We start from the raw sequence: 57,306 nt of genomic DNA on the forward strand, positions 1-57,306 counted from the left end.
CCAGATCGAGCGCGGTTTCAAGCGGCACATCACCGGACTGACGCACAAGACGCTTGTTGAGACGGATGCTTTTGGGCGCAAATGCAGTGATCTGTCGGGCGATCTCCCACGCCTTGTCCAGCAGATCATCGGGTTCGGCCACATGGGTCACAAGGCCCCAGTCTTTGGCCTGGTCGGCGTCCAGCACACAGCAGGTCAGTGCCATTTCCATGGCTTTGGCGTGGCCGATCACGCGCGGCAGATACCACGCGCCCCCATCGCCCGACACCAGACCGACACGCAGGAAACTTTCCGCAAACGAGGCACGGGTGGACGCGATGCGGATATCGCACATCGTCGCCAGATCCATGCCAGCGCCAATCGCGTGGCCGTTGACGGCGGCAATGGCAGGCACGTCCAGTTGGTGAAACAGGCGCGGCAGTTGCTGGATATTGTTGCGATACCCTTCCTGCATTTCCAGCGGTGTGCCGGTAAACATCGGATGCGTGCCATCGCGCATTTCCTTGACGTTGCCGCCAGCGCTGAACGATTTTCCCGCACCGGTCAGGATGATACAGCCCAGTGATGCATCGGCATTGGCCCCTGACAGAAAGTCGATCAGGCCGGTAATGATATCATCCGACAGCGCATTGCGCGCATCGGGGCGGTTCAGGGTGACAAGGGCAATCGGCCCCTTGCGTTCGATCAGTACAGCATCGCTCATGCGTGGTTTCCTTCTGTGTCTGCAATATAGGGCCAAAGGCCGTTTGGTGCGGCGCAGGCCGCGCGCCCAATGGCGATTTCGCAATCGGCCTGACGGCCCCAAGTATCACGCCAGTGCCACAGCTTTTTGGTAAAGTGGTGCAGCGCGTGTTCTTCGGTAAATCCGATGGCCCCTGCCAGTTGGTGCGCGGTTGCCGCGACTTTGGTTGCCGCAACCCCCGCCTGCGCCTTGGCAGACGCCCACAAAAGCACGCGGCTGTCGGCGGTTTCAAAAGCCTCCAGCGCGCTGGCAAGGGCGGCTTCGGTAATTGTCAGCTCGCTTGCCGCTTCGGCCAGTTGGTGCTGGATCGCTTGAAATTTCTTCAGCGGGCGGCCGAACTGGGTGCGGGTTTCGACATGATCCACCATGATGTCGAGGGTGCGCGCCATTGCGCCAGTCATCGCCGCCGTGCTCAGCAGGGCACCCATGACAAGCGTGTCATCGTCATGGCCTGCATCGGTGTTTTCCAGAACGCACCAGGGCGCGTCAGCGATAGAGGTGAACGGTTTGCCCGTATCAGCGGCCAGTGTTTCACGCCCCGTTCTGATAGATTGCGTGCCCTGCATCAGCGGGGCAATGGCGGGGCTGCCGTGGGCAACGCTGACCTGCGCTGCATCCGCATGCGGATCAAGATGCGCCAACAGCAGCATTTCGACAATCGGCACGGGTGCGCCGTGCCAGCCACAGCGCCACGCCACGCAGGCAGCATCGGCAAGCGTTCCGTCCAGACCGCCGTCCGCCTCGCTGGCGAGGACCCGCGTAAAGCCGCTTTCGATCATCTCGCCCATCAGGGTTTCGGGCAAATCCGCGCTGTTGCGCGCCATGGCATCCGCCAAACGCCGCTCAAGCAACGTATTGAGCGCGTCATCCAGCATTTTTGTTGTATCACTCATCTCAGGCCCATTTCTCTGGCGATCATGCCTTTCAGGATTTCACGTGTACCGCCGCGCAGGCTGAACGACGGGGCGCTCAGAATGGCGGTGGCAAGGGCGGCTTGTGCGGGGTTGCCATTGCCCGATGGCACCAGATCAAGCAATCTGCGCGCCACTTCGGGGATTTCCTGTTCCAGCGCGGTGCCGGTGTCTTTCATAATTGTGGCCATGCCGCCGATGTCCTGCCCCGTCGCCAGACGGCGGTTGATGCGCAGCGAAAGCTGGCGGATCGCGGACAGGCGGGCGGTCAGGCGACCGACCTCTGCCATGGCGAAGCGGTCCGCGCTGTCTGCGGCCATATCCGCCATGGTCGACAACAGTACAAAGGTGGACAGGATGCGGTCCGGCCCGCTGCGCTCGAACCCCAGTTCCTCGTTCACCAGCCGCCATCCGTCGCCCTCGGCGCCCAGCAGGAAATCATCAGGCACAAACGCGCCGTCAAATGTCACCTCGTTCAGCTCTTCCTCACCGCGCAGATCGCGCAGGGGGCGGGTGGTGATTGCGGGCTGGTCCATTGGCACAACCAGTTGCGACAGCCCGTCATACCGCCCTTCGCCGCGCGGCGAGGTGCGGCACAGGGCGATAATGTAATCGGCGTGCTGGGCATTGGTGGTCCAGACCTTCTGGCCATACAGGGCAAAGCCGCCTTCGACCTTTTCGGCACGGGTGCGGATCGAGGACAGGTCCGATCCGCTGTCGGGTTCGCTCATCCCGATGCCGATGGTGCAGGTGCCTGCGGCGATCTTTGGCAGGATTTCATCCTTGGCGCGTTGTGATCCGTTGCGCAGGATTTGCGGCGCGCTCTGGCGGTCCGCGATCCAGTGCGACCCCTGCGGCGCACCGGCGGCCAGCAGTTCTTCGCACACGACATAGCGTTCAAACGGACTGCGCTCGTGACCGCCGTATTGCTTTGGCATGGTCATCGCGATGTAGCCTTCTTCGGCACAGCGCAGCGAGAACGCGCGGTTCCACGTTGTCCACGTCTGACGACCGGGGACAAGCGTGCCGCTTTTGATTTCGGCTTGCACAAATGCGCGCACCTCTGCGCGCAGGGCGGCCTCGTCGATGGTTCGGGATACGGGAACCGCATCGAATATCGGGAACAGGCGGGGGATGCTCATGGGGTTGGGGGCCTCTTTCTGGGGTGTGTTCGGATCATGGTTTCAGCCGTGCAGCCGGTGCAGACCGGGCATGTGGGTGCGCATGTAATCGGGGCCGAAATGGCGCGCGATGGCATCATGGACCATGCGCGCACTGTCGGGCATCCGGTCCTGTACCCGAAACAGCGGACCCGCCACCGTGACCGAGTAGATAGACCCATCCATCACCAGCGGCACAGATACACCGCCCAGATCACGGCTATAGGCGGATGCGCTGCAAAACCAGCCGCGTTTCAGACCGTCTGCGATGTTCTTTTCGACTTCAGGCACGCTCATCGGGGTGCCATCGCCGTAGCGAGTAAATGTTGCTTTTTTCAAGATGGCGGCGATGTGTTTTGCAGGCATCTGGCTCATCGTGGCCTGGCCCGACGCGGTCAGATGGATCGGCACCTGCTTGCCTGCGTCAGCGGTATAGCGGATCGCATGGGTGGACTGGATCACCGACAGCAACACCGCCTGCTGTCCGTTGGGCGCGGCAATCCAGACGGTTTCACCGCTTGCCTGCGCCAGATCCTCGATCAGGTTGGTGGCCTGTTCGGGCAAGGGATTGGCCATGGCGATTTCATTGGCCAGCGCGAGCCAGCGCGGGGTCGGGTAGAATCCGGCGCGCGGCTTTGGCTCATACAAAAAGCCGCGCTGTACCAGTGTTGAAATCAGATTGAACGCGCTTGAACGCGGCAGGCCCAGATCGTGCGAAATTTCCGCCAGACTGGCAATGCGCTGGTTGCGTGCAAAATACTCCAGCAAATCCAGAACATTAGCGGCCTGTTTTACAATCATATGGTCTGCCCCGCTTTTTCGCCGGCCTGTGGCGATACAATCTTCACACTTGACTTATGAACTATTCCTGAAAGTATGTCCAGTATGTTAGACTGAAAGTTCATATATATGGACATTGGAGATTGTTATGGGACCGCTGGCCGGAATACGGATTATCGATGTTTCATCGGTACTCATGGGCCCCTACGCGACCCAGATCCTTGGGGATTACGGGGCGGACATCATCAAGGTTGAATCGCTTGACGGTGATCTGGTGCGCCAGATCGGTCCGGCGCGAAATGCGGGAATGGGTCCGGTGTTTCTGAATGCCAACCGTTCAAAACGCTCCATCACGCTGGATCTGAAAAAGCCCGAAGGACGGGAGGCGCTGTTGCGGCTGTGCGAAACCGCCGATGCGCTGGTGTACAACGTGCGCCCTGCCGCCATGGCGCGGCTGGGTTTGTCCTATGAGGAGGTCGCGGCGGCGAATCCGCGCATCATCTATGCCGGATTGGTGGGGTACAGTCAGGACGGCCCTTATGCATCACGCCCCGCCTATGACGATCTGATTCAGGGCATGTCGACCATTCCCTATCTGTTTTCGCGCGTGAACGAAGGCGCGCCGCGATATGTGCCAACGGCCATGGCCGACCGCGTTGTCGGTCTGGTGGCGGTGAACGCGATCCTTGCTTCGATTATCGAGCGTGACCGCAGCAACGAGGGCCAGAAGGTGGACATTCCGATGTTCGAAACGATGGTCAGCTTTGTGATGGGCGATCACATGGGCGGCCTCACCTACGACCCGCCGCTGGACGAAGGCGGATATGCGCGCCAGTTGTCCCCCGACAGGCGGCCCTACCAGACCAAAGACGGATACATCTGCGCGCTGGTGTACAACGATGGCCACTGGCGGCGCTTTTTCGATGCGATTGGCAAGCCGGAGGTGTTTGAAACCGATCTGCGCTACCGCACCTTCGCGTCGCGGATGGCGCATATCAACGAGGTCTACGGCGAACTATCCGACATCCTGCTGACCCGCACCACGGCGGAGTGGATGGAGCTGATGGAAAAAGCGGATGTGCCCGCGATGCCGATGTACGATTTCCAAGGGGTGATGAACGATCCGCACCTGCAGGCAACAGGATTTTTTCAGGCGGTCGAACATCCGACCGAGGGCAGCATAAAGCAGATGGCGGTTTCGGCGCAGTGGTCGCGCACCCCTGCCAAGCCCGAACGCCTTGCGCCCCAACAGGGCGAACATAGCGTCGAAATCCTGCGCGAAGCGGGATTTAGTGACGCGGAGATCGACGGGCTGGAAGCCTGCGGTGCGGTTGGCACCGTCGCCGAAACCGCAGCCGCCCGCGTGTAGCACCGGAACTTTGAGAGACAAGAAGGACGTCCGATGGATTTTGCATTAAGCGAGGAACAAGAAGCAATCTGCGCCGCAGTGGGCAGCATTTGCGAAGGGTTCGATGACGCGTACTGGGCCGAGCGGGACCGCGACGGCGTCTTTCCGCATGATTTTTACAAGGCAATGGCCGATGGTGGCTGGCTGGGCATTTGCACCGCAGAGGCGCAGGGCGGTTCAGGGCTGGGCATCACCGAAGCCGCGCTGATGATGCGCACCATTTCGGAATCCGGTGCAGGGATGACAGGGGCCTCGGCGGTACACATCAACATTTTCGGGCTCAACCCCGTGGCCGTTTTCGGCACAGATGAACAGCGCGAGAGGATGATCCGGCCCATGGCCGCGGGCCGTGAAAAGGCGTGTTTCGCCGTGACCGAGCCGAACACCGGCCTGAACACCACGCAGCTAAAGCTTCAGGCGAAAAAGCAGGGCGACAAATATGTGGTGAACGGCCAGAAAGTGTGGATTTCCACCGCGCAGGAAGCCGATATGATCCTGCTGCTGGCGCGCACCACCCCGCTGGACGAGGTGAAAAAGGCGACCCACGGCCTCAGCCTGTTTTACACCCGCTTTGACCGTGACAAGATCCGCGTGCGCGAGATTGAAAAGATGGGCCGCAAGGCTGTCGATTCAAACGAGTTGTTCTTTGAAGATTTTGAAATACCCCAGGCCGACCTGATCGGTGAAGAGGGCAGGGGGTTTGAATACATCCTGCACGGCATGAACCCCGAACGCATCCTGATCGCCGCCGAGGGGATCGGGCTGGGGATGCTGGCGGTGAAACGCGCCGCGAAATACGCCAACGAACGGATCGTTTTCAACCGCCCCATCGGGCAGAACCAGGGCATCCAGCACCCGCTGGCCAAATGCTGGGCCGAGCTTGAGGCGGCGTGGATGATGGTCCTAGCGGCGGCGTGGCAATACGATCAGGGTCTGCCGTGCGGTGCGGCGGCGAACGCCGCGAAATACCTCGCCGGAGAAGCGGGCTTTACCGCCTGTGAAACTGCCGTGATGACCCATGGCGGTTTCGGCTACGCCAAGGAATATCATGTCGAGCGCTACCTGCGCGAGGTGCTGATCCCGCGCATCGCTCCGATCAGCCCGCAGTTGTGCCTGTCCTACCTTGCAGAAAGAGTGCTGGGCCTGCCGAAATCCTACTGAGTGCTGATGCCCTTGGGAGGGGGCGATACATGAACATATGCACGTCACCACACCCCCTTGCGGAGCTGACCCTGTCGCGCCATTTGCGCGCCGGTGACAGGGTTCTTGTTGCGCAAGGTGCTGGCGAGCCTGCGGCGCTGACACGCGCGTTGGTCGAGGCAGCAGCGGTGGTGGCGGATCTGACGGCCTGCATCGGCATGTTGACGCACGACGGATTGCGCAGCGCCAGTGGCCTTCGGTTTGAAAGCTATGGCGCGTTGGGCCATGCGGCGCGGCTGCAGCCGGGCGCGCTGATGACCCTGCCGATGCATTACTCCGATTACGTTGCCCATCTGTGTGATGGTCGCCTGCCCGTTGATGTGGTGTTGGTGAAACTGTCCCAAGCGGATGAAAACGGTGATCATCATCTTGGCATGGGTGATCTGCATCTGGTTGATGCCGCACGCCGCGCGCGGCTGGTGATCGCCGAGATCAACCCCCACACGCCGCGCACTTGTGGCACGATCTGGCCGCGTGACGTGGCGATTGATCATAAGGTATATTCCGCCGCACCGTCAGACGCTTTGCCACACGCCGCCGCGCGTGCGGCCAAAGATGTGGAAGATGTCGAAGATAAAATCGCCCGTCATGTTGCGCAATTGGTGCCGGACCGCGCTGTGCTGCAAATCGGTGTGGGGCGGTTGCCCGGTGCAATTGCACGGCATCTGCACGGGCACCGCGATCTGGGCATCCACAGCGGCGCGCTGACCGATGCGATTGTGACCCTGTTAGAGACTGGCGTAGTCACCAATGCAGCCAAAGAGATTGACGCAGGCGTTACCATAGGAGGGGCGGTAATCGGCGGCGCGGCGCTGTGCGCACACATTGCTGCAAACCCGTCTGTTCACATCCGCCACACCTCTTACACCCATTCGTCCCTTCAGATTGCGCAGCTGTCGCGGTTTCATGCGATCAATTCGGCGATCGAGGTTGATCTGTTCGGCCAGATCAACACGCAGACCGCCGCAGGCCGCGAGGTTGGCGGCATCGGGGGTCAGGTGGATTTCACCCGTGGCGCGCATCTCTCGCGGTCGGGGCGCGCGATTGTCGCGCTGCCCTCCACCGCGCAAGGGGGCGCGAAACCACGCATCGTGCCGCAGGTGGAGACTGTTTCACTGGCGCGCACCGATGCCGATACGGTGGTGACGGAATGGGGCATCGCCGAACTGCGCGGGATATCTGCACGGTCGCGCGCCGAACGCCTGATCGCCATCGCCGACCCAAGCCATCGCGACAGCCTGAACAAGGCATTGCACAAATGGGGGCAGAAACATTGACGTTAGGTAAACCCACGGGAATGATGGGCCGACCGGCGCGCGCGCGCCGCCAGCGGTCTGCACAGAAGGAGCAGGGCAAATGACAGGTTTGTATCTGGATGAATTCACCGTTGGCCGCCATTTCCGGCACCCGCTGACACGCACCGTAAGCGAGGCGGACAATACCACGTTCAGCCTGATGACGATGAACCCGCAGCCCCTGCACATCGATGCGCATTTTGCCGAAAGCACCGAATGGGGCGAGCGGCTGTTCAACTCCATGATGACGCTGGCGATCATGGTCGGCCTCAGTGTGCAGGATACAACGCTGGGGACCACCGTCGGCAATCTGGGGATGAGTGATGTGCGTTTTCCCAAACCGGTGTTTCATGGCGACACCCTGCGCGCCGAAACCGTTGTGATCAGTGTGCGCGAAAGCAAATCACGCGACGATGTCGGGATTGTCGAGTTTGAGCACACCTGCCTGAACCAGCGCGACGAAGTGGTGGCGATCTGCCGCCGCGCCGCGATGATGCGCAAGGGGCCGGTGGCATGATGCGCTCGCTTTTGTTTGTTCCCGGGGACAGTTTGCGCAAGTTCGGGCGCGCGCGCGAAGGTAATGCGGACGGGCTGATCCTTGATCTGGAAGATTCCGTCGCGCTGGCGCAAAAGGATGCGGCCTGTGCGGCCACCCGCCAGATGCTGGAAAGCGGGCGGGGCAAACAACGCCTGTTTGTGCGGGTGAATGCGTTTGAAACAGGGCGCACCCTGCGTGATCTGGCGGCGGTCATGCCGCTGCGCCCTGACGGCATTGTCCTTCCCAAATGCACCGGCGGCGCGGATGTGGCGCAGCTGGCGCATTATCTGGATGCGTTTGAGGCGATGGACGAAAACACCGCCGCACCCGCCCAGATTATCGGCATCGCCACAGAAACCGCCGGGTCCATTCATGGGCTGACCACCTACGCCGGTGCCAGCGCGCGGTTGTGGGGGATCATGTGGGGTGCCGAAGATCTGATGGCATCGCTGGGCGCCACGGAAAACAATGTCGATGGCGTGTTTACAGGGCCGTTCCAGATGGCGCGGAACATGTGCCTGACGGGGGCCGCTGCGGCGGGGATTGTCGCGATTGATACGGTCAGCACCCGCATCCACGACCCCGACCACAGCACCGCCGAGGCCCGCGCCGCGCGCCGTGACGGGTTCGGGGCAAAGGCGGTTATCCACCCAAGCCACGTGGACATCGTCAACACCGCCTTCACGCCCACACAGGCCGAGGCGGAATGGGCGCAAAAAGTGCTCGCCGCCTTTCAGGACAATCCTGATGCGGGAGTTGTCACAATCGACGGCCGGATGATCGACAAGCCGCATGTGCGCGCGGCCGAGAAGATACTGGCAGCACTTGCGCAATGAAACCGGAACACAACCAAACGGGGGGCAGCATGTCCGAGGCAACTGAACAAAACGGGTTTTCGCGGATGCTGGGCCATCTGGAAAATATCATGATGGTATTTTCAGGGCTCTCTATCGCCGCGATCATGCTGGTGGTCGTGTCGGATGTTGCGATGCGCTATATTTTTCAACAACCCCTTGGCTGGTCATACGATCTGATCGGGTCTTATTTGATGATTTGTGTGTTCTTTTTCGCGCTGTCCGATACGCTGCACAGCCATAGCCATATCGCGATTGACGTTTTCGCGCACAAACTGCCCCGCCGGTTTGAACATCTGTCCCTGACAATCGGGTATGCCGCGTCTACGGCGATTTTGCTGATGATCGCATGGCAGGGGTGGGATCGCTGTCAGGCTGCCTTTGCCGCCAACAACATGATTAGCACCACGGTGCCGTGGCCCACATGGCCTTCCTATTTCATGGTTGCGGTGGGGTCGGCAGTGTTGTCGCTGCGTTGCATCGTGCGCAGCATCGGGCACGGCGCATCGTTTGTGACAGGGCGTGACCTTGCCGATCTGCCGCCGCCACCCGTCACCTCATCCGATAACGCAGAGGCACAGCTATGACCGTCACTATTGTTCTGCTGATCCTCGCTTTCTTTCTGGTGGTCGGATTGCCGGTGGCGCTGGCCATGGCGATTTCCGGCTCGGTGGGGCTGTATATGCTGGGGGGGCTGCCGTTTCTGGAAGGGATATTGCGCACCACCCCCCTATCGACCGCCGACAGTTACGAGATCATCACCATCCCGATGTTTATCCTGATGGCGGAGTTTGTGATCCTGTCCGGTGTGGCAAATGATCTGTTTCGCGCGGCGTCCATCTGGGTTGGCCGTTTGCGCGGCGGGCTGGCGATGGCAACCGCAATGGCGGGCGCGGGGTTCGGCGCGATATCGGGATCATCCACCGCTGCGGCGGCAACGCTGGCGGCGACATCCATGCCCGCGATGCTGAAAGAAGGTTATGATCCCAAAATGGCGGGCGGAGTGATTGCCATTTCCGGCACACTGGCCATGCTTATCCCGCCCTCTATCGCGCTGATCCTTTATGGCATCATTGCCGATATCTCGATCGGTGATCTGCTAATTGCCGGCGTTGTTCCGGGCATCATTGTATCGCTGACAATCATCATCACTGTTGCTGTTGTTGTGCGTCTGGACAAAGACGCCGCACCCACAGGCCGTTCTTATACAATGCGCGAAAAATTCGCCTCTCTCCAGCGGATCGGCCCTATGCTGGTGCTGTTTGTCGCGGTGACCGGATCGATCTATTCCGGCCTTGCCACCCCGACCGAAGCGGCGGGTCTGGGCGCGTTTGTGGCGATGCTGATCGCGATCTGGGAGCGCAAGCTGACGCGGGCGGGATTCTGGCAGGCGCTGCGCTCGACCGCGCACACCAGTTGCATGATCCTGTTCATCATTCTGGGCGCGCATGTCTTCGGCTATTTCCTGACCCTGTCGCGGGTCACGAATGATCTGAGCGCGTGGATCGGAACGCTGGAAATGGCGCCACTGCTGATCATGTGTTTCATCCTGCTGGGCTATGTCGTTCTGGGCTTTTTCATGGACCAGATTGCAATCCTGATCCTGACGGTTCCGGTGATGTTGCCGCTGATTGTGCAGCTGGGGTTCGATCCTGTCTGGTTCGGGGTGATCATCGTTGTCACCGCCGAGGTCGGGATGGTCACGCCGCCGATGGGGATGAACGTCTTTGTCGTTGCCAGATACACCCGCAGACCACTGGCCGAACTGTTTCGCGGCGTCATGCCCCACGTCTGGGCGCATCTGATCATCATTGCATTGATGACAGTGTTCCCCGCCCTGATCCTGTGGCTTCCCTCAACGATGTGAGGCCGCGGGATTTAATACCAACCTGAAACCGGAGATAACAAAATGAAGTATCATCTGAAATCTACCCTCCTCGCGAGCACATTTGCTGGTCTTGCCGCAATGACCCCTGCGGTGACATCCGCCGAAACCCTGCGCGTTGCAGACAGCTTTCCGGTAGGTCATTACGTTGCCGAAAACCTCACCAAGGTCTGGATGGAGCGCGTGACCGAGCTGACCAACGGCGAGATCGAGTTTGAATACTATCCCGCCCAACAGATGGGTAAATCAAAAGACCTGATGTCGCTGGCGCAGACAGGTGTTGTCGATATCGGCTATGCGCCTGTGTCCTATCTGGCGGACAAGCTGCCGCTGTCGGCGGTTGGTGAACTGCCCGAGGCATTTACCAAGGCCTGCGAAGGCACCAAAGCCTACTGGAGCATTGCCAAGCCGGGTGAAATCCTGGACCAGGCGGAACTGGCCCCGCTGGGGGTGCGGATGCTGATGGTGATGGTTCTGCCACCCTATCAGGTGATGCTGGCGAAAAAGGAAATCACCGGACTGGACAGTTTCAGCGGTTTGAAACTGCGCACCAGTGGCGGCACCAAGGAGATCGCGGTTGAACTGCTGGACGCGACGCCGATCTCGATCTCGGCCCCCGAAACACGTGATGCGCTGGCGCGTGGCACTATTGATGGCGTGTTGTTCCCCCACTCCAGCACCATCCCCTACGGCCTGCCACCAGAGTTGAGCTATGCTACGCAGGATCTCAACTTCGGCTCGTTCATTGTCAGCTATGTTGTCAGTGAAGACCGCTGGCAGCAGTTTTCCCCCGAGGTGCAGAACGCCATGACAACCGCAGCCGAAGAAGTGATCGGGTCGGGCTGTGCGATTGCCGAGGAACTGGACATGGTCGACAAACAGAAAATGGCCGAAGAAGGTGTGGAGTTTGTCTCGCTGCCCGATGAGGATGTGAAGGTGCTGGATGAAAAGCTTGCAAGCATCGGCAAACGCTGGGCTTCCGAGCTTGACGGCCGCGGCCTTGCCGGCACGGAAATCCTCAACGCTTTCCGTGACGCGCTGAAACAGCAGGTTGGCAGTAACTAGGCGCAACCCTTTCACCATTTCACTCAGGCGCCCCGGTTGTCGGGGCGTCTGTCTATCGGATGCATAAACCTTGCCAGAACAATCACAAAATCCGTCCTCGCTTGTCCGCTCTACCGCCATGATGGCGGGGGTGGTTGTGGCCACGGGTTTTCTGTTCAATTTCGTTGCGCGCGGTGTGATCGACACATTCATGGTTTTCATCCTGCCGCTGGAAACAGAGTTCGGCTGGACCCGGTCAATGCTGACGGGGGTTTATTCCGGCTATCTGATTGTTGCCGGTGTGATGTCGCCACTGGCGGGCAAACTGCTGGAGGACTGGGGGCCGCGCTGGGTGTACGGCGTGGGCCTGTCGATGCTGGCGGCGGGGATGTATGGCGCGTCCTATGCCTCGGCGCTGTGGCACATCTATCTGTTTCACGGGGTGTTCGGCGGCATTGCGGCTTCGTGCCTTGGCATTGTTCCGGCGGCGGCGCTGATCGGGCGCTGGTTCGATCACAAGCTGAGCCTTGCAATCGCGTTTGCCTATGCCGGTTTCGGATCGGGTATTCTGGTCATTGTGCCACTGGTGCAAAGCATGATCGACATGGACGGCTGGCGCTATGCCTATCGCATGACGGGCATCGCGCTGGCGGTGATGTTGCCGCTGTTGCTGGTGCTGCCATGGCGGCGGATCGCGCAGGGCGCGCCCGCGCTGATGGCCGCGCGCAACAGCCTGCCACCCGATGCGGTGGGATCGGTGTCACCCCACAGCACCCGCACCAAAAAGACCGGCTGGACAATCAGAACCGCCATGGGCACCGCCGAATTCTGGTTGCTGGTGCAGTGTTTCTTTTTCACCGCCTGTTCGACCTATAGCATCATTGTGCAAACGGTCAGTTTTCTGGTCGATAACGGCTATCCGCCGCTGGATGCGGCATTTGCATTCGGTGCATCGGGGATGTTGTCCATTCTGGGGGTGCTTGGCTCGGGGTGGTTGTCGATGCGCTTCGGCTTCCGCTTTACGGTCACGCTGTCGTTTGCGGCCACGCTGACAGGCATCGCCGCGCTGTTCTGGTTTTCCTATGCGCCCCTGCCGCTGTTGGTGCTGGTCTACGTCATTTCCTTTGGCGTCAGTCAGGGTGCGCGCGGGCCAATCGTGTCGACCCTTGCCGCGCGTATTTTCGCACGCGGGTCGGTGGGTGCGATCTTTGGTGTGATTTTTATGTCGATGTCTTTCGGCTCGGCACTTGGTGCATGGATCGGCGGCTTTCTGCATGACCTGACGGGCGATTACCGCGCCGCATTTGTATTTTCGGCCCTCAGCGTCATCGGGGCTGTTTCGCCGTTCTGGTATTCCGGCAGGCTCACCGATCCCGAACCACTGGATTACCCGCGCCCCACACACAAAGAGGAGATTGCATAATGAAACTTCTGGGAGAAGGCTTTTACTGGAATGATCTGTCCGTTGGCGACAGATTCAAAACCTATGGCCGCACGATTTCGGAAACCGATATCATAAATTTTGTATCGGCTGTGGGGATGCTGGAATCGCTGTTTGTGGATGCGGAGTTTCGTGCCCGACATTCAGCCATTGACGGGCGCCCCGCCCCTGCGGCGCTGGTCTATTCCATCGCCGAAGGTCTGACCCTGAACGCAACGGGGCAGGGCACGGGGCTGGCGTTTTTGCAGATGGAGTTGAATGTCGAGGGGCCGGTCCTGCAAGGGGACACCATTCACGTTGAAATCGAAGTGACCGAAGTGCGCGCCACCAGCAAAATGGGCCGCGGCCTTGTGCGCACCAGAAACAGCATCGTCAACCAGCGTGGCGAGACGGTGATCACCTACACGCCCCTGCGTCTGATGGCAGGGCGCGATTAAGGCGCGGTCATTCGTCCAGAAGTGGCCAGTCGCGCATATCGTCCCATGTGACCTCAACCGCATCGCCGCGCGCAGGGGCTACGTTGTTGGCAAAACGCGGGGCGGGGGCGGGGATTGGCCTGCTGCCCTCGCTAAAGGTGGCGCGCGCGCGGTTGTGCGCGTGCTGCGGTGCTTCGTGCAGGTCCAGAACAGGGGCAAAGCAGATGTCGGTGCCCTCAAACAGGGCGCACCACTCGGCCTGTGTCCGCCGGGCAAAGATACCGGCAAATTCGGCGCGCCGCGCGATCCATTCGGATTTGTCGGTGCGGCCTTCGTAATAATCCTCCGGCAGCTCCAGCAGGCGCAGGAACAGTGCAAAAAATTGCGGTTCCAGCGGGGCGATGGTGATCCATTTGCCATCCGAACAGGTGTAAACACCGTAATAGGGCGCGCCCCCGTCCAGCCTGTTGTGTTGGCGTGCCACGTCCCATTCGCCCGAGTGCATCTTGGTATAGAACATTGTCATCAGCAGGGCGGCACCATCGCTGATTGCGGCGTCCACCACATCGCCTTTGCCGGTGCGCGCAGCGGCCAGCAAGCCGCCCAGCATACCCGCCACCAGAAACATCGACCCGCCGCCGTAATCACCCAGCAGGTTGAGCGGCGCAACAGGCGGGCGGTCAGCCTCGCCCGTGGACCACAGTGCGCCCGATAGCGCGATATAGTTGATGTCGTGTCCGGCTGCATGGGCCAGCGGCCCTGTCTGGCCCCAGCCTGTCATGCGGCCATAGACCAGTTTCGGGTTGATCGCGTGGCATTCATTGGGGCCAAGCGACAGCCGCTCCATCACGCCGGGGCGGAACCCTTCGATCAGCCCGTCAGCTTGCGCGATCAGGTGCAATGCTGCCGCGCGCCCTTCGTCCGATTTCAGATCAAGCGCGATCCGGCGTCTGCCGCGCAACATCGGATCATCAGCCACATCGGCGTGCCCCGCACGCACAACCCGCACGATATCGGCCCCCATATCCGCCAGCATCATTGCCGCGAACGGGCCGGGACCGATGCCGGCAAATTCCAGAATACGAAGTCCTGTCAGCGGGCCATTGCTCATCTGTTTTCTATCCCTTGTGGTGCGAAATCTATAGCTTCACCGGCCTCAAGGCCAGCTTGCAGGTTTTCGCGGATTTGAAACATGGTTTCGAACATCTTGTCGAGATCGGCAGGATCAATGTCGCCGTAGGTGATCTTGTTCACCTCTTTTTCGCAGCGGCTCATGGCGCGCCCGATCGGCAGGGCCGCCTCTGTCAGCCTGACACGTTTTGCGCGTTTGTCGACGCTGTCGGTGGTGCGTGTCACCAACCCCTGCGCCTCCAGACGGTTGATTGTGCCACCCACCGCCACAGTACCGACCAGCAGGCGCTGCGCCAGTTCCGACTGGGTCAGGTTGTCTTCGATAAACAGCTGGGTCAGCAACCATGCCTGCGACATCGTAATGCCGTGCGATGCGATCATACGGTCAAACAATGTGCTGCGCATGCGCGACACATCGTTAAACGCAGACCGTCTGGCGTGCAGATCATGGTTCATAACTTGGCCATTCAGGAAATTTCCGCCCGTCCATTGTCAAGCACCGTCACATCGCGGTTAACCACACGGGCGCGGAACGATACAACGTCCCCGTCCCGCCACATCTGGGTGCGGATTGTCTCGCCGGGATAGACAGGGGCGGAAAACCGCAGCTTGAGCGATTTCAGGCGCGCGGCGTCATAGTCGCAGTAGCCTTTCAGCACCGCATGTCCCGCAACCCCCAACGTACACAGCCCGTGCAGGATCGGCGCGTCAAAGCCGACCTGTCTGGCAACAGCCGGATCGGCATGCAGCGGGTTGAAATCACCCGACAGGCGGTAAATCAGCGCCGCCTGCGGCAATGTGGGCAGATCGATCTCCATGTCAGGTGCGCGGTCGGGAATGGTGTGCGGTGCCGGCTGTGGCCCCGCTTCGCCGCCAAAGCCGCCGTTGCCACGGGCAAAACTGGTCGAGGTCAGCGTTGCGATCTTTTCACCGCTTGCCACGTCGATCAGGTCACGCTCCACATAGATCAGCGCGCCTTTGCCCTCGCCCTTGTCCAGCACGCGCGTAACGCGGCTGGTCGCTTTTACATGGCCCGATGCGGGCAGGGGGCGGAACAGCTCCATCCCCTGTTCGCCGTGCAGCACCTTTTGCCACACGATGCCGGTATCTTCGTTGCGCGCCCAGAAACCGGGCGCGGCAAGAACAACCGCCATGGTCGGCACAGCGGAAAACCCCTGTGCCTCTTCGAACACAAACGGAAGCTGCGCGGCATCCAGTGGATCATGACCAAAGCCGAGGCCCAGAGCGTAGAGGATGGAATCCTTGTCGCTCCAGCTCTGCTCGATCTCCTCGAAAGGATAGTTTTTCAGGTGCTTTTCGAAATCCGATGTCATGGGCTTACACCGGATCCCAGCAGAACACGTCCGGCGAACGCTCCAGCTTGGTGAGAGAGCTTTCGAATGCGGGGAAGGCGTGTTCGATCAGTGTTTGCGGTGTCCAGCCTTCGGAACGCGCCATGGAACGGACGGGGCGGGGCTGGTTGAACAGCAGCACTTCGTTGGAACGGGCCACAAAAATCTGCCCGCTGATGTGCTGTGCCTCGTCCGAGGACAGCGCCACAACCAATGGCGCAATCTTGGCCGGTGTCATTTTCTGCATCCGCTCGACGCGCACCTTGTCCGCTTCGCTGTTGATCGGGATCGTGCCGATCAGGCGGCTCCATGCAAAGGGGCCGATCGCGTTCGAGGTTACGTTATAGCGCGCCATGTCCAGCGCGATGGAACGTGACAGCGCCGCGATGCCCAGCTTGGCGGCGGAGTAGTTCGCCTGACCCAGATTGCCGATCAGACCCGAGGTGGATGTCATGTGGATCATCCGGCCCGATTTCTGCTCGCGGAAAACCTGCGCGGCGGCGCTTGAGATGTTGAACGCGCCTTTCAGGTGAACCGAGATAACCGAATCCCAGTCTTCCTCTGTCATCTTGTGGAAGATCGCATCGCGCAGGATACCCGCGTTGTTTACCACAATATCAAGACGGCCAAAGGTATCGACGGCCTGCGCTACCATTTCATGCGCGGCCTTGTTGCTGGCAACGCTTTCGCCGTTTGCAACGGCTTTGCCGCCTGCCGCTTCGATCTCGCGCACAACTTCTGTGGCTGGGCCTGCATCCTGGCCTTCACCGCTGGCCGCGCCGCCCAGATCGTTCACAACGACGCTGGCACCTGCCGCTGCCAGTTGCAGCGCGATATCGCGGCCAAGACCACGGCCACCCCCTGTTACGATTGCGACTTTTCCGTCCAACAATTTTGCAGTCCCGTTATCCGACATGATCAATCCTTTGGTTTGGGCCTTGAAAGCAGGCGTTTGAGTCAGGTCTAGAATAAATCTGTACAAAAGTAAACTAGTGTATTATACATTAGCGAAGTAATTGACATTCACCGCGCGGTAACGGGTTTTACCGCACCTTTGGGAGGCTATTTCATGATTGAACGCACGCTATTCACGGATGAACACCACATGTTCCGCGATTCGGTTCGCAAGTTTGTCGAACAGAATGTGACGCCCTATCATGCGCAGTGGGAAGAAGACGGAATGGTGAGCCGCGAAGTCTGGAAGCAGGCGGGCGAGCAGGGATTGCTGGGCTGCGATGTGCCCGAGGAATACGGCGGCGCGGGCGCGGATTTCCTGTTCAGCGTGATCGTGATGGAAGAGCTGGCGCGTGCCAATGCCTTTGGCCCCGGATTTTCGCTGCACTCAGATATCGTGATGCCGTATTTCATTCACTACGCCTCGGAAGATCTGAAAAAGAAATGGCTGCCAAAGATGACAGCGGGCGAGGCGATCGGCGCCATTGCCATGACAGAGCCTGCCGGTGGTTCGGATTTGCAGAACCTGAAAACTTCCGCCGTGCGGGACGGGGATGATTACATCATCAACGGGCAGAAGGTGTTCATCTCCAATGGTCAGATGGCCGATCTGGTGCTGGTGGCCTGCAAGACGGACAAGAACGCAGGCGCCAAGGGCATCAGCCTGATCCTCGTCGAGGCGGACCGCGAGGGCTTCGACAAGGGCAAGAACCTCGATAAACTGGGCTGGAAGGCGCAGGACACATCCGAGCTGTTCTTTGACAATGTGCGGGTTCCCGCCGGCAACCTGATCGGCGAGGTCGAGGGGCGCGGATTTTACCAGATGATGGAGCAGTTGCCGCAGGAACGTCTAATGCAGGCTGTGCGTGCTACATCCAACCTTGAGGCGGCGCTGGAATGGACAGTTGAATACGTGACCGAGCGCAAGGCGTTCGGCGGCACCATCGCCGATCTGCAACACACACGGTTCAAACTGGCGGATGTGAAAACACAGGCGGTTATGCTGCGGGTGTTCACGGACCGCTGCATTGATCTGCACCTTCAGAAAAAGCTGGACGGGACCGATGCGGCGATGGTCAAGATGGTCACCTCCGAAACGCTGGGCAAATGTCTGGATGACTGTCTGCAAATGTTCGGCGGCTACGGGTATATGACAGAATATGCGATTGCGCGGGCGTGGGTCGATGCGCGGATGACGCGGATCGCCGGTGGCGCCTGCGAGATCATGCGCGAAATCATCGGGCGCAGCATTGTGGGCCGCGGCAAGTGATCCGGCTGGGGCGATTGATCACACGGGCGGCGCGTCATTCCGGGCATTTGCCCGCGCTGACCTGTGGGGACACAACCCTGACATGGCGCGATGTTGAAAGCCGCGTCTGGCGGGTGGCCCGCGCGCTGCGCGACCACGGGGTCGGCACCGACGATCGTGTGGCCTTCCTCGGCGTAAACTCGCACCGCTATTTCGAGATGTATTACGCGCCGTCCCGCATCGGTGCGATTTCGGTGCCGCTGAATTTCCGGCTGGCGCAGGCGGAGCTGGTTCAGACGCTGGAAGATTGCACACCGGTAATCCTGATGACAGACGCGCTGCACTACGAAACCGCATTGGCGTTGAAAGCGGCGGTGCCCTCGATCCGCCAACTGGTCTGGGCCGACAACTCGCCAGCGCCCGACGGGCTGCAAAGCTATGACGACTGGGCGGCGGGCAGTGGCGATGTGGATGACGGCGCGGGGATTGACGCGCTCGGCTCGCGCAATGACGAAACGGCGATCATCTTTTATACCGGCGGCACCACAGGGCGCGGCAAGGGTGTTATGCTGAGCCATACAAACCTGTTTGTAAATTCCTCCGGTGCGGTGTCGGTGTACGGTTTCCAACCCCGTGAAACACAAATGCTGTCGGGACCGATGTTCCACCTCGGCTCGGGGTCGCGCGTGTTCAGCGCGGCCCTGCTGTGTTCGCATACAATCGTTGTGCCGAAATTCGATGCGGTCGATGCGATGCAGGCGATTGAAAAGCACGCGATCGCGTCAATCCAGCTGGTGCCGACGATGCTGGCGATGCTGCTCAAGCATCCGCAATTCTCGCGCTTTGACCTGAGCAGTCTGCGTCTGGTGACATACGGTGCGGCAACCATGCCGCCCGAGCTGTTGCGCAGTGCATTGGCGACATTGCCGAAGGTGAAGTTTGTGCAGGCCTACGGCATGACCGAAGCCTCGCCCGTGGTCACGGTGCTGACCTCGGACCAGCACAGCCCGACCTCGACAAAGCTGGACACGGTCGGCACGCCGATGCCCTACGCCGAAGTGCGGATTGCGGACGAAAATGATGACGATGTCCCCACGGGCACCACGGGCCAGATTCTGGCACGCGGGCCAAACGTGATGATAGGCTACTGGAACCAGCCCGAAACCACCGCCAACGCCCTGCGCGGCGGCTGGTATCACACAGGTGACGCCGGATTTCTGGACGAGGACGGGTTTTTGCACATCGCAGGGCGCACCGCCGAGATGATCATCAGCGGTGGCGAAAACATCTACCCCGTCGAGATTGAAAAAGCGTTGTGCCAGCATCCCGCCGTGGCCGAGGCCGCCGTGATCGGCGTGCCCGATCCCCATTGGGGCGACACCGTACATGCCGTGGTGGTGACAAAGGCAGGCTGCAAGGTAACGCTGGAAGACCTGGTTGCGCACTGTCGCCCGTTGATTGCGGGGTACAAATGCCCGCGCGGTCTGACGGTGTGGCCCGATGCACTGCCGCTCACCAATGTGGGCAAGATGGACAAGAAAACGATGCGCGCCGCCGTTCTGGCCGCGCACCCCTGAAACACGAACGACGACACAGAAAAGGATTGCCGAACATGGATACAGGATTGCTGGCATACGGAGCCTACCTGCCGGTCAGGCGGCTTGACCGCGCCGCAGTGGCGCAGACACACGCGTGGTTCAACCCCGGCCTGAAGGGGCTGGGCCGTGGCACACGCACAATTGCGAACTGGGACGAAGATGCGGTGACAATGTCTGTTGCCGCTGCGCGCAACTGTCTGGAAGGGCAAGAGCGTGATGCACTGGGTGCGGTGTGGCTTGCCTCAACCAGCCTGCCGTTTCGCGACCGCCAGAATGCGGGCATTGTCGGGGACGCGCTATCGCTGAAATCCGACGCGATGACACTGGACGTTGCATCATCGCAGCGCGCAGGCACAACCGCGCTGATGGCGGCGCTGAAAGGCGGCGCGCAGGCGCTGGTGGTTGCCGCCGACCGGCGTGCAGCCAAGGCCGGCAGCCCGCAGGAGATGACATACGGTGACGGCGCCGCCGCGCTGTTGGTGGGTAAGGGCGATGTTGTTGCCCGCCTTGTCGGCAGCCACACCGAAGCGGTGGATTTTGTCGATCACTACCGTGGTGAAGACGGTGAGTTTGATTATGCGTGGGAAGAACGCTGGGTCCGTGACGAAGGCCACATGAAGATCACGCCCCGCGCGATCAAGGCCCTACTGGAAAGCACCGGCGTCGACGGCGCGAGCATTTCGCAATTCTGCTATCCGGCGGCGGCGCGCGGTGTTGCGGCCAAAGTGGCAAAAGCGGCTGGCCTGCCGGATGGTGCTGTGGCTGACAACCTGCAAGGCAACATCGGTGAAACCGGTGCAGCGCATCCGCTGCTGATGCTGGCGCTGGCGCTGGAAAGCGCAAAACCGGGGGATCGTATCCTGGTGGCGAGCTTTGGTCAGGGCTGTGATGCGCTGCTGTTCGAGGCAACCGACGCCATCACGAACCGCCCCGCCATCGGCATTGCAAGCCAGATCGAAAAGGGCCGCACGGATGCGAACTATGCCCGTTTCATGACCCTGAACGGCATGATGACGGTCGAGCATGGCATCCGCGCCGAACTGGACAAGGCGACCGCGCTCAGCAACCACTGGCGCAGCAAGGACATGACCCAGCGCATGATGGGCGGCCACTGCGAGGCCTGCGGCACAAACCAGTTCCCCAAAAGCCGCATTTGCGTCAACCCCGAATGCGGGGCCGTGGACACACAACGCGACGAAGGGTTCTCGGACAAGATCGGCAAGCTCAACAGCTTTACCGCCGACCGTCTGACCTATTCACCCGACCCGCCTGCCTATTACGGCATGGTACAATTCGACAGTGGGGGCCGCCTGATGTGCGACTTCACCGATATTGACGCCGAACACCCGCCCGAAGTGGGCATGGCAATGCGCATGGTGTTCAGGGTCAAGGATTACGACACGAAGCGTGGTTTCAGACGGTATTTCTGGAAAGCCATGCCTGCCACTCAAGAGGAGATATAATCATGGCTACAGGTATTCGCGACAAGGTTGCCATTCTTGGCATGGGCTGCTCCCGTTTCGGCGAGCGTTGGGATGACAGCGCTGATGATCTGATGGTCGAAGCGTTTGTCGAAGCGCTGGCAGATGCCGGCATCGACAAAAGCCAGATCGACGCCGCATGGTTCGGCACCGGCATCGAAGAGCAGCACGTTGGCAAATCCTCCGTGCCGCTGGCAATGGCGCTGCGGTTGCAGAACATCCCCGTGACACGCGTTGAAAACTACTGCGCCAGTGGCACAGAGGCGTTTCGCGGCGCGGTTTATGCGGTGGCGTCGGGCGCCTGCGATATCGCGCTGGCCCAAGGTGTCGAAAAGCTGAAAGACACAGGCTATGGCGGTTTGCCACAGCGTTCACGCGGCACTACAAACGATCTCTACTGGCCCAATGCCTCGGCTCCGGGATCGTTTGCGCAGCTGGCATCGGCCTACCGTGCCAAGCACGATATCAACCCCGATGATCTGAAACGTGCCATGGCCCATATTTCGGTCAAGAGCCACGACAACGGGTCGCGCAACCCGAAGGCGCACCTGCAAAAGAAAATCACCATGGATCAGGTGATCAACGCGCCAATCATCGCCGAGCCGCTGGGCCTGTTTGATTGTTGCGGTGTGTCGGACGGATCGGCAGCGGCCATCGTGACCACGCCGGAAATTGCCAAGGCATTGGGTAAAAAAGACCTGATCACCGTGAAGGCACTGCAACTGGCGGTGTCCAGCGGCAGCGAGGCGGGGCACAATTCGTGGGACGGCAGCTATTTCCAGACCACACGTGCCGCAGCCGCACGGGCCTACAAGGAGGCCGACATCGACAAGCCGCGCGATCAGGTCAGCCTGTTCGAAGTGCATGACTGTTTCTCGGTGACCGAACTGGTGACCATGGAAGATCTGTTCATCTCGCCCGAAGGCGGCGCGATCAAGGATATCATGGACGGCTTTTACGATGCCGATGGCAAGGTGCCCTGCCAGATTGACGGCGGCCTCAAATGCTTTGGCCACCCTATCGGCGCATCCGGTCTGCGCATGATCTACGAGATGTATCTGCAAATGCAGGGCCGCGCGGGAGAGCGGCAGCGGCAGGAGGATCCATCTATCGGGATGACCCACAATCTGGGCGGTTTCCCGCACCAGAACGTGTGTTCCATCACCATCGTAGGGCGTGAAGGCGCCTGACGGGCGCAAGATTAAAAAGGGCACAAGCCGCAATTCGATGGCTTGTGCCGATGCCAAAGACCCGACCGGGGGGAGCCGGTAAAACCAAAAAGGGAGGAACCATCTATGAAACACATGAAGAAAACCGCGCTGGCGGCTGTGCTGGCGACAGGGTTTGCCACGGCCGCTGTGGCAGAAACCGTCCTGATCTATACCGAAGGCGGCCCGAACCGTGGCACCCGTGCTGCCGCGCTGCAAGGGTTTGCAGACAACGTCAAAGAGATTTCCGACGGTGATCTGGCGATCGATATCCACTGGGGCGGTGCGCTGATGAAGCTGACCGCAACACTGGGCGGTGTGCGCGATGGCGCGGCCGATATGGGCACCGTCCTGTCGGCTTACGAGCCCAAACGCCTGATGGCTTTTGGCATCGGTGATCTGCCGCTGGCCTCCTCCGATCCATGGGTCGGTATGCGCGCGATGTATGAACTGATGACCACAAATCAGGAAATGATCGACTCGTTTGCGGCGGAAAATGTTGTGTATATTTCCAACTACACCTCGACAGGCGTGAACCTGAACTGCACAGGCGATCACCGGATCGAAACCATCGAAGACATCAAGGGCAAGAAAATCCGCGTTGGGGGCACCTATGCAAAGGTGCTGAACGATCTGGGCGCGAACACCATCACCATGGGCTATAACGAGGTGTATCAGGCGCTGGATTCCGGTCTGGTCGATTGTGAAGCCGGCTATCTCTACACGCTTGAAGGATACAAGCTGTACGAAGTTCTCAACCACACGGCACTTGCCAACTGGGGCCAGCTGACCGGATTTGGCATCGCCATGAACAAGGATGTTTACGACGGTTTGTCCCAGGAGCAGCAGCAGGTTCTGGCAAAAGCCGGTGACCAGCTGGTGGATGATTTCGCGCGTGCGCAGATCGAACAGATGAGCGTGATCGTCGACGGTTTGCGCAGTGGTGACATTGGCCGCAAGGTCGAGGTTGTCGAGTTTCAGGACCGTGACAAGCTGCTTGAGGCATCCGCCAAATATCGCAACGAATGGGCGGGCGAAGTATCAAAGCTGGGCATTGACGGTGACGGGCTGTGGTCTGCCTATACCGCTCTGATCGCCAAGTACGAGAACGAGCTGGAAACCAAAGGTTATCCATGGAACCGGTAACGGATCTCAACGGCGCGGGCCCGCACGGGTCCGCGCCACCCCGCGGGTTTCTGGGGGTTTTGCACCGCATAGAGGGGGCGATGACGGCCCTTGCGGCGCTGGCGATTTTTGCGATGGCGGTTTACATCTGCTACGGCATCCTTGCGCGCAATGTGCTGAACATTTCGGTCAGTGATGAAACGGTTATCGTGGGCGAGCTGATGATCATCGCGCTGGTGCTGCCACTGGCACGTGTGGCCGCAGAGCGCGGATTTATCGCGGTCGAGGTTTTGACACAGCGTTTTGCTGCGCGGTTCCATGTTGCGTTGCTGGTGCTGACTGTTGTGATCGGCCTGCTGGCCGCGCTGCCGATTGCCTATTCCGCCCTGCGCGCCTTTATCGGCGCATGGAGCAGCGGCAACTTTTACTTCGGTATTCTCAACCTGCCGGAATGGCCGGGAAAGCTGGCGTTTCTGATCGGATATATCTTCTTTGTTCTGCGCCTGCTGATCCTTCTGGTAACCGAGGCGCGCACGCCGCATAATCCAGAGGAGGTGATCTGATGGACCCCACATTAATCGGTGTCGTTGGTCTGGTCACTGTTCTGGTTTTGCTGGTGCTGCGTGTTCCCATCGGCTTTGTGCTGGCCAGTGTCGCCACTGCCTGTACATTTATTTATTATGCCTTCCGGTCGGGCCGCGGGTTTGACTTTGACCGGGGGCTGAACCCCACGCTGTCGCTGATCCAGAACAACGCGTTCGAGTTTCTGCACTCCTATTCGCTCAGCATGATCCCGATGTTTATCGCGGCGGGGCATCTGGCGTATCATTCGCGGATTTCGACAGACATCTATTCCGCGATGCGGGTCTGGATTGTGCGGATGCCGGGCGGTCTGGCGATTGCATCGCTGTTCGGGTGCGGCGGCTTTGCTGCGATCACGGGGTCAAGCATGGCCTGTGCATCCTCCATGGGGCGCATCTGTATCCCCGAAATGCGGCGTCTGAATTATGATCCGCGCCTTGCCTCCTCGACGGTGGCGATGGGGGGAACACTCGGCGCGCTGATCCCGCCCAGTGTGCTGTTCATCATTTACGGTCTGTTTACCGAAACATCGGTGAGCAAACTGTTCCTTGCCGGTATCCTGCCCGGTTTGCTGACGCTGTTGGGCTTTATCATCACTGTTGTGGTCTGGGTCACGCTGCGGCCGGAGATTGCACCGCGCACGGGTGAGAAAAGCACCGTGCAGGAAAAGATCAAAGCGGCCGGTCTGGCATGGCCTGCACTGATGCTGATGTTCATCATCATCGGCGGCATCTACGGCGGATATCTGACCGCAACCGAAGCGGCGGCCCTGTCGCTGATGTTTGTTCTGGTGTTTGGCCTGCTGGCGCGCCGCCTGAACTGGCAGATGATCAAAACCGCCTTCATCGAAACGGCAACCCAATCCGCCGCGCTGTTCTTTATCGCTGCGGGGGCCAAGATTTTTGTCTCCTTCATCTCGCTTACAGGTGTAACCCATTCGTTTGTCGATATGGTTGTCGCGGCGGATTTGCAGCCTTGGCAGATACTGGCGGTCATTACGCTGATGTATCTGGTGCTGGGCATGTTTCTTGATCCGCTGGGCACCATGCTGCTGACACTGCCGTTTGTTGTGCCGCTGATCGAGGGCATGGGCATGGATCTGATCTGGTTCGGTGTGATCGTGGTCAAACTGCTGGAGATCGGTCTGGTGACACCGCCTATGGGGCTGAACGTATTCGTCATCGCCTCGGTCGGCGGGAAAGACAGCGATGCGGCCACTACCTTCAGAGGGGTGGCGCGTTTCCTGATCCTTGATCTGGTGGTGCTGATCCTGCTGCTGGCCTTCCCGATCATCTCGCTGATCATCCCCAATTCGATGGGATAGCATTAAAACCGGTGTGGCCTGCCGCGGGCCTCACCACCCCTGCCCGAACCTGTGACACAAAAAGGACGCCGCGCATGAGCGATTATGAAACCATCACATTCGATGTGAAAGACGGCATTGCCACACTGGCTTTCAACCGCCCGAAATACCGCAATGCAATCAGCCTGCAAATGCGCGAGGAACTGCCCCCCGTCATTAAACGGGTCAGCACCGACAGCGATATCCGCACCCTGATCATCACCGGCAATGGCGGCAGCTTTTGCGCGGGGGGCGACATCAAGGATATGGGCAGCGTCACCTCCGTCGACGTAGGCCGTAACCGGATGCGCGCGACCGGCACGTTACTGCAAGCGGTCGCCTCTATTGATAAACCGGTGATCGCAGCCGTTGATGGCCCCGCTTATGGCGCTGGCTTTGGCTGGGCGATGCTGGCGGATTTCGTCCTCGCCACGCCGCGCGCAGGGTTCTGCGCTTCCTTCGGAAAGCTTGGCCTCGCTCCCGATTTCGGCCTGCATTACACCCTGCCCCGCCTTGTCGGGCTTGCACGCGCCAAAGACCTCATTTTTTCCGCGCGCGAAGTCAAGGCGGACGAGGCACTGGAAATGGGCCTTGTCTATCGCGTGGTCGAGGCGGACAAGATTATGGACGTGGCGCAAGACATGGCGCAGGCTTTCTGCAACGCCTCACCCACCGCCATTGGCGTCAGCAAAATGCTGCTGGATCAGACCTTCGGGATGGACATCCGCCAGATAGGCGAGGCCGAGGCCACCAATCAGGCGGTATGCTTTGTCTCCGATTACCACGCGGAAGCGGCCAAACGGTTCTTGAACAAAGAACCCTTCAAGTTCAAATGGCCGCTTTGAAAATAGTGGACAGATAAGGCGGCAGGGTTAAGCCTTGCCGCCGTGCAACAATGCACTCGGCACCTCAACGGGCATGGCCAGTATTTGCTGGCCATAGGTTTTTGCCAGCTTGTCCAGATGCAGCGAAGAGGTGCCGCCCCCATCCAGCGTTTCACGCAGCAGGAAATTGACCGCTCCCATGCCCGGCGCAGCAAAGCACGACACCTCACCTTTGGTGACATGGGCGAACCACGCGGCGACCTTCTCTGCCGTGACTTCGCGGCAGATCACATCGTAAAATTCGGGCTTGCGCGCCATGACACCCACATTGGCCGAATTGCCCTTGTCGCCGCTGCGCGCCACGGCGATGTCGATCAACTGGCAGGTGGTTGTCGGCCCCTCAAACGGCTCGGATTGCGGCGGGGGCGAAAGCGCGGGTGCGGGGGAATATGTCTGCTGTGGCGGGGTGAACCCCAGTGCTTGCCCGTCAACCGACACAACCGGCACCACGTCGGATTTGTCGAGCAGGAAGGCAAATTGCGCGACCACAGGCGTGGCTTTGGGGCGGCCCGCTTCGCCCACTCCGCAGCGGCCTGTTGTCATTGACAGGGCCACGCCGGTGGTTTCTTTCGAGAATACTTCGATCGCGGCTTTGTCCTGATGGCGCACGTCGGTTTGTACAACAACTTCGCGCGCTTGGGCGGCATGGGGTGATGCATTTGCCCCCCACAGGGTTTCCGCCCCGATGACATGAACAGCGGTACGGTCAAACCCGTCCATCCCGCGCTCCCCCAGCAGGCGCGTGACCCGTTTCAGCAGTGCATCGCCATAGTGGCGCGCTTTTTCAACAGCCTCAAATCCGGTAACCAATGTCAGCGCCGTTGCGCGGTATCCATCGCGGTAGGTGGCCGATACCTTGAACGTGTCGGTCGGCGCGCGCCCTTTTACATCGGTTATCGTAACCTCGTCAGGGGCGGATTGATCCAGCACTGCCTGCGAGAAATCACAGATCACATCAGGCACGATGTAGGACTGTGTATCGCCGGTTTCGTACAATATCTGTTCCCCCACCGACAGGCGCGAGACGATGCCGCCGGTGCCCGCGGGCTTGGAGATGACAAAGCGCCCGTCCGCGAAACATTCCGCAATCGGGTAGCCCATGTTGTCCCACCCATCTGCGGAGTCCTGCCAATCGGTAACGTTGCCGCCCGTGGCCTGTGCGCCGCACTCCAGAATGTGCCCCGCCAGTGTACCGGCGGCAAGCTGGTCGTAGGCGTCAGCGCTCCAGCCGAATTCATGTATCAGGATGCCCAGCGTGACCGCACTGTCAACGCAGCGCCCCGTGATCACCACCTCGGCACCGCCATCCAGTGCCGCTGCGATGGGAAAGGCACCCAGATAGGCGTTTGCGCTGCTGAGCTCATCGGGCAGGGGCGCGCCTGAAAACATCTCGCGGATGTCGCGGCTGCGCAGATCGTCCATCCGGCCCAGCAGGTCATCCCCCTCGACAATGCCGACCTTCAGCGCGATGCCCTGATCGGCGGCCACCTTGCGCAAGGCGTCAGCGCAGGCGGCGATGTTCACACCCCCCGCATTGACCACCACCTTGATGCCCTTTTCCTTGATCTGCGGCAAAAGCGGTTTCATCACCAGATGCACAAAATCGGCGGCATAGCCTTTGGTCGGGTCAGCGGCTTTGGCACGCACAAGGATAGACATGGTGACTTCTGCCAGATAGTCGAACACCAGATAATCGACGTTGCCTTTCTCCACCAACTGGCGGGGCGCTTGGGTGCTGTCGCCCCAGTATCCGGCGGCACCGCCAATGCGAACGCTCATTGCGGTTCTCCTTCTTCTGCATCAACCCAGTTCGGCGCGCGCTTTTGCGCAAAGGCGGTTTGCCCCTCGCGCCCCTCCGGCCCACGGCTAAGCGCGGCAAAGCGGGTTGCGGCGAATGTAGCCAGTTCATCGTCGGGCATTGTGCCGACGGCCAGCAGGATTTCCTTGGTGGCGGCGCTGGCTTTTGGCGCGCAGGCCATGACCTGTGCGGCAACGTCCTCCAGCGTTTTGTCCAGATCGCGATCCTCGCAGAGGTACTGCGCGATACCGTAATCATATGCTTCCTGCCCGCCGAAACGGCTGGCCGTCAGGGCCAGTTGGCGCGCCCGTGCCAGACCGACCCGTTTCACAACAAACGGTGCAATCTGTGCAGGGGCGATCCCCAGTCTGGTTTCCGGCATCCCCATGCGCGCGCCTTTGGTCACGATTGTGATGTCGGCCATGCAGGCGTATCCCAACCCGCCGCCAAAGGCAGACCCCTCAACAGCGGCAATTGTGGTTTGCGGCAGGTTCTGAAACTTGAGAAACCCGCGCCCCGCGCGCGCGTTGCGCGCAAGGATCGGATCGCCGCCATCTTCAGGCGGGGTTTCCCCCATGGTGCGACGCTCCTTTATATCGCCACCGGCACAGAAATGCCCGCCCGCGCCGCGCAACACCACAAGGCGGATGGCATCCGTCTGCGCCAGCCAATCCAGCAGATCGGAGAATTCCGCCGCCATACGCGCATTGATGGCATTGCGGCTTTCGGGGCGGTTCAGCACCACATCCAGACGGCTGCCGCGTTGCGTCAGCATCAGTGTTTCACACGCGGGCAGGGAGAAGGGCATGGGGGTTCCTCACTGAATTGGATTTACAGAAACCTATAAGTATCGTATTTACTTCGCAAGCGAACATTTATCGAGGCACACCATGTCCAGCCCTGTTTCCGCCTTTCCCGCATACGCCGGCCCCGCAGATGCCCAAGGCCCGCTGAGCGGATTGCGGGTGGTTGATTTCACCCATTTCATCGCGGGGCCGTTTTGTTCGATGTCGCTGGGCGACATGGGCGCAGAGGTGATCAAGGTCGAGGCACCCGAGGGTGAGGCGTTTCGCAAATACGGCGCTCCGCGCCCCGAGCTTGATAATCAGGGCGCGGCGTTCCTGTGGGCCAACCGGAACAAGAAAGGCGTCGCGCTTGATCTGAAATGCGCCGAAGGGGCGGCGGTGGCGCGCGATCTGGTGCGCACAGCCGATGTTGTGATCGAGAATTTCTCGGCAGGGGTCATGGCGCGTTTTGGTCTGGGCGAAGAGTTGCTGCGCCGCGAACAGCCCGATCTGATCTATTGTGCCATCAGCGCATATGGCCAGTCCGGCCCGTTTGCCGACCGGCTGGGGTTTGATCCGGTGGTGCAGGCCGAAAGCGGATTTATGTCGCTGAACGGCGATGCGGATCAGGCGGGCATGCGCACGCAGCCCGTGATCATGGATATCGCAACCGGCATGATGGCGACCAACGCGATCCTTGCCGCACTGCTCAGCCGCGGGATCAGCGGGAAGGGCCAGCGGGTCGATATCTCGCTCTATGATACGGCGCTTACAATGCTGGGATGGGCACCGATGCAATACCTCGTCAGTGGAAATGCGCCGCAGCGGGCGGGAAATGCCTCGGCCGATTCCGCACCGGGCGGGGTGTTTTACGCAAGCGATCTGCCGTTCTTTATATCTTCTCCCAGCAGCACGATTTTCCGCCGCATCGCACAGGCGGTGGGGCTGGACGATATGGCCGATGACGCCGACCTGCTGGACACCCCGAAACGTGTCGCGCGCCGCAAGGAAGTTGAAACCGCACTTCAGGAGAAGTTCAGCGCCCATCCGTGGGCCTATTGGGAGCCTGTCCTGAGGGCCAACAACGTTCCCGCAGGGCGGGTCCAAACACTGGCGGAGGCGCTTCATTCGGATGTTGCGCGTGCATCAGGTGTGATTTCACAAATCCCGCATCCCACGGCGGGGCATGTGCCCAACATCGCGCTGCCGCTGCGTTTTTCGGACACGCCGACAGTTGCGCCGGTTGCAGCCCCCGCCATTGGCGCCGACACCGAAGCGGTGCTGCTGACACTGGAAGGCTACGACGCCGCGCGGCTGGACGCGCTGCGGCGCGCGGGCGCGTTTGGCGCAGCGCAGGGCGATCCCGCCTGACAGGTGCGCGCTACGCCTGCGGCGTGATCTCGACCAGCAGCGCACCATCGGCCACCTGCGCGCCGGTTGTGGCGGCAATGCGCGCCACCTGTCCGGCAACCGCTGCGCGTACGTCATGCTGCATCTTCATCGCCTCGACCACCGCAAGGCGGGTGCCAACGGCCACTTCCTGCCCTTCCTCTACGCACAGTTCGATCAGCACGCCATGCATGGGAGAGCGCACGATACCGTCCTGCCCCGACATGTCTGTGTCTTCCTCGCCGGGGATATGACGCTCGAATGTGTGGATCGCACGGCCTGTGCCCAGCTGCCATGTGTTGGGCGCGGTTCGGGCGAACAGGATGTCGCGCTGGCGGGTGTCGATGCGCAGGCGGATCGCATCGCGGTCCTGCGCCAGCACGTCGATGTCGTGTGTCACCCCGCCCAGCGTGACGGCGTAGGCGGCGCTGGCCGTGGCGCGGATTGTGATCCGCTGTGTTTCCCCGTCCGAGGACAGATCAATGCTGTTGGCGAGCGTCCCTGTCGACCCCCAGTTCACCAGCTCTGCCGGAACATCAATGGCCAGATCAACCGCCGCGCGGTGGTGCGCAAGGAAATCGAGCACGGCAGCAACGGCGAACAGATCGGTCCCCGCTTGCGCTTGTGCAAACCCGCTTTCGCCAAATTCATCGGCGATGAAGGCGGTTGTTGCCTCGCCCTGCGCAAATACGGGACGTTCAAGGATATCTATCAGGAAAGGCAGGTTCGACGCAGGGCCGAAGAACCGCGTCTTGCGCAGACTGGCGATCAGGGACAGGCGCGCGGCGTCCCGCGTCGGCGCCCACGCGATGACCTTGGCAACCATCGGATCATAAAACGGCGAGATATCCTGCCCCGCAACCACGCCGGAATCGACACGGATGCCCTCGGCCGCGGGCACATGCCACGCCGCAATGCGCCCCGTGGCCGGTAGGAAATCATTGGCCGGATCCTCGGCGTATAGCCGCACTTCGATGGCGTGACCGTTCAGTGCAATATCATCCTGCGCCACTGCCAGCGGCTGCCCTGCGGCCACCTGAAACTGCATCTCTACCAGATCAAGGCCGGTAACCATTTCCGTCACCGGATGTTCGACCTGCAAGCGCGTGTTCATTTCGAGGAAGTAAAAATTCTGCGCAGCATCCAGCAGGAATTCGACCGTACCCGCACCGCGATAGTTGATTGCACGTGCAGCTTCCACTGCGGCCGCACCCATGCGCGCGCGCAACTGCGGCGTCATCACGGGGCAGGGCGCTTCCTCCACCACTTTTTGATGCCGCCGCTGGACCGAGCAATCACGCTCTCCCAGATGGATGACGTTGCCGTGGGTGTCGGCAAAAACCTGCACCTCTACGTGGCGCGGCGCAACGACAGCGCGTTCAAGGATCAGCGTGCCATCGCCAAATGCGTTCACCGCTTCGGAGCGGGCATTGCCAAGCGCGTCAGGCAGCGCCAATGCTTCATGCACCAGACGCATACCGCGCCCGCCGCCCCCGGCGGTGGCCTTGACCATTACCGGAAAGCCGATTTTCTGCGCGGCCGCGATCAGCGTTTCATCTGATTGATCAGCCTCCTGATAGCCCGGCACACAGGGCACGCCCGCCTCGATCATGCGGATTTTTGCAGCGGCCTTGTCACCCATCAGACGGATCGAGCGCGCATCAGGTCCGACAAAAACCAGCCCCGCAGCTTCGACAGCTTCGGCAAAGCCCGCGTTTTCCGACAGAAAGCCATAGCCGGGGTGGATCGCCTGCGCGCCGCTTTTCTGCGCGGCTTCGATGATCCTGTCGCCCAGCAGATAGGATTGCGCAGAGGGGCCGGCGCCGATGCATATCGCCTCGTCGGCCAGTTGCGTATGGGGCGCGCCGCGGTCCGCCTCCGAATAGACAGCAACGGTGCGCAAGCCTGATTTCTGCGCCGAACGGATGATCCGGCAGGCAATTTCGCCGCGATTGGCGATCAGTACTGTATCAAAATTCTGCATCATTATGCCCCTACATCCGCGCCACGCCAAAGCTGTTTGGCCGCAGGGTGCGATGTCGCGCCTCGCGGCAGGTTTGCAGGCAGAAGCCCAACACCTTGCGGCTATCGCGCGGATCAATCACCCCCATATCGAGCAGCCGCCCAGAGGTGTAAAACGCGGTCGACTGGCTGTCGAAATGGGCAATCAGATCGGCGCTTTGTTGCGCCAGCTTTTCTTCGTCCACAGCGATACCCTTGCGCGCGGCAGAGGCGCGCGTGACCTGCTCCATCGTGATGGCCGCCTGCTCACCCCCCATCACGCCAGAGGATGAATTGGGCCAAGAAAACAGGAAGTCCGGCTCATAGCCGAACCCTGCCATGCCATAGTTGCCTGCACCAAAGCTTGCACCGATATGCATGGAAATTTTGGGCACCTTCACATTGGCCACGGCCTGAATCATCTTTGATCCGTGCTTGACCATGCCTGCCTGCTCGTGACGGGTGCCGACCATATAACCGGTGACGTTGTGCAGAAAAATCAGCGGTGTATCGGACTGGTCGCAAAGCTGCATAAATTGTGCGGCCTTGGTTGCGCCTTGTGTATCAATCGGGCCGTTGTTGCCGATGATCGCGCAGGCGTGGCCCATGATTGTTGCTTGCAGGCATACCACGGATGCGCCGTAGGCGGGTTTGAAATCGTCAAACTCCGACCCGTCGGTGATCCGCGCGACAACCTCGCGCACGTCATAGGGTTTGCGGTAATCCACAGGCACAACGCCGGTGATTTCCTGCGGGTCATAGACAGGGGGCGCATAGGCGCGCGCAGGGGGCGGGGTGCAATGGCGGTTCCAGTCAAGACGCGCGATGATCTGGCGCGCGGTGACAATGGCGGCGGCATCATCATCAACCAGATATTCCACCAGCCCCGAGATCGTAGCGTGCATTTCGGCCCCTGCCAGTTGCTCGGGGTCGGCCTCTTCGCCGGTGGCCGCCTTGACCAGCGCCGCACCGCCAAGAGACGCGGCACCGCGCCCTTTCACGGCGATGACATAATCGCTTAGCCCCGGATAATAGGCACCACCCGCGGTTGACGGACCGTGCAGAACCGCAAATGTCGGGATGCCTTCGGCAGACAGGCGCGCCAACCTGCGGAACGTGCCGCCGCCGTTGGCCCAGCCTTCGACGTTGTAGGTGCGCAGGTTTGCACCTGCACTTTCGACCAGATGGATAAACGGCAGTTTGTGGCGCAATGACAGATCAAGACAGGCACGCAGTTTCTGGCTGGAGCGCGGGGTAGATGCGCCTGCGTTGATACCGCTATCGGTGACAAAAACCATCATCCGCACGCCGCTGATATAGCCGATGCCTGCAATCGCAGAGCCCCCCGGCACGGATGTTTCGGGATCGGCGTCCTCGACCAGATAATTGGCCATGTTGTACACTTCCAGCCACGGCATACCGGAATCAAGAAGCTGGCCCAGACGTTCGCGCGGGGTCAGCTGGCCGCGCTCCTCAAACCGTGCGCGCCGCTTTTCCGAAGCGGTGGCCGCGCGCAGATGCAGGGCCGACAGGGTGTGCAACAGCTCCGACATGTCGGCCTGTTTCGCGTCGAACTCCGCCGTGCCGCTTTCTATTCTTGAATGAAATCGTGCCATGATATTTCTTCCGGTTTTTCGCGTTACGGTGTCCGGCGGCCCAACGCGATAATAGATCAGTGCTTTACTATTCGCTAGCGAACTAAAAGAGCTATACTGCAAGCACCGCTATCAGAGCAAGGGAATGTTGCGCGGGGCGGGGCGAATGTTGGCGCGGCTAGGCCAAAACCAGCAGGGCGATATCCAGCAACCCCACCGCGCAGAGCGCAAACCCTATGTTCCATTTCAGCCCGATATCGGAAGCGGTGTGATTGATGCTTCGCCCCGAAAGACGCACCGGCGTGGCAAAGGGCGAAAACGAAATCACAACTGCCCATGTTGTCATAACCATCAACGCAATTACCGTGGGTGCGATATCCATACCGGGCAGGCGTGCCAGCGTTTCGATCACCAGAATGGCCGAGACCAGCGGGTTCACAGCCAGCAACGCCAGTATGATAATTGCCCATGATCCGGCGATCAGCACCCCACCGGCACCCAGCCCCAGCCGCGCAATGTGTTCGCCCAGCCAGACCACATCGATCTGGGGCAACAAGATCACCGCCAGAAAGCCGGACGCGCCGAAAATCGCAAGCTCGTTGCGCATGTCACGCAGGGCAGGGACGGTTTGGGTCTTTGCCCGCAACAGCGCGATCGTGATCGCACCGCGCGGGCCTGCGTGCAGGTTCTGCACCGCGACCCAGCCCAGCCCGATCACCGGAATACACAGGAACAACCCGCCGATCAGGGTGAGATCCAGCAGATAGGACAACGCCGCTGCCGACAGCGGCACCAGCAGCACCACCCCGAGCAATCCGCCAAACGGCCGCATCCACGGCTCGGACGGGGGCGCGGCAGCACCGCTGCGCTTGGGGCGCGGAAACGTCAACCGGTCCAGCGCCCAACCAAGTGTCAGATAGCAGACAAGCGCGGGAACACCCAATGGCAGCAATTCGATCCAGCGCAACTCAAGCGAGCTGGACATGATGATTGCGATGGTGACCGAGGTAGGCGCCCAGAATGTCACCGCCGAAAACCCGCGCAGCATGGCCAGCGTCATCCGCTTTAGCCGGATATCGCGCACCCGCTGGTCGCTTGCGTTCGGCCCGTCCATGGCAGAGCCGTGGATCATCGTGCTCAGCAGGCTGATCGTGCCGAGGTTCATCAGCGCGCCCATCAGATGGCCACCCAGCGTCAGTGTAATATACCGCCGTCCGGGGCTTTGATTGACGATGATCCGCCCGCTGGTCTGCACCATTTCCGATGTGCGCGCCGCATCCCCCAGAAAGCTGAGCACAACGACAAAGCAGACAAAGAACGCACCGCGGTCAATCGCTTCGAACAGTAAATCCGGCGTGGTGCGCCCCATCAGCCAGAGCGCGCAAAACAGCCCCAGCGTGACCAACAACAGCCCTTGCGAAACCCTGATCATCTGCCGCCATTCCAGAACGAAAAACACAGCCAGAAACAGACCCGACAGAATGGTTGTGGCCTGTGCAAAACCCAGCAGATGCACAATGGTCATCACACTGGCCAGCAGCACGCTTAGCGATGATATGCCTGCGCGGGTCATGGGCAGCTTTCGCCGCCGGCCCGCCCTGTTGTTGTGCTGTGCGGGATCATTCCAGCTTCCTGGTCCGCTTGAATGCGCCGCTGGCGCTGGCGATCAACTGGTCGTTTTCGTCCACAACCCGTGCCTGCGCAAAATAGATCGAGCGACCCCCGCCTGTCATCTCGCCATAGGCGCGCAGCAGTTTGCCTTGCATCGCCTTCACAAAGTTGGCCGTGAGCGATACCGTCACGCTCATCGCGCGCGGGGCAGGGGGCGGTTGTGTGCTGCCCGCCGCACCGCAGGCAGAATCCAGCAGGGACATCAGAACACCGCCGTGCACAATCCCTTGGGAGTTCAGGTGATGCGGCTTCAGCTCAAGCTCGATATACGAGGTGCCCACGTCCCAGTTGTTCAGGCTGTAGCCTACGTAGGCGTTGAAATCATTGCCGCTCATGGCTGTACCTTCTGCTTTTTCTTACGCTGCGTGGCGCGCGGGGCCACTGTATGTGGGGCGGCCGTATCCACCTGTCGCCCCGCAGGAATAGGGTTGCGCAGATGGGTTAGCAAGCGCATTGGCAGCGGCTGTCATTGTGGGTCTGTCTGTGCGCTGTGGGCCGCGCGCAGCTCGGTCTTGAGAATTTTATTCGCACCCGAAAGCGGCATCCAGTCAATGAAGCTGATGGATTTGGGGCATTTGTAACCTGCAATGCGCGTGCGGCACTGCGCGATCAACTCTTCTGCGGTGACGCTCTGCCCGTCCATAAGAACAACCACTGCATGCACCGCCTCGCCCCACTGCGGATCAGGGATGCCGATCACGGCACAATCCTTTACCGCCGGATGGTCGGCAATGGCATTTTCAACCTCGCCGCAATAGACGTTTTCACCGCCGGAAATGATCATATCCTTGATCCGGTCGACCAGAAACAGATAGCCGTCCGCGTCGAAATAGCCGCCGTCGCCGGTGTGATACCACCCGTCGACCAGGGCCTCGGCGGTCTTTTCGGGCATGTTCCAATAGCCTTGCATCACGTTGGGGCCGCGTACTGTGACCTCGCCGATCACACCGGTTGCACATTCACTGCCATCGGGTGCAGTGATGCGCACATCGCAATGGGCCACGGGGCGCCCGACCGATGACAGCTTTTCCACAAGCGGATTGTCGGGATCATGGGCATCGGGGGTCAGAACGGAAATCACCGGTCCGGTTTCGGTGGCACCATAGCCCTGATAAAACTGCACCCCCGGCAACGCGGCCATCACGCGGCGCAGCAACGCCAGTGACATCGGCGCCGCGCCATAGGTAATGCGCTTCACCGAGCTTAGATCGAATTCGCCGAAATCGGGCGCGTTAAAGATCATATTCAACATGCTTGGCACCAGCATTGCATCGTTGATTTTCAACTCTTCAATCAGCCGCTGCGCCTCGCGCGGGTCGAACCGCTGCATCAGCACCGAATGGTTGTTGGACTGCGCAAGCGAATACACCCGCGCTCCTGCGGCCAGATGGAAAATCGGCGCGGATTTCAGAAAGCTCTGATCGCGCGGCATGTGATAGCTGGTAAGCGCGCCGGTTGAATTGGCGTGAAGGTTGGCATGGCTGAGCATGACCCCCTTGGAGCGCCCCGTTGTGCCGCCGGTGTAAAACAGCGCCGCCAGATCGTTGCCGCGTCTGTTCGAGCGCACATCGGGATCAGCTTGGGCCAGCAGGTCTTCGTAATCCAGAAAACCCTCGGGTGTCGGACCTTCGCCGATAAATACCAGATGTTTGCAAAACGCGCAGTGCGCCTTGATCTTTCGGGCCTGCGCCACATGCTCTTCGTCAACCAGCAGGACAGCGGGAGTGCAATCCTCCATACACTGGATCATCTCGGGGACGGCCCAGCGGTAATTTAGCGGCACCATTACCGCATCGGCATAGAACGGACCGTAAAACGCCTCCATAAACCGTGCCGAATTCAGCGCGAGGATGCCGACCCTGTCACCTGCACCCACCCCCAGCGCGCGCAAGGCGCTGCCCTGTCTGCGCGCACGTTCTGCAAAATCGGCCCATGTCTGTGTGCGCCCCAGAAAGGTAACAGCTGGATCGTCGGGGTGGTTTCGTGCAACTTCCTCCAGAATGTCGGTCAGGCCTGCATCAGCCATGATGCCCCTCCGTTTCGCCAAATGCGGCGGCGGCGGCGCGCGCCATATGGCCGCCATAGCGCGCGATGTGGTGATCGGCATCGCCGAACGCAAAATCCGCAACAGCAACCCGTTTCACGAACTGCCCCAGCTGGAATTCTTCCGTAAGGCCGATGCCGCCGTGCATCTGCATCCCCTGCTGGCAAATCCGGCGCCCCTCTTCGGCGACGACAACTTTGGCCGCCGATACTGCCTGCTGGCGCGCGACGGTGTCGTCGCTGCCGGCCAGCGCACCTGCCTCGTACACCAGCGATTTCATATGTTCGTATTCCAGCACCATATCGGCCAGATGGTGTTGCAGCACCTGAAATTCGCCCAGTGTCTTGCCGAACTGGCGGCGGGTGCCGAGGTATTCCTTGGTGAGGCCGATCACTTTTTCCAGCGCACCAAGCGCCTCTGCGCAGATCGCGGCGGCGGCCAGATCGCTGACCGCTTCGATAATATCGTAACCGCCGCCCTGCGCACCCAACAGCGCGGTTGCGGGCAGCTTTACATCGTTGAAGGTAATATCGGCAGCGCCGCGCCCGTCAGTCAGCGCGTAGGCGGTGCGTTCCACCCCATCGGCATCCGCATCGACCAAATACAGCGACAGGCCCGATTGATCGTGGCGTTCCGTATCGGGTGCGCGGGCCGAGACAATCAACAGGCCCGCATCATCGCCGCCGAACACAACCGATTTGGCGCCGTTCAGAACATATCCGTCGCCCTGCGCAGCGGCGCGGGTGTCAACATCTGCCAGATCATAGCGCGCATCCGGTTCACCAAACGCACAGGCCACTTTCAGCGCCCCTTCGGCGAGGGCGGGAAGGTATTGCGCCTGTTGCGCATCAGACCCCGCCAGCCGCAGCGCACCCGCGCCCGCCACCGCGGTGGACAGAAACGGCGCCTGCACCGCGTGTCGCCCGATCTGGATTGCGGCAACCATCACATCCGCCGATGATCCCGCCAGACCGCCGTGATCTTCGGGCACCGTCAGACCGATCAGGCCCGTTTCGGCGCAAGCCTGCCACAGTTTGTCGGCCTGTGCAGCCGTGCCGCCGCCCGCCGCTGTGTTATGGGCGGTGAACAGCTTTTCCAGACTGTCCGACAACATCCGCTGTTCGTCACTGTAACTGAAATCCATGGTGTGTGTCCTTTACGATCCGAGCAGGGTTTTCGAGATGATGTTTTTCTGCACCTCGGTCGAGCCGCCATAAACGGTGGTTTTGCGCCGGTCAAAATAGGTGGGGGCGCGCGCGCGGACGTGTTGCGGGCCAACAGGTGTCCCGTTCCACGACGGTTCCATCGCATCCGACTGCCATGGCAATGCGTATGGGCCAACCGCCTCCATCTGCAATTCGACACTGCGCTGTTGCAACTGTGATCCCTTGATCTTGAGGATCGAGGGGAACATGCCGCTATCGCCGCCGGTGGTCAGCATCCGCAGGTTCGTCAACTCAAGCGCGCGGCGGTTGATCTCCAGCCGCGCAAGGCGCGCCTGAAACAGCGGATCCTCAATCAGCGGTTTGCCATTGCGCCGCTCTGTCAGGGCGATCTTGTGCAGCAGGGCCAGATCGGCCTTGATCATGCCGATGCCTGCAATGCCCGTGCGCTCGTTGCTCAGCAGGAACTTGGCGTAATCCCAGCCTTTATTCTCTTCGCCCACCAGATTTTCGACCGGAACGCGCACGTTCTCCAGAAACACCTCGTTCACGATGTGGCTGCCGTCCAGCGTGTGGATCGGGCGGACGCTGACACCGGGGGATTTCATATCGATCAGCAGGAATGAAATGCCGAGCTGCTTTTTGGCATCAGGATCGGTGCGCACAAGGCAAAAGATCAGGTCGGCGTATTGCGCATAGGAGGTCCAGATTTTCTGGCCGTTCACAACATATTCGTCCCCCTCACGCACCGCAGAGGTGCGCAGCGAGGCAAGATCCGACCCCGCGCCCGGTTCGGAGAAGCCCTGACACCAGAAATCATCACTCGACAGGATGCGCGGCAGGTATTTCGCCTTCTGCGCGTCGGTGCCGTAAGTATAGATCACAGGCCCGACCAGCCGGATACCGAACGGCATCACACGCGGCGCGCCAACACCGGTAAGTTCTTCGTCAAAGATATTCAGTTGCACAGGTGTCCAGCCACAGCCGCCGTATTCCTTGGGCCAGTGCGGGGCGATCCATCCCTTTTTCGCCAGAATTTTCTGCCAGAGGATATAATCGTCCCGTTTAAAGCGGGTTTCGGTGCGGGCTTTCTCTGCCAGTTCCTGCGGAAACTCGGCGTCAAGAAAAGCGCGCACTTCGTTTCTGAAATCGATGTCTTCGCTGCTGTGGGTCAAATCCATTGCGTATCCTTCACTCGGCCGGAACAGGCGGCGCCACGCGCCCGCCATTTAGTTCGTGTGCGAACAGGTTACGCAAAGTTTCAGGATACACAAACGGAAAATTCCATGTTCGGGGTCAGCGCATCACAAGTGCGTTTTACTTGGTCTGGCCCAGCTCCGCGGCAAGGTTCGATCTGACCTTGCGCAGCAGGTTCGACATCTGCACCACTTCGTCCTCACTCAGACCCGCTGTCGCGATATCGTTCAGGGTTGTGAACTCGCGGACCATATGGTCCAGCAATCCGGCTGCCGACTCTGTCAGCCATACATTTTTGGCACGCCGGTCGCGGGTATCGGCACTGCGGCGGACCCATCCGCGTGTTTCCAACCTGTCCAGCAGGCCGCTGACCGTCACCGTGCCCACGTTCATGCGCGCGGCAAGCTCCGTCTGGGACAGCCCGTCTTCGAGAAAAAGCTGGTTCAGTACATACGCCTGCGCATGGGTCAGCCCGTGCGGCCGCATCAGGTTTTCAAAAATTATGCCGCGAAACCGGGCGATGTCACTGAATAAAAAGCCGATTAACCGGTCCCGTTTTTCCATAGTGTTGCACTGTACTCCTGAAGGCACGGTCACCAACCGCAAGCATCCGTATCTGTAACAACGTCCTGCAATAAAAGATACAAGAACAACAAAGGACAAAGCACCCCGCCTAGGTGGTGGTCCGCAATACATACTGAATGGCAAAAACCGGTGCAAGATCGTGCGACCGCGGAGGGGCGGCTATAATCTAACCTTTATTAACATAATCCTAGTTATGGACCCATAGCAATTGAATGGTTTTTTACGCTGCCGGCTCTTCTACTTCCAGACCCATCCCCCGCAGAAATAAGGTTTGCGCTTGCCGGATCAGGCGGTTCGCATCGAAAGCAGCGTCATTTTCAACCCCGAGAAAGAACTTCGCCTGTGCTTCGTAATCAGCATAATGCTGCGTTACCGCCCAGAGTTCCATCTGGAATACCATCGGATCAACCGGCTTTATCTTACCCATGCTGATCCAGCTTTCGATCACTTCACAGGCACGCGCGGTTGCGTCTTTTGACTGCTCCCAATGACGCCGCAAAACGGGGGCACCGCGCGCCACCTCCTGCGAGAAAAACCGCGTTTCCATCGGGTGTTCGAGAGCATAGAGGATTTTGGTTTCGATATAGCGCGAGATCACCGCCTTGGGATCATCGCGCTGGTCAATGTCGAAAAACAGCGATTCCCATTTCGCCACAATTGACGTGACAATTTCTTCGTACAAATGTTCCTTGCTGGTGATGTAGTAAAACAGCGTCGGCTTTGACAGACCGGCTGCTTTTGCAATCGCTTGGGTGGATGTCCCCTGTAGGCCATTAAGGGAAAACTCCCTCAGCGCGGCGCGGAAGATTTTGGTCTGTACCTGTCTGCGCTTGTCCGATGTCAGGGGGGGCGTCATGTAGTCTCCGGCAGATAGGCAGTGGCTTCGACTTCAATCAAAATATCGGACGATGGCATCATGCCGCTGACCTCGACAACAGTTGAAACAGGCGCCACGTCAGGAAAAAACAGCCGCCGCACGCGGTTGAAGTTCGGAAAATCCGACAGGTTTTTGAAATACTGCACCAGCTTGAAAACATCGCCCATCTCGCCGCCCGCGTCTTCGATCATCGCTTTGATGCGGTCAAAGACAAACCATGTCTGCGCTTTTAGCGGCCCCTCTTTGTAATCGCTCGAAAACTCGCCCGTTTCGCCCAAGGCAGCGCGCGCGTGATCGGGCAGATCGCCGTAACCGGTGATGATTTTGCCAGCCGCAGGATCAACGGCAATCACCCCGGACATGAATATAAAATCGCCACGGCGCTGCCATGCGGTATATTTCGCCAGCGGCTGCGCGCCTTTGCTGCTTGCTTGGGTCATATGCTTTTCATTCTTTTTTCCACATGGTCCAGAAACCGTGTTCCAGCGGCGCGGTCAACATGGTTCATATTATACAACTGGCACCAGACATAGCGGCATTTGCGGCCGAACAACGGGCGCAAGCCGCGCTTGAAAAAGCTGCGCACCGGATCGCGGATCAGGAAAATCCACCACTTTGGCGATCCCGATGTCGTGACCACGGCGATCAGTTTCTTGTCCTGCATTTTGGCGATGGGCCGCTGGTTGTTGGCGGCAGCCACTTCAAATGTGATGCCGGGCAGCCAGACCCGCTCGAACCAGCCTTTCAGCATGGCAGGAAGGCCGTAATAATATGTGGGAAAGACAAACACCAAACCCTCGGCCCATTGCAGTTTCTCGACGTGATCGCGCACGGCGGCGATATTCTGTTCGGTATCGCTCAGGTAGGTGTTCCATTCTTCGGTGCTCAGCACAGGGTTGAACCCCATCCGGTAGAGATCAAGCGACTGAACGTCGTGCCCCTGCGCCTTGAGGGTTTCAACCGTGCGATTGAACAGGGCAAAGCCCAGACTTTCCGTACTGGGATGTGAAAAAACCACAAGTATCCGCATTTGCCCTGCTCCTTTCCTATCCTGCGCTTACTTGCGCAGATCCATACCAAGGCCCTGATTTACAAAGCTGTAATTCGCGACCAGATCCAGATCGACCGATCCTTTATCAACAATCCCCGAATCCTCCATCGCCTTGAGGAACTTGGCGGTGCGCGCAGGGTCCATGGCGCCGATGCCCTTTTCCAGCGCAAGGCCGGAATCCACGATGCCGAGCGCTTTGAGGTATTCGACCTCCTTGGCGAGCTTTTCGTCGGTCATTTCAGGGTTGGCTTCCTTGATCAGATCAAAGGCGGGCTGGTTGTCACCGTACATGAAATTATACCAACCGATGATCGACGCCTCGACAAAGCGATTCACCAGATCGGGGTTTTCCTCGATCATCTGGGTGCGCGCCTCGATTGTGGTTGAATAGGTGTCCCAGCCGTAATCGGCCAGCAGGAAGATATCGGTTTCTACGCCTTCATTGGCGGCGTAGATCGGCTCGGCTGTGGCAAAGGCCTGCTGAACCGCTTTTTCGTCCACCAGAAACGGGCCGATATTGTAGGCATATGGCGCAAGGTTTTCATCCTTGAAGCCGTGGTTCACCGTCATCCACTTCCAGAAGCTGAACTGGGCATCTTTCCCGATGTAGATTTTCGGCGCGTTGGCGACATCGGCAAAATCCTTGTACACCCCTTTGTGCGCCAGAATGGCCTGCGGGTCTTTCTGGAAGATCGACGCGACGACCGTGACCGGAATACCGTTGCGCACGCTGTCAAAGGCTTGCAGCATATTGCCGCCCATTAGAAAGTCGAGCTTGCCTGCGGGCAGCATGGGACGGTTGTTGACTTGTGGTCCGCCCATCTGGATGTCGACCTCAAGCCCGTATTTTTCATATGTTCCGTCGGCAACGGCCTGATAATACCCGCCGTGTCCCGCCTGGGCGAGCCAGTTGGTGCCGAATGTCACCTTGTCCTGTGCAAACGATACTGTCGCTGCAAATGTGGCAACGACACTGGCCGCTGCGATCCTGAATAGTTTCATGTCTCTCACTCCTTGTTGGTGTTCTCTTGTTACCTTTGACGCGCCATATCAGCCGTCCAGCCCCGTGTTTTTCCGGGGTTCATCAGGCCGTAGGGGTCGGCCTGTTTTTTGAAATCGATTTGTGATGTGTCGATTTCCTTCATGCCACCGTCTTCGATGGTGATGACGTGCGGGTCGTAGATGGTGCAACCGTCCGCCTCGATCTCGGCGATTGCCTTGTAGATGTCATCGCGCTTTTGCTGGCGGATGATGGGCAGGGCAAACACCTGCACCTCGCCGTGCATCCGCGCAATCTCGTGGTGCCAGAACATCTGGTCGCCGTAGCGTTCCATCTGTTTGGCCACTACCGATGGGTCAATCGGCTGCGGATAGGCAACCTGCAAATAGGTCCAGTCGGGATCGGCCTTCAGCGCCATCAGGGTTGTGTGGTTCCACCCGCATTCAAACGCGGGCGGCAGGCCGGCGTCGTGGATTTCCTCCAGTGTCATGGCAAACGGTACACGGCCCTTGCGCCGCTCGACCTCGGCGGTAAAGCGTTCCATATCATCCGGCGCGACCATGGCAAAAACCGCATCGCGATCATCGGGAAACAGCTCTCCGAACTTGGCGTAATACTGCGAGAACCGCCGCTCGACCACGGTCAGCAGATAGCAATCAAGACCCGCATCCAGCATATCAAGGCTGAATTGCAGCGCGTCGATATAGCCGTCAAACAGCGCGGCGGTGTGTATCCAGTCGGTCAGCTTGGTCAGTGCAACCTCGAGTTCCAGAATGATGCCGTTGGTGCCATAGGCGTGCTGGACCTTCTGGATGTCCGGCCCTTCGAGGGTGATGATCTGCGGCTCTTCCTCAATGGTCAGCACCTTGACCATACGCACATTGCCATCATCGCGCAGCACGCCGTGGCGCAGCGATCCGATACCGCCCGATCCGCCCGACAGGAACCCGCCGATGGTCGCGATTTTGCGGGTGGAGGGGTACATCAGCAACTGCTGGCCGGTTTCGGCGCAGGCATCGTCCAGGCGGGCGATGCGTGCACCCGCTTGCGTACGCGCCCAGCCTTCGCCGATCTCGATGATCTTGTTCAGGCCGGTAATGTCCAGCACGACGCCGCCTTCCATCGGCACACACTGGCCATAGTTGCCTGTACCCCCACCGCGGATCGTGACGGGAATGGCATGGCGTGCGATGGCTGCGGCCACGCGCACGACCTCGTCCTGCGTGCGCGGGGTCACGATCACATCGGCGCGCTTGTCCGCAAGCTGCTCTTTCAGAAGGGGGCTGTACCAGTAATAATCCAGCGACCGCGCCTTGATCACGCCCGCGTCGGTGCTGGTGCGGATACCTTCGATATCAGCCAGAAACCCTGACAGATCGTGCTGCGATTCCGTTTTAGTCTCTACGCTCATGCCAAGATTTCTCCATTTCGGTATATGTGCCTGACGGCTGAAGGGCGGGAAATCGCATCGTGCAGATCGCTTGCCTGCACTGCGATGAAATTTGCAGGCGCGCCAACGGTAAGCGGTGTGACCGCCGCACCGTCACACCAGCGCGCAGCCCCTTGCGTGATCGCATCGATCCACGCGGCGGGTTCAAGCTGCGCCAGATGCACACCGCCGCGATAGACATCAAACAGATCGTAATCGCCGTAGGGAAAGAACACATCACACACGTTGTCAGAGGCAATTATCACATCGACCCCCGCCAGCGCTGCCTCTTTCATCGGGGCAATGCCGCGCAGGCGCGGGGTGCGATCCGGCGCGTTGTCCTGTAAATAGCTGTTGGTGGTGGGCAGCACCACAAGCCCGACCTGCGCCGCCGCGGCACGTTCCAGAACGGCCTTCACCTCATCCTGCGGACGGACGGACAGGGAACAGGCGTGACCACATAAAACCGAAGGCCCGTCGCGGCGCTGTGCGGCCTGATCCACGATCAGATCAAACCCTTGCGCCTCACTCTCCAGCCCTTCGTCAACGTGGAAATCAAGCGGCAGGTCGTGGGCATCCGACAGGGCGAACACATCCGCAACCTTGTCTGCCAACCCGTCATTGCGATAGATGAACGCGCCGAAAACACCGCCGGTTTTGCGCACGTGGGCGGCAATCTGTTCGCCCGATTCAGCCAGCAGATCAATCGGAGACAGCGAGGCCAGTTGCAGATCGACGCGGCCGCGCCATTCGCGCGCAAGATCATCCATCACCCCCCACGCCACGGGCACTTCAGCGGTGTTCCAATCAACATGCGTGCGCATCGCGGCAACGCCGTGGCGATACGCCTTTTCCATGGCCAGACTTGCGCGGGCATACAGATCATCGGCGGTCCAGTTGGATTTATCCGCCTGCATCCGCTCTATCGCGTCAAACAGGGATACCGCACCGGCACCTGTGCGCCGGGTTGTGAATGTTTTGTCCAGATGCACATGCGCATCGGCCATCAGCGGCAGGATCAGGGTGGCGGCGGGGGCGGCAGACGGGGTGAGCGCGGCAATCTTTCCGCCCGAAAGGCGCAGATCAACCACATCATCCGCCCCCCCCAGTCGAACACCTGTCAGCTGTGCATCAGGTCCCATCATCTTTCCCGCTTGATCTCGCTCTCGTGCCATTTGCCGAGGACAAGTTTGGACAGAAACGACGTGGCAAGGAAAATGGCGATGCCCAGCAGCGATACAAGCAGCAGTGCCGCAAACATCTTCGGTATTTCGTTGCGAAAGCTTGATTCCAGAATACGCGATGCAAGGCCGGTGTTCTGCCCCGCGCTGCCTGCCACAAATTCGGCTACAACCGCACCGATCAGCGCCAGCCCACCGGCAATCTTCAGCGCCGCCATAAAATAGGGCAGCGCGCTTGGCACCAGCAAAAAGCGCAGGCGCTGCCACGGGGTGGCGTGGTAGAGGCTAAACATATCACGCAAATTGTGATCCGCACTGCGGATGCCGATAACGGTGTTTGACAGGATCGGAAAGAACGCCACAATCCACGCGCAAATCAGCAGCGCGGAAAACGTGCTGTCCACATAGATCAGGATCAGCGGCGCAATCGCGACAATCGGCGTCACCTGAAGAATGACCGCAAAGGGAAACAGGCTCATCTCGACGGTGCGCGACAGGGCAAACAACATGCCCAGCAACACGCCGCCGATCATCGCCAGTGCCAGGGACATCAGCGTCAGCTTTACCGTGAACCACGCCGAACCGAGCAGCGACGGCCCCTCGACCCAGAGGGTTTTGAGGATCAGACTGGGCGCGGGAATAAGATAGTGGGGCACTTCGTTATACCACACCAGAAACTCCCACAGCAGCACCGCAATCACCAAAGCGCCGAGCGGCATAATCACCTGCATCCGCTTGTCGCGCCGCTCGCGTTGAAGCTGTGACGCGTTCATCATCACGGGCGTGTCTTCGTCGTGGATTTCAATGGTCGACATTGGTCATCGTCCTCTCTAGCGCTTGGGTGACGGTGCGTGCGTGTTCGCCGAATTCGGCAGATGTGCGGTATTCATCCGTACGCCCCACGGCGCGCGGCAGCTCGATCTCTTCGATCACGCGGCCCGGCCTTGCGCCCATCAGCACAACGCGGCTGGACATATAGACCGATTCAAAAACACTGTGGGTCACGAATATGACCGTAAGGTTGTTTTCTTCCCACAGGCGCAGCACATCATTGTTCAGCTTGAAGCGGGTGATTTCATCCAATGCCGCAAACGGCTCGTCCAGCAGCAGCAGCTTGGGGTTTGTCACCAGCGCGCGCGCAATCGACACCCGCATTTTCATCCCGCCCGACAATTCGCGCGGATAGGATTTATGAAACTTTGACAATCCCACCTGCGCCAATACTTCGGTGATCCGCGGAGTTGCATCCCTGCGCGACACGCCCTGCAAGCGCAGCGGCAGAAACACATTGTCGAAAACATTGGCCCACGGCATCAGCGTGGCATCCTGAAACACATAGCCGATATCGCCGGTTTCACCGCCCTGCCCTGCGGGATGGCCGTTTACGTCAATTTCGCCCGCCGAGACAGACAGCAAACCCGCAATCATCTTCAGCGCTGTTGATTTCCCGCACCCCGACGGGCCGAGGAAGGACACAAACTCACCCTCGGAGATTGTCAGCGACATGTCCTTGATCGCCACGGTGCCATTGCCAAAAATCTTGTGGACATTGCGAACGTCTATCAATGCGTCTACGGGCTGCGCTGCCATTTATCTACCACTCCGGTTCGTTGTTAAGCCACGCAGGGTCAGCGCGATCAATTTCTGCAAACACTTCGACCAGCCGGTCGGTCACATAGTCCAGCGTTTCACGGCCCTTTTGTGCGGTTGCGATGCTGGCGTCACCGCAGGCTCCTGCCGGATGCAGATCCTGTGCCTGCCAGCCGAGCTTGGCCCCGCCGCCGATGCGGATATGTGAAAAATCACGGATCAGCGTATCTGTCAGCGGGCGGAAATTGCGCGCCTTTTCCATTTTCACCAGATCAGGTGCCATTGCCAGCATGATAGAGGTTTCCAAATCACCGGCGTGAATACCGACTGTCTGTTCATCTTCGGAATACAGCCCGTCCGGCAGGCCAAAGCCGAACCAGTTCACCGAAAAGGCGAGCATGTTGTGCCGGATACGCAATTCGCGCACCACCATATCCATTGTGCTGATCTGGCCGCCGTGACTGTTGAGCAGCACAATCTTGCGCACCCCGCTGCGCGCCACAGATGCGCCTATTTCGGTCCAGACCCGTGCAAGCGTTTCCCCGCTGAGCGTCAGCGTACCGGGATAACGGGAATGTTCGTCACTTTTACCGACCGGCTGCGTGGGCAAAAACAAGACCGGCGAATCTTCGGGCAGCTTTTCGGCCAGCAGCTTGGTCAGGCCATCCGCCACTGCCGCATCAACACACAGAGGCAAATGCGGCCCGTGTTGTTCAATTGCGCCAACCGGTAACACCGCAATGATCCGGTCATGATCAAGCTGCGCAAATTCCTCACTCGTGTAGTTCGCCCAAAAATGTTCCATGACTGCCTTCGTTAGTTAATTCGTTATCTTTACCCAAGCTGACCGATCGGTCAAACCATTTACGCGCGTCTGCTGCCTCTTCAGGGCAACGGAATTTTTCAGTAATCCAGCGTGCGCCCGGGGGTGAGGCCGTTCACGGCAGCAACAATCGACGCGGCATCGATGCCGAAATGACTGTACAGGTCCTGAATGGTGCCGGTTTGGCCGAAATGTTCGACCCCCAAGGGAATGGTCCGGTGCCCCCGGACAGAGCCGAGCCACGACAGCGTGGCCGGATGCCCGTCAATCACCGTCAGAATACTACACTCGCGCGGGAGGTCTTTTAGCAGGGTTTCGATATGTGATTGCGCATTTTCGTTACCACCGGCACGCGCACGGCGCGCGGCAGTCCAGCCCGCATTAAGGCGGTCCGCTGATGTAACGGCCAGAACCCCCACATCACGGCGACTGCCCGCGATACGCCCTGCCGCGGCGATAGCTTCGGGGGCAACAACGCCTTGATATGCAATCACGATCTCGCAGTTCGGGCCGGGTTTGCGCAGCCAATACGCACCATCGATTGCACCGCGCCTGAAATCATCGTCCACCCGTTTTCCCGGCTGGGAAATCGGATTTGTCGACAGGCGCAGATAAACCGATCCGCCGGTTTCCTCGCGCAGCCACGTCCGCTCGTCCGGGTCGTTGCTGCCGTCGCGTTGCAGGTAATCGAATGCCCATTCCATAATCACGGCCAACTCATCCGCGAAAGCAGGTTCGAACGCGGCCAGCCCGTCCTGGGACATGCCGATCAGGGGGGCGGCTATGGACTGGTGCGCGCCGCCTTCGGGCGCCAGCGTCACACCGGACGGGGTGCCGACAATCATAAAGCGCGCGTCCTGATAACACGCGTAATTCAGCGCATCCAGACCGCGCGACACAAACGGATCATAGACCGTGCCAATAGGGATCAGCCGTTTGCCGAACAGCGAATGTGACAGCCCCGCCGCCGCCAGCAGCAAAAACAGGTTCATCTCGGCGATGCCCAGTTCGATGTGCTGGCCTTCGGGGGTAAACTCCCATTTCGCGGTCGAGGGGATGTTTTCGGCCTTGAACGTGTCTTCCTGCGTTTCGCGCGCAAACAGTTTACGCCGGTTCACCCACGGCCCCAGATTGGTGGTGCCTGTCACATCGGGCGAGGTGGTCACAATCCGCGCGGCAAGCGTGCTGTCCCCTTTGGACAGATCATCAAGGATTTTGCCAAACGCCATCTGGGTCGAAAGCTCGCGATCGGTCGAGATTTCAATCGCGGGGACTACCAGCTTGTCATCATCGAAACGGCGCGCACCATCGGCAAAGAACACCACGTTGTCCAGAAACTGCCGCAGCGCGTCAGGGTCATCAACGGTTGCGAACCTGTCCCATTCCTGCCCCTCGGGAACGCCCATGTGGGTTTGCCAATCGGCCATCTGGGTTTTGTTCATCAGGCCGCCGTGGTTGTCCTTGTGCCCTGCAATCGGCGTGCCCCAGCCCTTGATCGTGTAGGCCAGAAAGCAGACCGGCCTGTCGTGATCAATGGCGGCAAAAGTCTCGGCCATGGTTTCCACACAGTTGCCGCCAAGGTTCTCCATCAACTCTGCCAGTTCGTCGTCGTCACGCTTTTCAATCAGGGCCGTTACATCGCCCTGATCCCCCAGCGCATCCATCAGCCGTTTGCGCCAGACAGCGCCGCCCATAAACGTCAGCGCGGAATACAACTGGTTGGGGCAGTTATCGATCCACGCGCGCAGCTTTTCCCCCCCGGGTTCGGCAAAGGCTGCCCGTTGCAATGCACCGTATTTGATGCGCACCACGTCCCATCCGAAGGCGTCAAAAATCTGCTCGACCCGTTTGAACAGCCCTTCGCGCACCACCCCGTCCAGCGATTGGCGGTTGTAATCGATGATCCACCAGCAGTTGCGCAACCCGTTTTTCCAGCCTTCCTGCAAGGCTTCATAGATGTTGCCCTCGTCCAGTTCGGCATCCCCGACCAGCGCCACCATGCGGCCCATCTTGCGCCCGCTGTCCCATGATTTTGCCTCGATGTAGTCCTGCACGATCGACGCAAACGACGTAACCGCCACACCCAGCCCGACCGAGCCGGTCGAGAAATCGACATCGTCGATATCCTTGGTGCGCGACGGATAGCTTTGCACACCGCCGAACCCGCGAAAGTTCTCCATTTTTTCGCGGGTCTGGTTGCCCATCAGATATTGCATCGCATGAAAGACGGGCGAAGCATGGGGTTTGACCGCCACACGGTCTTCGGGCCGCAATGTCTGGAAATAGAGCGCTGTCATAATCGACACCATAGATGCCGAGGACGCCTGATGCCCGCCCACCTTGATCCCGTCCTCTTTGGGGCGGATGTGGTTTGCATTATGGATCATCCAGTGTGACAGCCAAAGCAGGCGCTGTTCGATAGTTTTCAGGGGCGTATGTGCTGACGGCATGGCGGATTATCCTGCAAAAACATGTTTCATCGTGCTATATCACCACTCATCCTAGTGTGTCCTTGCAAGATCAATCAATGACTGGCAGCATTTTAGCGACTATCACCCTGAAACAGGATAAATCTAGTGAATCGCCCCAAGATTGATCAATTCGACATTCAACTCTTGCAGCAACTGCGCAAGGACGGGCGGATGTCGATCAATGATCTGTCCCGCGCCGTGGGGCTGAGCGCGACACCGGTTTCACGCCGTCTGAAACACCTCGAAGAGTCGGGTATCATCAGGGGATATTGCGCCCTGATTGACGAGGTGGCGCTGGGGTACAGCATATCGGTGTTTGTATCGGTCCAGTTGGACAAACAGGTCGATGCCGCATTGGAAACATTTGAATCTGCTGTTCAGGAATTTCCCGAAGTGGTGGATTGCTGGCTGATGACCGGCAACCGCGATTATATGTTGCGTGTCGCCACCGCAGATCTGCAGGAATTCGAGCAGTTTCTGGTTGGTCGTCTGACGAAGGTGAAGGGTGTGGCCTCTATTGAGTCCTCCATTCCGCTCAGGCGCATCAAATCCGACATCGCGCGCACCGTCTGAACCGCCAACCACAAAAGCGGAACCTTGCGCGCCGGATGCTGGTTGATCCTTTGAAACGCTTTCAGCAACCGGATTTCCAGAGGGTCGCCATGACAGACATCACGCCAGACAGCCCGAGCGATGCGCGCAACAAAAGTGAAGGCGCGGGGAAAACTGCCGCGCTTTACCGAATGGCGATGCCGGGGCATCTTTGCCCGTTTGGGCTGAAATCAAAATCGCTGCTTGAGCGTAAAGGGTACAAGGTAGATGACAACCTGTTGGAAACCCGGGATCAGGTAGATGCATTCATGCAAGCGCATAATGTCGACACCACGCCAACCACCTACATCGATGGCGAGATGGTCGGCGGGTACACAGACCTGAAAGCGCATTTCGGCTATCGCGTTCTGGGTGAGGACGACACAACCTACCGCCCTGTTATCGCGATTTTCGGCTGCACCTCGCTGATGGCACTGGCCGTTATCCTTAACCTTTATCAAGGATTTCCTATCGCCACCTGGCTGATGTGGTTCTTTGCGATGTCGATGGTCGCGCTGGCGATCCAGAAGTTGCAGGATGTCGAAAGCTTTGTGAACGGTTTTCTGGGCTATGATCTGTTGGCGCGGCGATATGTGCCCTATGGCTATGCCTATCCCTATGCCGAACTTTATGCAGGTGTCGGCATGATGGCGTTGATCGGGTCAGGCAGCGCGCTGATCTGGCTGGTTGCGCCTGTGGGGATATTTATCGGAACAATCGGCGCTGTCAGCGTGATCAAAGCGGTTTACATCGACAAACGCGAACTGACCTGCGCCTGTGTCGGCGGAGATTCCAAAGTGCCGCTCGGCTTTATCTCGCTCAGCGAAAACCTGATTATGCTGGCCATGGGGTTCTGGATGTTGGGCCGATACATTGCGGGCTAAGGCATGTGAAAGAGAACAGATCAGTGAGGTGAAAGACAAGATGACCATCAGCTTTCCGCGCCCGCGCGACGATGAACCTTTCGCTTGGGGCCTGTCCGGCAGCCAGCCCGTCGAAATCTGGGAGCGGTTCTCCCCCGCCTATGAGGCTCAGCTGGAGCGCCTGGTGATCGCGCTCAAATCGCTCGGCTTCTCTCCCGCAGTTGGCGGGGCGGGGTCGGAAGACGGGGAATACGTCAGGGCTGAACACACCTCAACAAGTCGCATTACATTTTTCTACCATCTGGAAGATCCTGCCGATGCAAAATTCATCGACACGCTGGACGATGTCGCATTGCGGCATTGGATAACGCGCGAAACCGCCGGAATGTAGATGCAGCATCCGAACCCGTTGCACGGGCTTTGAATGAAACATTGTGATCCGCTGCTACCAGTGCGCTGTTGCCTGCATCGCGACGGGGCCACCGGATCGGGCGGTCCACAGTTTCATTTCCTCTCCTTCACGGGTGGCGTTGACAGAGAAATCCGCATCGTCAAACAGCGGTGACAGGCTGCGGAACGCAAAGGTTTGCGGCGCTGCGCCGTGTTGATCGGCGGCGGTCTGACACAGCAGGGTTGCCTGCATCGGGCCGTGTACGATCAATCCAGGGTATCCCTCAACCTGCGTGGCATAGGGTTTGTCATAGTGGATGCGGTGGCCATTGAATGTCATCGCGGAGTAGCGAAACAGCAGAGGCGCATCCGGTGTGATCATGCGGCTGTAAGTACCTGCGGGTGCGGGTGTCTGGGGTGTTTGGGCGGCAGAGGCATCGGCGGAGGGAGCATCACGGTACACGATATCCTGCCGCTCGCTTACCGCGGCGCGGCCATCGCTGGTGATCTCATGTTCAACCGTGACAAAACACAGCGGCCCCGTGCGGCCCTGTTTCAGCACCACGTCCGTGATCGTGGAATGACGCTGTACCAAATCGCCGACGCGGATATCACCATGGAAACGGAACGCACCGCCCGCCCACATCCGGCGCGGCAGCGGTACGGGCGGCAAAAACCCGCCCCGCGCGGGGTGACCATCGGGGCCAAGCTCGCTTGCGGTCGTGATGGGGGCCGTCAGGCAGAAGTGGATCAGCAGCGGCGCGACATCACCTGCGGCCGGGGCGCCCTCACGGTCAAAAGTCGCGTTGAACTGGCGGGCCAGTGTGGGCGAAAGTGTTTCCTCGTCTGTCTGGGTGTTGCCAATCCACTGGCGCAGGTGGTCGATATCAACGTCCATAGTTACCCCTCCAACGGGTTCAAGGCAGGCACCGCGCCATAGCTGCGGGTTTCATCCGCAAAGATCGCGGCAGGGGCGGGAAAGGATACAGGGCCATTGGGGCTGTCCACAGTGATGCGGCGCAGATGGGCGTGGCCCGACAACCCCGCCATATCGTTGACCGAGGCCAGCGCGATGTTTGCATCGGCAAGCAGCGCAATCGCCTCTGCCGCGTCATAGGTGGCAAAGGCGGCGGCAACGATGGCGTCTGTCTGATCGCGGTTTTTCACCCGCGCCACATTGGTGGCAAAGCGCGGATCGCTGGCCAGCGCGGCATCGTTCAGGAAATCATTGCACAGCTTCACCCATTCGCGATCACTCTGGATCGAGATCAGGACAGGCGCGCCCGATTTTGGCTGGAACACACCATAGGGCGCAATTGAGGGGTGCGCGAGGCCCACGCGTTTGGGCGTATTGCCGCCCTCGTGGTTCAGCAGCGGCACTGTCAGCCAGTCGGCCATGACGTCAAACATCGACACCGATATCTGCGCGCCCTGCCCCGTGATGCCACGTCTGATCAACGCTTCCAGAATCGCGGCATGTGCGGTGGCGCCGGTGGCGATATCCACAATAGATACGCCTACGCGCGCCGGTTCTGACGGGCCGCCGGTGATCGAACATAAACCGCTCTCTGCCTGAATCAGCAAATCATAAGCCTTGCGCCCGGCCAGCGGGCCGTCTTCGCCGTAGCCCGAGATGGAACAGGTAATCAGGCGCGGAAAATCCGCGCGCAGCCGTGCGGGATCAAACCCGAGCCGCGCCAGTGATCCCGGTTTCAGGTTCTGGATCAGCACATCGGCATCCGCCAGCAGACCAGCCAGCGCCGCCTTGCCTTCGCCGGATACCAGATCAAGCGTGACGCTTTCCTTGCCACGGTTAAGCCAGACAAAATAGCTCGACTGGCCAGCGGCGACATCGTCATACCCGCGTGCAAAATCGCCCTCGGGGCGTTCGATCTTGACCACATGTGCGCCCGCATCCGCCAGCCGCGATGACGCAAACGGTGCGGCAACGGCCTGTTCGATCGCGACAACCTTCAAACCCTCAAGCGGCAGCATCAGAACGACCTCGGCATACCAAGGATGTGTTCGGACACATAAGACAGGATCAGATTGGTCGAGATCGGGGCCACCTGATACAGACGCGTTTCGCGGAACTTGCGTTCAACATCGTATTCATTGGCAAACCCGAAACCGCCGTGGAACTGGATACAGGCATTTGCCGCTTCCCAACTGGCTTTGGCGGCGAGGTATTTCGCCATATTCGCTTCGGCACCGCAGGGCTTGCCCGCATCATAAAGCGCGCAAGCCTTGTAGCGCATCAGGTTGGCTGCTTCGACCTCGATGAACGCTTCGGCGATGGGGAACTGCACCCCCTGATTTTGTCCGATGGGGCGGCCGAACACTTCACGCTCGCTGACGTATTTTGTCACCCTGTCGGTGAACCAGTAACCATCCCCGATACATTCAGCCGCAATCAACGCGCGTTCCGCGTTCAGCCCCGTCAGAATGTATTTGAACCCCTGCCCCTCTTCGCCGATCAGGTTTTCTTCGGGGATTTCGAGGTTGTCAAAAAACAGCTCGTTGGTTTCGTGGTTGACCATGTTGGGTATCGGCTTCACTTCCATCCCGCTTTTCATCGCCTCTTTGATATCCACAAGGAAGATCGACAAACCTTCGGATTTCTTTTTCACATCGGCCAGCGGTGTGGTGCGTGCCAGCAGGATCATCAGATCGGAATGTTGCACACGGCTGATCCAGACCTTCTGGCCGTTGATGACGTATTTATCACCCTTCTTGATCGCGGTGGTTTTGATTTTCGTCGTATCAGTGCCTGTTGTAGGCTCTGTTACGCCCATGGATTGCAGCCGCAATTCGCCACTGGCCAGCTTTGGCAAAATCCGCTGGCGCTGCTCCTCTGATCCGTGGCGGACCAACGTGTTCATATTGTACATCTGCCCGTGACACGCACCCGAGTTGCCGCCCGCGCGGTTGATCTCTTCCATGATCACACTCGCCTCGATCAGCCCCAGATCGGAGCCGCCGTATTGTTCGGGGATCAGCGCGCCCATCCAACCCTCACGGGTCAGCGCCTCGACGAATGCTTCGGGATAGACGCGGTCGGCATCCACCTTGCGGTGATATTCGTCGGGGAACTGGGCGCACAGGGCGCGCACGCCATCGCGAATGTCTTGGTAATCATCGGAAAGGAAATTCATGGCACGGCTCGCATTCGGGCTGTTGAGGTTGCGCACAGAGCTACCCCGTGGCGGTGCATTGCGCAAATACATGTTTCGCGCAGGCACATTCAGGCAGGGCGGAACACACGTACCGACATCGGCTGTGCGAGGGTCCAGCCACCGTCAACAGGGCGCGCATGATCCTCGAACGACTGGCGCAGCGCGTCCCGTTGCGCAGCGATTTCGGGCGCGCGCGCTGGATCGACCGATATAAGCACATCGCAGAAGCGGTCAAAGCCGGCGTATCTGTCTGCGCGCGCGTAATCATAGGCCGTGATCTGAACCAGCGCGGTTGTGCGGTCCATCGCTTCCTGCGCGGCGGCGCGGATAACGGTTTCGTCATCCACCACGGCAATCACCTGCGATAGCGCGCCTGTGGCTTGCGGCTCTATCACCACCAACAACGCCCCGGGGCGCAGCACGCGCGCGGCTTCGCGCAGGGCCGCATCCATCGCCCCGACGGGAACATGGTGCAGGGCATTCACACAGATCGCCGCATCAAAGCTGTTGTCGGGATAGGGCATTTTCTGCGCAGGAGCGGCATCAATCGGCAGGCCTGTATCTGTTGCCACCGGATCAATCCCGCGCCACTGCGCGCCTGCCTGCGTCAGCGGCCCGTGCAGCGCCCCTTTGCCGCAGCCGATATCCAGCAGCGCCTTGCCCTCCAGCGGCGAAAGCTCGGCCATGATGACCTGTAGCGCGTTTCGGGTTGGTTCCGGCATTTGCGAACTCCTGTTACGGTCCGGTGTTTACAGCCTGCGCATCACGTCGAAAATACCGCTTGTTATGGCGCAATCCTCTGCGCGCTTGACCCAGAGCAACACAATATCCGCTGCCGCCTGCGGTGTGTCAATCGGCACCGTCACCAGCGGCTGGCCATCATAGCTGTATCCGGCCGGCGGGTTGGAATAACTGATGCCCACCCCTGCCCCGTGCGCCGCAAGCGAGCGCATCATTTCCAGCGAAGCCGTGGTATGGGCCACCGTCGGGCTGATGTTAAGACGGTCGAACAACGTGCGGATATACCCCTGTGAAAGCTCCTCTGCTGACAGGATC

General features: G+C 59.8%; 55 protein-coding genes (1 of these 55 only partly in view). 22 read left to right on the forward strand and 33 right to left on the reverse strand.

Annotation, left to right across the window (positions count from 1 at the left end; translation table 11 throughout):
- From OS189_RS17160 to OS189_RS17175, 4 genes are all read right to left on the reverse strand, one after another.
- On the reverse strand, positions 1-703 hold a 703-nt coding region (locus OS189_RS17160; RefSeq protein ID WP_267168569.1), incomplete at its 3' end, for an enoyl-CoA hydratase-related protein.
- Positions 700-1,635: an acyl-CoA dehydrogenase family protein gene (locus tag OS189_RS17165; RefSeq protein WP_267168570.1), complete on the reverse strand. Its 936-nt coding sequence runs from the start codon at positions 1,633-1,635 to the stop codon at positions 700-702. The genes OS189_RS17160 and OS189_RS17165, both read right to left, overlap by 4 nt.
- Entirely contained in the window at positions 1,632-2,795 is a 1,164-nt protein-coding gene (locus OS189_RS17170; RefSeq protein ID WP_267168571.1) for an acyl-CoA dehydrogenase family protein, read from the reverse strand. The genes OS189_RS17165 and OS189_RS17170 overlap by 4 nt, the downstream gene beginning before the upstream one ends.
- Before the next feature lie 42 nt (positions 2,796-2,837).
- A complete protein-coding gene (locus tag OS189_RS17175; RefSeq protein WP_267168572.1) occupies positions 2,838-3,614 on the reverse strand; it encodes an IclR family transcriptional regulator in 777 nt (258 codons plus the stop codon).
- A gap of 127 nt (positions 3,615-3,741) precedes the next feature.
- Between OS189_RS17175 and OS189_RS17180 the strand changes: the two genes are divergently transcribed.
- The 10 genes from OS189_RS17180 (at position 3,742) to OS189_RS17225 (ending at position 13,695) form a co-directional block, all read left to right on the forward strand.
- A complete protein-coding gene (locus OS189_RS17180; protein ID WP_267168573.1) occupies positions 3,742-4,962 on the forward strand; it encodes a CaiB/BaiF CoA transferase family protein in 1,221 nt (406 codons plus the stop codon).
- Positions 4,963-4,995: 33 nt separating this feature from the next.
- Positions 4,996-6,162, forward strand: a complete 1,167-nt coding sequence (locus OS189_RS17185; protein WP_267168574.1) for an acyl-CoA dehydrogenase family protein — start codon at positions 4,996-4,998, stop codon at positions 6,160-6,162.
- A 29-nt stretch (positions 6,163-6,191) separates the two neighbouring features.
- Positions 6,192-7,478, forward strand: a complete 1,287-nt coding sequence (locus OS189_RS17190; RefSeq protein ID WP_267168575.1) for an acetyl-CoA hydrolase/transferase family protein — start codon at positions 6,192-6,194, stop codon at positions 7,476-7,478.
- A 79-nt stretch (positions 7,479-7,557) separates the two neighbouring features.
- On the forward strand, positions 7,558-8,013 hold the full coding sequence (locus OS189_RS17195; RefSeq protein ID WP_267168576.1) for a MaoC family dehydratase: 456 nt from the start codon (positions 7,558-7,560) through the stop codon (positions 8,011-8,013).
- The gene (locus tag OS189_RS17200) at positions 8,010-8,870 is read left to right on the forward strand and encodes an HpcH/HpaI aldolase/citrate lyase family protein (RefSeq protein WP_267168577.1); all 861 of its coding nucleotides are present in this window, start codon (positions 8,010-8,012) and stop codon (positions 8,868-8,870) included. Before OS189_RS17195 ends, OS189_RS17200 begins: the two co-directional genes overlap by 4 nt.
- A 29-nt stretch (positions 8,871-8,899) precedes the next feature.
- Positions 8,900-9,475 (forward strand): TRAP transporter small permease, encoded by a 576-nt coding sequence (locus OS189_RS17205; protein ID WP_267168578.1) that lies wholly within the window; start codon positions 8,900-8,902, stop codon positions 9,473-9,475.
- On the forward strand, positions 9,472-10,755 hold the full coding sequence (locus OS189_RS17210; RefSeq protein ID WP_267168579.1) for a TRAP transporter large permease: 1,284 nt from the start codon (positions 9,472-9,474) through the stop codon (positions 10,753-10,755). Before OS189_RS17205 ends, OS189_RS17210 begins: the two co-directional genes overlap by 4 nt.
- 42 nt (positions 10,756-10,797) lie before the next feature.
- Positions 10,798-11,838, forward strand: coding sequence for a TRAP transporter substrate-binding protein (locus OS189_RS17215; RefSeq protein ID WP_267168580.1), 1,041 nt, complete (start codon positions 10,798-10,800; stop codon positions 11,836-11,838).
- A 70-nt stretch (positions 11,839-11,908) separates the two neighbouring features.
- The gene (locus OS189_RS17220; RefSeq protein WP_267168581.1) at positions 11,909-13,240 is read left to right on the forward strand and encodes an MFS transporter; all 1,332 of its coding nucleotides are present in this window, start codon (positions 11,909-11,911) and stop codon (positions 13,238-13,240) included.
- Positions 13,240-13,695 (forward strand): MaoC family dehydratase, encoded by a 456-nt coding sequence (locus OS189_RS17225; protein ID WP_267168582.1) that lies wholly within the window; start codon positions 13,240-13,242, stop codon positions 13,693-13,695. The genes OS189_RS17220 and OS189_RS17225 overlap by 1 nt, the downstream gene beginning before the upstream one ends.
- A gap of 7 nt (positions 13,696-13,702) precedes the next feature.
- On the opposite strand, the gene OS189_RS17230 is transcribed toward OS189_RS17225, so the two are convergent.
- The 4 genes from OS189_RS17230 to OS189_RS17245 are packed head-to-tail and all read right to left on the reverse strand — an operon-like array spanning position 13,703 to position 17,073.
- Entirely contained in the window at positions 13,703-14,785 is a 1,083-nt protein-coding gene (locus OS189_RS17230) for a CaiB/BaiF CoA transferase family protein (protein WP_267168583.1), read from the reverse strand.
- Positions 14,782-15,261, reverse strand: coding sequence for a MarR family winged helix-turn-helix transcriptional regulator (locus OS189_RS17235; protein ID WP_267168584.1), 480 nt, complete (start codon positions 15,259-15,261; stop codon positions 14,782-14,784). Before OS189_RS17235 ends, OS189_RS17230 begins: the two co-directional genes overlap by 4 nt.
- An 11-nt stretch (positions 15,262-15,272) precedes the next feature.
- Positions 15,273-16,139 carry a MaoC family dehydratase gene (locus OS189_RS17240; RefSeq protein ID WP_267168585.1) on the reverse strand — a complete coding sequence of 289 codons (867 nt, stop codon included), beginning with the start codon at positions 16,137-16,139 and terminating at the stop codon, positions 15,273-15,275.
- 4 nt (positions 16,140-16,143) lie between these two features.
- Entirely contained in the window at positions 16,144-17,073 is a 930-nt protein-coding gene (locus OS189_RS17245; RefSeq protein WP_267168586.1) for an SDR family NAD(P)-dependent oxidoreductase, read from the reverse strand.
- Between the two features lie 153 nt (positions 17,074-17,226).
- Between OS189_RS17245 and OS189_RS17250 the strand changes: the two genes are divergently transcribed.
- The 8 genes from OS189_RS17250 to OS189_RS17285 all read left to right on the forward strand — a co-directional run bounded on the left by OS189_RS17250 (position 17,227) and on the right by OS189_RS17285 (position 26,541).
- Complete coding sequence (locus OS189_RS17250) at positions 17,227-18,381, forward strand: acyl-CoA dehydrogenase family protein (protein ID WP_267168587.1); 1,155 nt, start codon at positions 17,227-17,229, stop codon at positions 18,379-18,381.
- The gene (locus tag OS189_RS17255) at positions 18,378-19,937 is read left to right on the forward strand and encodes a long-chain-fatty-acid--CoA ligase (RefSeq protein WP_267168588.1); all 1,560 of its coding nucleotides are present in this window, start codon (positions 18,378-18,380) and stop codon (positions 19,935-19,937) included. Before OS189_RS17250 ends, OS189_RS17255 begins: the two co-directional genes overlap by 4 nt.
- Positions 19,938-19,972: 35 nt before the next feature.
- On the forward strand, positions 19,973-21,421 hold the full coding sequence (locus OS189_RS17260; protein ID WP_267168589.1) for a hydroxymethylglutaryl-CoA synthase family protein: 1,449 nt from the start codon (positions 19,973-19,975) through the stop codon (positions 21,419-21,421).
- 2 nt (positions 21,422-21,423) lie between these two features.
- On the forward strand, positions 21,424-22,629 hold the full coding sequence (locus tag OS189_RS17265) for an acetyl-CoA acetyltransferase (protein ID WP_267168590.1): 1,206 nt from the start codon (positions 21,424-21,426) through the stop codon (positions 22,627-22,629).
- A 105-nt stretch (positions 22,630-22,734) separates the two neighbouring features.
- A complete protein-coding gene (locus OS189_RS17270; protein ID WP_267168591.1) occupies positions 22,735-23,793 on the forward strand; it encodes a C4-dicarboxylate TRAP transporter substrate-binding protein in 1,059 nt (352 codons plus the stop codon).
- Complete coding sequence (locus tag OS189_RS17275; protein ID WP_267168592.1) at positions 23,781-24,335, forward strand: TRAP transporter small permease; 555 nt, start codon at positions 23,781-23,783, stop codon at positions 24,333-24,335. The genes OS189_RS17270 and OS189_RS17275 overlap by 13 nt, the downstream gene beginning before the upstream one ends.
- Positions 24,335-25,678, forward strand: coding sequence for a TRAP transporter large permease (locus tag OS189_RS17280; protein WP_267168593.1), 1,344 nt, complete (start codon positions 24,335-24,337; stop codon positions 25,676-25,678). Before OS189_RS17275 ends, OS189_RS17280 begins: the two co-directional genes overlap by 1 nt.
- A gap of 74 nt (positions 25,679-25,752) precedes the next feature.
- On the forward strand, positions 25,753-26,541 hold the full coding sequence (locus tag OS189_RS17285; protein ID WP_267168594.1) for an enoyl-CoA hydratase/isomerase family protein: 789 nt from the start codon (positions 25,753-25,755) through the stop codon (positions 26,539-26,541).
- Between the two features lie 27 nt (positions 26,542-26,568).
- Here OS189_RS17285 and OS189_RS17290 read toward each other — a convergent pair whose 3' ends face one another.
- Positions 26,569-28,359, reverse strand: a complete 1,791-nt coding sequence (locus tag OS189_RS17290) for an acyclic terpene utilization AtuA family protein (protein WP_267168595.1) — start codon at positions 28,357-28,359, stop codon at positions 26,569-26,571.
- Positions 28,356-29,186, reverse strand: coding sequence for an enoyl-CoA hydratase/isomerase family protein (locus tag OS189_RS17295; RefSeq protein ID WP_267168596.1), 831 nt, complete (start codon positions 29,184-29,186; stop codon positions 28,356-28,358). The genes OS189_RS17290 and OS189_RS17295 overlap by 4 nt, the downstream gene beginning before the upstream one ends.
- A gap of 82 nt (positions 29,187-29,268) precedes the next feature.
- On the opposite strand from OS189_RS17295, the gene OS189_RS17300 reads away from it, so the two are divergent.
- Positions 29,269-30,534, forward strand: a complete 1,266-nt coding sequence (locus OS189_RS17300; protein ID WP_267168597.1) for a CaiB/BaiF CoA transferase family protein — start codon at positions 29,269-29,271, stop codon at positions 30,532-30,534.
- Between the two features lie 10 nt (positions 30,535-30,544).
- Here OS189_RS17300 and OS189_RS17305 read toward each other — a convergent pair whose 3' ends face one another.
- The 18 genes from OS189_RS17305 to OS189_RS17390 all read right to left on the reverse strand — a co-directional run bounded on the left by OS189_RS17305 (position 30,545) and on the right by OS189_RS17390 (position 51,209).
- Complete coding sequence (locus OS189_RS17305) at positions 30,545-32,536, reverse strand: acetyl/propionyl/methylcrotonyl-CoA carboxylase subunit alpha (protein WP_267168598.1); 1,992 nt, start codon at positions 32,534-32,536, stop codon at positions 30,545-30,547.
- Positions 32,537-32,546: 10 nt separating this feature from the next.
- Positions 32,547-34,169: an acyl-CoA carboxylase subunit beta gene (locus OS189_RS17310; protein ID WP_267168599.1), complete on the reverse strand. Its 1,623-nt coding sequence runs from the start codon at positions 34,167-34,169 to the stop codon at positions 32,547-32,549.
- Positions 34,170-34,326: 157 nt separating this feature from the next.
- Positions 34,327-35,721 (reverse strand): hypothetical protein, encoded by a 1,395-nt coding sequence (locus tag OS189_RS17315; protein WP_267168600.1) that lies wholly within the window; start codon positions 35,719-35,721, stop codon positions 34,327-34,329.
- A 46-nt stretch (positions 35,722-35,767) separates the two neighbouring features.
- Positions 35,768-36,154: a PaaI family thioesterase gene (locus tag OS189_RS17320; RefSeq protein ID WP_267168601.1), complete on the reverse strand. Its 387-nt coding sequence runs from the start codon at positions 36,152-36,154 to the stop codon at positions 35,768-35,770.
- A gap of 131 nt (positions 36,155-36,285) precedes the next feature.
- Positions 36,286-37,845: a long-chain-fatty-acid--CoA ligase gene (locus tag OS189_RS17325; protein ID WP_267168602.1), complete on the reverse strand. Its 1,560-nt coding sequence runs from the start codon at positions 37,843-37,845 to the stop codon at positions 36,286-36,288.
- Positions 37,838-39,007, reverse strand: a complete 1,170-nt coding sequence (locus OS189_RS17330) for an acyl-CoA dehydrogenase family protein (protein ID WP_267168603.1) — start codon at positions 39,005-39,007, stop codon at positions 37,838-37,840. Before OS189_RS17330 ends, OS189_RS17325 begins: the two co-directional genes overlap by 8 nt.
- A gap of 12 nt (positions 39,008-39,019) precedes the next feature.
- On the reverse strand, positions 39,020-40,207 hold the full coding sequence (locus OS189_RS17335) for an acyl-CoA dehydrogenase family protein (protein ID WP_267168604.1): 1,188 nt from the start codon (positions 40,205-40,207) through the stop codon (positions 39,020-39,022).
- A gap of 136 nt (positions 40,208-40,343) precedes the next feature.
- Positions 40,344-40,787 (reverse strand): MarR family winged helix-turn-helix transcriptional regulator, encoded by a 444-nt coding sequence (locus tag OS189_RS17340; RefSeq protein WP_267168605.1) that lies wholly within the window; start codon positions 40,785-40,787, stop codon positions 40,344-40,346.
- A gap of 241 nt (positions 40,788-41,028) precedes the next feature.
- Positions 41,029-41,664 (reverse strand): TetR family transcriptional regulator C-terminal domain-containing protein, encoded by a 636-nt coding sequence (locus OS189_RS17345; RefSeq protein WP_267168606.1) that lies wholly within the window; start codon positions 41,662-41,664, stop codon positions 41,029-41,031.
- Positions 41,661-42,125, reverse strand: a complete 465-nt coding sequence (locus OS189_RS17350) for a RidA family protein (protein ID WP_267168607.1) — start codon at positions 42,123-42,125, stop codon at positions 41,661-41,663. The genes OS189_RS17345 and OS189_RS17350 overlap by 4 nt, the downstream gene beginning before the upstream one ends.
- Positions 42,122-42,715 carry an NAD(P)H-dependent oxidoreductase gene (locus tag OS189_RS17355; RefSeq protein ID WP_267168608.1) on the reverse strand — a complete coding sequence of 198 codons (594 nt, stop codon included), beginning with the start codon at positions 42,713-42,715 and terminating at the stop codon, positions 42,122-42,124. Before OS189_RS17355 ends, OS189_RS17350 begins: the two co-directional genes overlap by 4 nt.
- Before the next feature lie 27 nt (positions 42,716-42,742).
- Positions 42,743-43,738 (reverse strand): ABC transporter substrate-binding protein, encoded by a 996-nt coding sequence (locus OS189_RS17360; RefSeq protein WP_267168609.1) that lies wholly within the window; start codon positions 43,736-43,738, stop codon positions 42,743-42,745.
- 29 nt (positions 43,739-43,767) lie between these two features.
- Positions 43,768-45,147 (reverse strand): FAD-binding oxidoreductase, encoded by a 1,380-nt coding sequence (locus OS189_RS17365; protein WP_267168610.1) that lies wholly within the window; start codon positions 45,145-45,147, stop codon positions 43,768-43,770.
- The gene (locus tag OS189_RS17370; RefSeq protein WP_267168611.1) at positions 45,144-46,310 is read right to left on the reverse strand and encodes an amidohydrolase family protein; all 1,167 of its coding nucleotides are present in this window, start codon (positions 46,308-46,310) and stop codon (positions 45,144-45,146) included. The genes OS189_RS17365 and OS189_RS17370 overlap by 4 nt, the downstream gene beginning before the upstream one ends.
- Positions 46,307-47,161, reverse strand: a complete 855-nt coding sequence (locus OS189_RS17375) for an ABC transporter permease (protein WP_267168612.1) — start codon at positions 47,159-47,161, stop codon at positions 46,307-46,309. Before OS189_RS17375 ends, OS189_RS17370 begins: the two co-directional genes overlap by 4 nt.
- Entirely contained in the window at positions 47,148-47,936 is a 789-nt protein-coding gene (locus OS189_RS17380) for an ABC transporter ATP-binding protein (protein WP_267168613.1), read from the reverse strand. Before OS189_RS17380 ends, OS189_RS17375 begins: the two co-directional genes overlap by 14 nt.
- 4 nt (positions 47,937-47,940) lie before the next feature.
- Positions 47,941-48,741: a creatininase family protein gene (locus tag OS189_RS17385; protein WP_267168614.1), complete on the reverse strand. Its 801-nt coding sequence runs from the start codon at positions 48,739-48,741 to the stop codon at positions 47,941-47,943.
- A 98-nt stretch (positions 48,742-48,839) separates the two neighbouring features.
- Positions 48,840-51,209 (reverse strand): thiamine pyrophosphate-binding protein, encoded by a 2,370-nt coding sequence (locus OS189_RS17390; protein WP_267168615.1) that lies wholly within the window; start codon positions 51,207-51,209, stop codon positions 48,840-48,842.
- Positions 51,210-51,335: 126 nt separating this feature from the next.
- On the opposite strand from OS189_RS17390, the gene OS189_RS17395 reads away from it, so the two are divergent.
- The 3 genes from OS189_RS17395 (at position 51,336) to OS189_RS17405 (ending at position 53,075) form a co-directional block, all read left to right on the forward strand.
- Complete coding sequence (locus OS189_RS17395; RefSeq protein ID WP_267168616.1) at positions 51,336-51,803, forward strand: Lrp/AsnC family transcriptional regulator; 468 nt, start codon at positions 51,336-51,338, stop codon at positions 51,801-51,803.
- Between the two features lie 89 nt (positions 51,804-51,892).
- Positions 51,893-52,705: a MauE/DoxX family redox-associated membrane protein gene (locus OS189_RS17400; protein ID WP_416237493.1), complete on the forward strand. Its 813-nt coding sequence runs from the start codon at positions 51,893-51,895 to the stop codon at positions 52,703-52,705.
- A 40-nt stretch (positions 52,706-52,745) separates the two neighbouring features.
- Complete coding sequence (locus tag OS189_RS17405; protein WP_267168617.1) at positions 52,746-53,075, forward strand: hypothetical protein; 330 nt, start codon at positions 52,746-52,748, stop codon at positions 53,073-53,075.
- A gap of 54 nt (positions 53,076-53,129) precedes the next feature.
- On the opposite strand, the gene OS189_RS17410 is transcribed toward OS189_RS17405, so the two are convergent.
- The 5 genes from OS189_RS17410 to OS189_RS17430 form a co-directional block, all read right to left on the reverse strand.
- Complete coding sequence (locus OS189_RS17410; RefSeq protein WP_267168618.1) at positions 53,130-53,972, reverse strand: HTD2 family dehydratase; 843 nt, start codon at positions 53,970-53,972, stop codon at positions 53,130-53,132.
- Between the two features lie 2 nt (positions 53,973-53,974).
- Complete coding sequence (locus OS189_RS17415; protein ID WP_267168619.1) at positions 53,975-55,069, reverse strand: CaiB/BaiF CoA transferase family protein; 1,095 nt, start codon at positions 55,067-55,069, stop codon at positions 53,975-53,977.
- The gene (locus OS189_RS17420; protein WP_267168620.1) at positions 55,069-56,229 is read right to left on the reverse strand and encodes an acyl-CoA dehydrogenase family protein; all 1,161 of its coding nucleotides are present in this window, start codon (positions 56,227-56,229) and stop codon (positions 55,069-55,071) included. Before OS189_RS17420 ends, OS189_RS17415 begins: the two co-directional genes overlap by 1 nt.
- Positions 56,230-56,318: 89 nt before the next feature.
- Positions 56,319-56,972, reverse strand: coding sequence for a class I SAM-dependent methyltransferase (locus OS189_RS17425; protein WP_267168621.1), 654 nt, complete (start codon positions 56,970-56,972; stop codon positions 56,319-56,321).
- Between the two features lie 27 nt (positions 56,973-56,999).
- Positions 57,000-57,306, reverse strand: partial view of a LysR family transcriptional regulator gene (locus OS189_RS17430; protein ID WP_267168622.1) — the final stretch only. The gene runs 569 nt beyond the window's last position; the window shows 307 of its 876 coding nt (coding positions 570-876); the start codon falls outside the window, past its right edge; its stop codon occupies positions 57,000-57,002.

Source organism: Sulfitobacter sp. F26169L, assembly GCF_026410285.1.
Taxonomy (GTDB): domain Bacteria; phylum Pseudomonadota; class Alphaproteobacteria; order Rhodobacterales; family Rhodobacteraceae; genus Sulfitobacter.

Excerpts from the sequence above, each read along its gene's own strand:
- OS189_RS17165 (WP_267168570.1), bottom strand. The coding sequence starts at position 1,635 with ATGAGTGATACAACAAAAATGCTGGATGACGCGCTCAATACGTTGCTT.
- OS189_RS17170 (WP_267168571.1), bottom strand. The coding sequence starts at position 2,795 with ATGAGCATCCCCCGCCTGTTCCCGATATTCGATGCGGTTCCCGTATCC.
- OS189_RS17175 (WP_267168572.1), bottom strand. The coding sequence starts at position 3,614 with ATGATTGTAAAACAGGCCGCTAATGTTCTGGATTTGCTGGAGTATTTT.
- OS189_RS17180 (WP_267168573.1), top strand. The coding sequence starts at position 3,742 with ATGGGACCGCTGGCCGGAATACGGATTATCGATGTTTCATCGGTACTC.
- OS189_RS17185 (WP_267168574.1), top strand. The coding sequence starts at position 4,996 with ATGGATTTTGCATTAAGCGAGGAACAAGAAGCAATCTGCGCCGCAGTG.
- OS189_RS17190 (WP_267168575.1), top strand. The coding sequence starts at position 6,192 with ATGAACATATGCACGTCACCACACCCCCTTGCGGAGCTGACCCTGTCG.
- OS189_RS17195 (WP_267168576.1), top strand. The coding sequence starts at position 7,558 with ATGACAGGTTTGTATCTGGATGAATTCACCGTTGGCCGCCATTTCCGG.
- OS189_RS17200 (WP_267168577.1), top strand. The coding sequence starts at position 8,010 with ATGATGCGCTCGCTTTTGTTTGTTCCCGGGGACAGTTTGCGCAAGTTC.
- OS189_RS17205 (WP_267168578.1), top strand. The coding sequence starts at position 8,900 with ATGTCCGAGGCAACTGAACAAAACGGGTTTTCGCGGATGCTGGGCCAT.
- OS189_RS17210 (WP_267168579.1), top strand. The coding sequence starts at position 9,472 with ATGACCGTCACTATTGTTCTGCTGATCCTCGCTTTCTTTCTGGTGGTC.
- OS189_RS17215 (WP_267168580.1), top strand. The coding sequence starts at position 10,798 with ATGAAGTATCATCTGAAATCTACCCTCCTCGCGAGCACATTTGCTGGT.
- OS189_RS17225 (WP_267168582.1), top strand. The coding sequence starts at position 13,240 with ATGAAACTTCTGGGAGAAGGCTTTTACTGGAATGATCTGTCCGTTGGC.
- OS189_RS17230 (WP_267168583.1), bottom strand. The coding sequence starts at position 14,785 with ATGAGCAATGGCCCGCTGACAGGACTTCGTATTCTGGAATTTGCCGGC.
- OS189_RS17235 (WP_267168584.1), bottom strand. The coding sequence starts at position 15,261 with ATGAACCATGATCTGCACGCCAGACGGTCTGCGTTTAACGATGTGTCG.
- OS189_RS17240 (WP_267168585.1), bottom strand. The coding sequence starts at position 16,139 with ATGACATCGGATTTCGAAAAGCACCTGAAAAACTATCCTTTCGAGGAG.
- OS189_RS17245 (WP_267168586.1), bottom strand. The coding sequence starts at position 17,073 with ATGTCGGATAACGGGACTGCAAAATTGTTGGACGGAAAAGTCGCAATC.
- OS189_RS17250 (WP_267168587.1), top strand. The coding sequence starts at position 17,227 with ATGATTGAACGCACGCTATTCACGGATGAACACCACATGTTCCGCGAT.
- OS189_RS17260 (WP_267168589.1), top strand. The coding sequence starts at position 19,973 with ATGGATACAGGATTGCTGGCATACGGAGCCTACCTGCCGGTCAGGCGG.
- OS189_RS17265 (WP_267168590.1), top strand. The coding sequence starts at position 21,424 with ATGGCTACAGGTATTCGCGACAAGGTTGCCATTCTTGGCATGGGCTGC.
- OS189_RS17270 (WP_267168591.1), top strand. The coding sequence starts at position 22,735 with ATGAAACACATGAAGAAAACCGCGCTGGCGGCTGTGCTGGCGACAGGG.
- OS189_RS17275 (WP_267168592.1), top strand. The coding sequence starts at position 23,781 with ATGGAACCGGTAACGGATCTCAACGGCGCGGGCCCGCACGGGTCCGCG.
- OS189_RS17280 (WP_267168593.1), top strand. The coding sequence starts at position 24,335 with ATGGACCCCACATTAATCGGTGTCGTTGGTCTGGTCACTGTTCTGGTT.
- OS189_RS17285 (WP_267168594.1), top strand. The coding sequence starts at position 25,753 with ATGAGCGATTATGAAACCATCACATTCGATGTGAAAGACGGCATTGCC.
- OS189_RS17290 (WP_267168595.1), bottom strand. The coding sequence starts at position 28,359 with ATGAGCGTTCGCATTGGCGGTGCCGCCGGATACTGGGGCGACAGCACC.
- OS189_RS17295 (WP_267168596.1), bottom strand. The coding sequence starts at position 29,186 with ATGCCCTTCTCCCTGCCCGCGTGTGAAACACTGATGCTGACGCAACGC.
- OS189_RS17300 (WP_267168597.1), top strand. The coding sequence starts at position 29,269 with ATGTCCAGCCCTGTTTCCGCCTTTCCCGCATACGCCGGCCCCGCAGAT.
- OS189_RS17305 (WP_267168598.1), bottom strand. The coding sequence starts at position 32,536 with ATGCAGAATTTTGATACAGTACTGATCGCCAATCGCGGCGAAATTGCC.
- OS189_RS17310 (WP_267168599.1), bottom strand. The coding sequence starts at position 34,169 with ATGGCACGATTTCATTCAAGAATAGAAAGCGGCACGGCGGAGTTCGAC.
- OS189_RS17315 (WP_267168600.1), bottom strand. The coding sequence starts at position 35,721 with ATGACCCGCGCAGGCATATCATCGCTAAGCGTGCTGCTGGCCAGTGTG.
- OS189_RS17320 (WP_267168601.1), bottom strand. The coding sequence starts at position 36,154 with ATGAGCGGCAATGATTTCAACGCCTACGTAGGCTACAGCCTGAACAAC.
- OS189_RS17325 (WP_267168602.1), bottom strand. The coding sequence starts at position 37,845 with ATGGCTGATGCAGGCCTGACCGACATTCTGGAGGAAGTTGCACGAAAC.
- OS189_RS17330 (WP_267168603.1), bottom strand. The coding sequence starts at position 39,007 with ATGGATTTCAGTTACAGTGACGAACAGCGGATGTTGTCGGACAGTCTG.
- OS189_RS17335 (WP_267168604.1), bottom strand. The coding sequence starts at position 40,207 with ATGGATTTGACCCACAGCAGCGAAGACATCGATTTCAGAAACGAAGTG.
- OS189_RS17340 (WP_267168605.1), bottom strand. The coding sequence starts at position 40,787 with ATGGAAAAACGGGACCGGTTAATCGGCTTTTTATTCAGTGACATCGCC.
- OS189_RS17345 (WP_267168606.1), bottom strand. The coding sequence starts at position 41,664 with ATGACGCCCCCCCTGACATCGGACAAGCGCAGACAGGTACAGACCAAA.
- OS189_RS17350 (WP_267168607.1), bottom strand. The coding sequence starts at position 42,125 with ATGACCCAAGCAAGCAGCAAAGGCGCGCAGCCGCTGGCGAAATATACC.
- OS189_RS17355 (WP_267168608.1), bottom strand. The coding sequence starts at position 42,715 with ATGCGGATACTTGTGGTTTTTTCACATCCCAGTACGGAAAGTCTGGGC.
- OS189_RS17360 (WP_267168609.1), bottom strand. The coding sequence starts at position 43,738 with ATGAAACTATTCAGGATCGCAGCGGCCAGTGTCGTTGCCACATTTGCA.
- OS189_RS17365 (WP_267168610.1), bottom strand. The coding sequence starts at position 45,147 with ATGAGCGTAGAGACTAAAACGGAATCGCAGCACGATCTGTCAGGGTTT.
- OS189_RS17370 (WP_267168611.1), bottom strand. The coding sequence starts at position 46,310 with ATGATGGGACCTGATGCACAGCTGACAGGTGTTCGACTGGGGGGGGCG.
- OS189_RS17375 (WP_267168612.1), bottom strand. The coding sequence starts at position 47,161 with ATGTCGACCATTGAAATCCACGACGAAGACACGCCCGTGATGATGAAC.
- OS189_RS17380 (WP_267168613.1), bottom strand. The coding sequence starts at position 47,936 with ATGGCAGCGCAGCCCGTAGACGCATTGATAGACGTTCGCAATGTCCAC.
- OS189_RS17385 (WP_267168614.1), bottom strand. The coding sequence starts at position 48,741 with ATGGAACATTTTTGGGCGAACTACACGAGTGAGGAATTTGCGCAGCTT.
- OS189_RS17390 (WP_267168615.1), bottom strand. The coding sequence starts at position 51,209 with ATGCCGTCAGCACATACGCCCCTGAAAACTATCGAACAGCGCCTGCTT.
- OS189_RS17400 (WP_416237493.1), top strand. The coding sequence starts at position 51,893 with ATGACAGACATCACGCCAGACAGCCCGAGCGATGCGCGCAACAAAAGT.
- OS189_RS17405 (WP_267168617.1), top strand. The coding sequence starts at position 52,746 with ATGACCATCAGCTTTCCGCGCCCGCGCGACGATGAACCTTTCGCTTGG.
- OS189_RS17410 (WP_267168618.1), bottom strand. The coding sequence starts at position 53,972 with ATGGACGTTGATATCGACCACCTGCGCCAGTGGATTGGCAACACCCAG.
- OS189_RS17415 (WP_267168619.1), bottom strand. The coding sequence starts at position 55,069 with ATGCTGCCGCTTGAGGGTTTGAAGGTTGTCGCGATCGAACAGGCCGTT.
- OS189_RS17420 (WP_267168620.1), bottom strand. The coding sequence starts at position 56,229 with ATGAATTTCCTTTCCGATGATTACCAAGACATTCGCGATGGCGTGCGC.
- OS189_RS17425 (WP_267168621.1), bottom strand. The coding sequence starts at position 56,972 with ATGCCGGAACCAACCCGAAACGCGCTACAGGTCATCATGGCCGAGCTT.